44 protein-coding genes, 5 pseudogenes and 1 riboswitch are annotated in these 49749 nt (G+C 71.0%); of the genes and pseudogenes, 15 read left to right on the plus strand and 34 right to left on the minus strand.

Features of this window, described 5'->3' with window-relative positions; translation table 11 throughout:
* Positions 1-48: 48 nt before the first annotated feature.
* The 9 genes and pseudogenes from ACFVYN_RS19345 to ACFVYN_RS19385 all read right to left on the minus strand — a co-directional run bounded on the left by ACFVYN_RS19345 (position 49) and on the right by ACFVYN_RS19385 (position 8435).
* A complete protein-coding gene (locus ACFVYN_RS19345) occupies positions 49-813 on the minus strand; it encodes a DUF3159 domain-containing protein (protein ID WP_389999895.1) in 765 nt (254 codons plus the stop codon).
* Positions 814-816: 3 nt separating this feature from the next.
* Positions 817-1215 (minus strand): OB-fold nucleic acid binding domain-containing protein, encoded by a 399-nt coding sequence (locus ACFVYN_RS19350; protein WP_037710883.1) that lies wholly within the window; start codon positions 1213-1215, stop codon positions 817-819.
* Between the two features lie 46 nt (positions 1216-1261).
* Complete coding sequence (locus ACFVYN_RS19355) at positions 1262-1945, minus strand: response regulator (RefSeq protein WP_389999898.1); 684 nt, start codon at positions 1943-1945, stop codon at positions 1262-1264.
* Positions 1942-4554, minus strand: a complete 2613-nt coding sequence (locus ACFVYN_RS19360) for an ATP-binding protein (RefSeq protein WP_389999901.1) — start codon at positions 4552-4554, stop codon at positions 1942-1944. The genes ACFVYN_RS19355 and ACFVYN_RS19360 overlap by 4 nt, the downstream gene beginning before the upstream one ends.
* Positions 4555-4770: 216 nt before the next feature.
* Positions 4771-5067, minus strand: a pseudogene (locus ACFVYN_RS19365) (ATP-binding cassette domain-containing protein); the annotation flags it as partial.
* A gap of 141 nt (positions 5068-5208) precedes the next feature.
* The gene (locus ACFVYN_RS19370) at positions 5209-6375 is read right to left on the minus strand and encodes an alginate lyase family protein (protein ID WP_389999904.1); all 1167 of its coding nucleotides are present in this window, start codon (positions 6373-6375) and stop codon (positions 5209-5211) included.
* A gap of 167 nt (positions 6376-6542) precedes the next feature.
* A complete protein-coding gene (locus tag ACFVYN_RS19375) occupies positions 6543-7301 on the minus strand; it encodes a DUF3710 domain-containing protein (protein WP_389999906.1) in 759 nt (252 codons plus the stop codon).
* Between the two features lies 1 nt (position 7302).
* Complete coding sequence (gene dut / locus ACFVYN_RS19380; RefSeq protein WP_389999909.1) at positions 7303-7854, minus strand: dUTP diphosphatase; 552 nt, start codon at positions 7852-7854, stop codon at positions 7303-7305.
* Positions 7851-8435, minus strand: coding sequence for a PaaI family thioesterase (locus ACFVYN_RS19385; protein ID WP_389999912.1), 585 nt, complete (start codon positions 8433-8435; stop codon positions 7851-7853). The genes dut and ACFVYN_RS19385 overlap by 4 nt, the downstream gene beginning before the upstream one ends.
* A 113-nt stretch (positions 8436-8548) precedes the next feature.
* Here ACFVYN_RS19385 and ACFVYN_RS19390 point away from each other — a divergent pair, with 113 nt between their 5' ends.
* On the plus strand, positions 8549-9013 hold the full coding sequence (locus tag ACFVYN_RS19390; RefSeq protein ID WP_389999915.1) for a DUF3093 domain-containing protein: 465 nt from the start codon (positions 8549-8551) through the stop codon (positions 9011-9013).
* Positions 9014-9076: 63 nt separating this feature from the next.
* Here ACFVYN_RS19390 and ACFVYN_RS19395 read toward each other — a convergent pair whose 3' ends face one another.
* The 4 genes from ACFVYN_RS19395 to ACFVYN_RS19410 form a co-directional block, all read right to left on the minus strand.
* A complete protein-coding gene (locus ACFVYN_RS19395) occupies positions 9077-9970 on the minus strand; it encodes a hypothetical protein (RefSeq protein WP_389999918.1) in 894 nt (297 codons plus the stop codon).
* Positions 9971-9983: 13 nt separating this feature from the next.
* Positions 9984-10280, minus strand: coding sequence for a DUF4193 domain-containing protein (locus ACFVYN_RS19400; RefSeq protein WP_005481602.1), 297 nt, complete (start codon positions 10278-10280; stop codon positions 9984-9986).
* Between the two features lie 405 nt (positions 10281-10685).
* Positions 10686-11921, minus strand: coding sequence for a sensor histidine kinase (locus ACFVYN_RS19405; RefSeq protein WP_389999921.1), 1236 nt, complete (start codon positions 11919-11921; stop codon positions 10686-10688).
* 6 nt (positions 11922-11927) lie between these two features.
* Entirely contained in the window at positions 11928-12581 is a 654-nt protein-coding gene (locus ACFVYN_RS19410) for a response regulator transcription factor (RefSeq protein ID WP_030605557.1), read from the minus strand.
* Between the two features lie 412 nt (positions 12582-12993).
* On the opposite strand from ACFVYN_RS19410, the gene ACFVYN_RS19415 reads away from it, so the two are divergent.
* Positions 12994-13158 carry a hypothetical protein gene (locus ACFVYN_RS19415; RefSeq protein WP_352382260.1) on the plus strand — a complete coding sequence of 55 codons (165 nt, stop codon included), beginning with the start codon at positions 12994-12996 and terminating at the stop codon, positions 13156-13158.
* A gap of 110 nt (positions 13159-13268) precedes the next feature.
* Here ACFVYN_RS19415 and ACFVYN_RS19420 read toward each other — a convergent pair whose 3' ends face one another.
* Both ACFVYN_RS19420 and ACFVYN_RS19425 read right to left on the minus strand, forming a co-directional pair.
* Entirely contained in the window at positions 13269-14084 is an 816-nt protein-coding gene (locus ACFVYN_RS19420; protein WP_389999926.1) for an inositol monophosphatase family protein, read from the minus strand.
* A gap of 8 nt (positions 14085-14092) precedes the next feature.
* Positions 14093-15220 carry a ferrochelatase gene (locus tag ACFVYN_RS19425; protein ID WP_389999929.1) on the minus strand — a complete coding sequence of 376 codons (1128 nt, stop codon included), beginning with the start codon at positions 15218-15220 and terminating at the stop codon, positions 14093-14095.
* Between the two features lie 168 nt (positions 15221-15388).
* Between ACFVYN_RS19425 and ACFVYN_RS19430 the strand changes: the two genes are divergently transcribed.
* From ACFVYN_RS19430 to sepH, 3 genes are all read left to right on the plus strand, one after another.
* Positions 15389-16627, plus strand: coding sequence for an MFS transporter (locus tag ACFVYN_RS19430; protein ID WP_389999932.1), 1239 nt, complete (start codon positions 15389-15391; stop codon positions 16625-16627).
* A complete protein-coding gene (locus ACFVYN_RS19435) occupies positions 16587-17906 on the plus strand; it encodes a D-arabinono-1,4-lactone oxidase (RefSeq protein ID WP_389999935.1) in 1320 nt (439 codons plus the stop codon). Before ACFVYN_RS19430 ends, ACFVYN_RS19435 begins: the two co-directional genes overlap by 41 nt.
* A 431-nt stretch (positions 17907-18337) precedes the next feature.
* Positions 18338-19372 (plus strand): septation protein SepH, encoded by a 1035-nt coding sequence (sepH, locus tag ACFVYN_RS19440; protein ID WP_389999938.1) that lies wholly within the window; start codon positions 18338-18340, stop codon positions 19370-19372.
* Between the two features lie 96 nt (positions 19373-19468).
* Here the strand turns inward: sepH and ACFVYN_RS19445 are convergent, their stop codons facing one another.
* Positions 19469-20326, minus strand: coding sequence for a sulfurtransferase (locus ACFVYN_RS19445; RefSeq protein WP_389999940.1), 858 nt, complete (start codon positions 20324-20326; stop codon positions 19469-19471).
* A 234-nt stretch (positions 20327-20560) separates the two neighbouring features.
* Here ACFVYN_RS19445 and ACFVYN_RS19450 point away from each other — a divergent pair, with 234 nt between their 5' ends.
* Complete coding sequence (locus ACFVYN_RS19450) at positions 20561-21352, plus strand: VOC family protein (protein WP_389999943.1); 792 nt, start codon at positions 20561-20563, stop codon at positions 21350-21352.
* 18 nt (positions 21353-21370) lie between these two features.
* On the opposite strand, the gene ACFVYN_RS19455 is transcribed toward ACFVYN_RS19450, so the two are convergent.
* The 4 genes from ACFVYN_RS19455 to ACFVYN_RS19470 are packed head-to-tail and all read right to left on the minus strand — an operon-like array spanning position 21371 to position 26752.
* Entirely contained in the window at positions 21371-22030 is a 660-nt protein-coding gene (locus tag ACFVYN_RS19455; RefSeq protein WP_389999946.1) for a thymidine kinase, read from the minus strand.
* Between the two features lie 49 nt (positions 22031-22079).
* Positions 22080-23276 carry an alkaline phosphatase family protein gene (locus ACFVYN_RS19460; RefSeq protein ID WP_389999949.1) on the minus strand — a complete coding sequence of 399 codons (1197 nt, stop codon included), beginning with the start codon at positions 23274-23276 and terminating at the stop codon, positions 22080-22082.
* A complete protein-coding gene (locus ACFVYN_RS19465; protein ID WP_266558596.1) occupies positions 23276-23872 on the minus strand; it encodes a DUF5998 family protein in 597 nt (198 codons plus the stop codon). Before ACFVYN_RS19465 ends, ACFVYN_RS19460 begins: the two co-directional genes overlap by 1 nt.
* A gap of 42 nt (positions 23873-23914) precedes the next feature.
* The gene (locus ACFVYN_RS19470) at positions 23915-26752 is read right to left on the minus strand and encodes a GNAT family N-acetyltransferase (RefSeq protein WP_389999952.1); all 2838 of its coding nucleotides are present in this window, start codon (positions 26750-26752) and stop codon (positions 23915-23917) included.
* Between the two features lie 206 nt (positions 26753-26958).
* On the opposite strand from ACFVYN_RS19470, the gene ACFVYN_RS19475 reads away from it, so the two are divergent.
* A complete protein-coding gene (locus ACFVYN_RS19475; protein WP_007385204.1) occupies positions 26959-27240 on the plus strand; it encodes an HPr family phosphocarrier protein in 282 nt (93 codons plus the stop codon).
* Positions 27241-27367: 127 nt separating this feature from the next.
* On the opposite strand, the gene ACFVYN_RS19480 is transcribed toward ACFVYN_RS19475, so the two are convergent.
* The 4 genes from ACFVYN_RS19480 to ACFVYN_RS19495 form a co-directional block, all read right to left on the minus strand.
* Positions 27368-28063 (minus strand): GntR family transcriptional regulator, encoded by a 696-nt coding sequence (locus tag ACFVYN_RS19480; protein WP_389999955.1) that lies wholly within the window; start codon positions 28061-28063, stop codon positions 27368-27370.
* A 187-nt stretch (positions 28064-28250) separates the two neighbouring features.
* Positions 28251-29003, minus strand: coding sequence for a M23 family metallopeptidase (locus ACFVYN_RS19485; protein ID WP_389999958.1), 753 nt, complete (start codon positions 29001-29003; stop codon positions 28251-28253).
* A 12-nt stretch (positions 29004-29015) separates the two neighbouring features.
* A riboswitch (cyclic di-AMP (ydaO/yuaA leader) is annotated at positions 29016-29179 on the minus strand.
* A 191-nt stretch (positions 29180-29370) separates the two neighbouring features.
* Positions 29371-30759 (minus strand): M16 family metallopeptidase, encoded by a 1389-nt coding sequence (locus ACFVYN_RS19490; RefSeq protein ID WP_389999961.1) that lies wholly within the window; start codon positions 30757-30759, stop codon positions 29371-29373.
* Positions 30756-32147 carry a M16 family metallopeptidase gene (locus tag ACFVYN_RS19495; protein WP_390000113.1) on the minus strand — a complete coding sequence of 464 codons (1392 nt, stop codon included), beginning with the start codon at positions 32145-32147 and terminating at the stop codon, positions 30756-30758. The genes ACFVYN_RS19490 and ACFVYN_RS19495 overlap by 4 nt, the downstream gene beginning before the upstream one ends.
* Positions 32148-32472: 325 nt before the next feature.
* Here ACFVYN_RS19495 and ACFVYN_RS19500 point away from each other — a divergent pair, with 325 nt between their 5' ends.
* Complete coding sequence (locus ACFVYN_RS19500) at positions 32473-34926, plus strand: DNA topoisomerase (ATP-hydrolyzing) subunit A (protein WP_389999964.1); 2454 nt, start codon at positions 32473-32475, stop codon at positions 34924-34926.
* On the opposite strand, the gene ACFVYN_RS19505 is transcribed toward ACFVYN_RS19500, so the two are convergent.
* A complete protein-coding gene (locus tag ACFVYN_RS19505; RefSeq protein WP_389999968.1) occupies positions 34923-36020 on the minus strand; it encodes a CobW family GTP-binding protein in 1098 nt (365 codons plus the stop codon). The genes ACFVYN_RS19500 and ACFVYN_RS19505 overlap by 4 nt on opposite strands.
* Positions 36021-36342: 322 nt before the next feature.
* Between ACFVYN_RS19505 and ACFVYN_RS19510 the strand changes: the two genes are divergently transcribed.
* Complete coding sequence (locus ACFVYN_RS19510) at positions 36343-36909, plus strand: DUF6082 family protein (protein ID WP_389999970.1); 567 nt, start codon at positions 36343-36345, stop codon at positions 36907-36909.
* A gap of 238 nt (positions 36910-37147) precedes the next feature.
* Positions 37148-37387, plus strand: a complete 240-nt coding sequence (locus tag ACFVYN_RS19515; RefSeq protein ID WP_389999973.1) for a hypothetical protein — start codon at positions 37148-37150, stop codon at positions 37385-37387.
* A 293-nt stretch (positions 37388-37680) separates the two neighbouring features.
* Here ACFVYN_RS19515 and ACFVYN_RS19520 read toward each other — a convergent pair whose 3' ends face one another.
* Positions 37681-38847 carry a citrate synthase/methylcitrate synthase gene (locus ACFVYN_RS19520; protein WP_389999975.1) on the minus strand — a complete coding sequence of 389 codons (1167 nt, stop codon included), beginning with the start codon at positions 38845-38847 and terminating at the stop codon, positions 37681-37683.
* A 112-nt stretch (positions 38848-38959) separates the two neighbouring features.
* On the opposite strand from ACFVYN_RS19520, the gene ACFVYN_RS19525 reads away from it, so the two are divergent.
* The 4 genes from ACFVYN_RS19525 (at position 38960) to ACFVYN_RS19540 (ending at position 43657) form a co-directional block, all read left to right on the plus strand.
* Positions 38960-40222, plus strand: coding sequence for a citrate synthase (locus ACFVYN_RS19525; protein ID WP_389999978.1), 1263 nt, complete (start codon positions 38960-38962; stop codon positions 40220-40222).
* Between the two features lie 52 nt (positions 40223-40274).
* Positions 40275-41219 carry a sucrase ferredoxin gene (locus tag ACFVYN_RS19530; protein WP_389999981.1) on the plus strand — a complete coding sequence of 315 codons (945 nt, stop codon included), beginning with the start codon at positions 40275-40277 and terminating at the stop codon, positions 41217-41219.
* A 90-nt stretch (positions 41220-41309) separates the two neighbouring features.
* Complete coding sequence (locus tag ACFVYN_RS19535) at positions 41310-42980, plus strand: ATP-binding protein (protein WP_389999984.1); 1671 nt, start codon at positions 41310-41312, stop codon at positions 42978-42980.
* Positions 42977-43657 carry a response regulator gene (locus ACFVYN_RS19540; protein WP_389999987.1) on the plus strand — a complete coding sequence of 227 codons (681 nt, stop codon included), beginning with the start codon at positions 42977-42979 and terminating at the stop codon, positions 43655-43657. The genes ACFVYN_RS19535 and ACFVYN_RS19540 overlap by 4 nt, the downstream gene beginning before the upstream one ends.
* Before the next feature lie 6 nt (positions 43658-43663).
* Here ACFVYN_RS19540 and ACFVYN_RS19545 read toward each other — a convergent pair.
* The 3 pseudogenes from ACFVYN_RS19545 to ACFVYN_RS19555 all read right to left on the minus strand — a co-directional run.
* Positions 43664-43837, minus strand: a pseudogene (locus ACFVYN_RS19545) (ABC transporter substrate-binding protein); the annotation flags it as partial.
* Positions 43838-43839: 2 nt separating this feature from the next.
* Positions 43840-44055: pseudogene (locus ACFVYN_RS19550) on the minus strand (ABC transporter permease); the annotation flags it as partial.
* A pseudogene (locus tag ACFVYN_RS19555) lies at positions 44056-44322 on the minus strand (ATP-binding cassette domain-containing protein); the annotation flags it as partial.
* Here ACFVYN_RS19555 and ACFVYN_RS19560 point away from each other — a divergent pair.
* Positions 44312-44647: pseudogene (locus ACFVYN_RS19560) on the plus strand (helix-turn-helix domain-containing protein); the annotation flags it as partial. The pseudogenes ACFVYN_RS19555 and ACFVYN_RS19560 overlap by 11 nt on opposite strands.
* A 93-nt stretch (positions 44648-44740) precedes the next feature.
* On the opposite strand, the gene ACFVYN_RS19565 reads toward ACFVYN_RS19560, so the two are convergent.
* The 5 genes from ACFVYN_RS19565 to ACFVYN_RS19585 are packed head-to-tail and all read right to left on the minus strand — an operon-like array spanning position 44741 to position 49311.
* Positions 44741-46333 carry a cation acetate symporter gene (locus ACFVYN_RS19565; RefSeq protein WP_389999990.1) on the minus strand — a complete coding sequence of 531 codons (1593 nt, stop codon included), beginning with the start codon at positions 46331-46333 and terminating at the stop codon, positions 44741-44743.
* Positions 46330-46890, minus strand: a complete 561-nt coding sequence (locus tag ACFVYN_RS19570) for a DUF485 domain-containing protein (RefSeq protein WP_389999992.1) — start codon at positions 46888-46890, stop codon at positions 46330-46332. The genes ACFVYN_RS19565 and ACFVYN_RS19570 overlap by 4 nt, the downstream gene beginning before the upstream one ends.
* Positions 46891-46949: 59 nt before the next feature.
* Complete coding sequence (locus ACFVYN_RS19575) at positions 46950-47642, minus strand: response regulator (RefSeq protein ID WP_389999995.1); 693 nt, start codon at positions 47640-47642, stop codon at positions 46950-46952.
* Positions 47639-48790, minus strand: coding sequence for a sensor histidine kinase (locus ACFVYN_RS19580; protein ID WP_389999998.1), 1152 nt, complete (start codon positions 48788-48790; stop codon positions 47639-47641). Before ACFVYN_RS19580 ends, ACFVYN_RS19575 begins: the two co-directional genes overlap by 4 nt.
* Complete coding sequence (locus ACFVYN_RS19585) at positions 48787-49311, minus strand: DUF1453 domain-containing protein (RefSeq protein WP_390000001.1); 525 nt, start codon at positions 49309-49311, stop codon at positions 48787-48789. Before ACFVYN_RS19585 ends, ACFVYN_RS19580 begins: the two co-directional genes overlap by 4 nt.
* Positions 49312-49749 lie beyond the last annotated feature (438 nt).

A 49749-nucleotide genomic window follows, 5' to 3' on the forward strand; every position in this document is an offset into this window, starting at 1 on the left:
CGCAGGGCGCCCACCGCCGTCGTAGAAGAAGTGCGGGCAGACCGGGTTCTACGCCTCGCGCCGGTGCCGTCCGCCCGCGGCCTCCGTGTCCCCACGCTCCGCGGCCTGTGCCGCCTTGCGCTCCTCCTCGGCCTTCTCCTCGGCCTCCATCTCCGCGAACACGTCGATCGGAGCCGGCGCCTTGGCGAGGAAGACCCAGGTGAGCCATACGGCGAGCAGGAAGGGCGGGATCTTCAGGGCGACCAGGACCCAGCCGAGCTGCGCGGTGTCGGCCCACCAGTACAGCGGGAAGAGGATCGCGCACTTGGCGAGCAGGATGCCGCCCCAGGCATAACTGGCCTTGGCGTACGCCTTCTTGCGGCCGGGGTTGCGGGTCCGCCAGGAGAGGTTCTCCTTGAAGACCGGGCCGAGGATGAGACCCATCAGCGGCACACCCGCGAGCGTGGTGATGATGTACGCCAGGGCCAGGCCCAGCGTGTACAGCATGCCCGGCAGATAGAAGTTCTTGGCGTTGCCCGTCATCATCGCGAAGACGACACCGAAGGCGACGCCGAAGACACCGCTGAAGGCGTGCTTGACGGTGTCCCGCATGACCAGACGGACCACGACCAGCAGCAGCGACACCGCGAGCGCGGCGATCGCCGACAGGTGCAGGTCCTTGTTGATGGTGAAGATCGTGACGAAGAGAAGGCCCGGCAGGACCGTCTCGACCATGCCCCGGACGCCGCCGAACGCCTCGAACAGGGCGGCCTCGGTCACCGCCCGCGCGTCGTCGGCCTGAGTGTCTTCGGTCGGCTTGTCGAGAGACGTCACCGGCTACTCCCGTCCCACGGGTCGGAGTTCGTATTTCGGATTGAACAGCACCCGGCGGCCCCGGCTCATCGAGATCCGCCCGGAGGCGATCAGCTTGCGCCCCGGTTCTATCCCGACGATGGACCGCCGTCCGAGCCACACCACGTCCAGGGCGGCGGAGCCGTCGAACAGCTCGGCCTCCAGGGCCGGAACGCCCGCGCGCGGACGCAGGGTGACCGTGCGCAAGGTACCAGTAACGGTCACGATCTGGCGGTCGTGGCAGTCGCCTATCCGAGTGCAGCCTGCGGTCTCGGTGTCCTCCCGCAGCTCCTCGGACTCCAGGTCCTCCTGCGACGAGGAGAGCCGGTCGAGCATGCGCCGGAACCGGCCCACCGGCTTCTCGGAACGCGGAACAGCACTCATATCCGAAAGCGTACCGGGGTGTGCCGACAGCGTTGCACCCGCAGCACTAGGGTTCGAACCGGTATCCCATGCCCGGTTCCGTGACGAAGTGCTTGGGATGCGAGGGGTCCGCCTCCAACTTCCGCCGCAGCTGGGCCATGTAGACCCGCAGGTAGTTCGTCTCCGTCCCGTACGACGGCCCCCAGACCTCCTGGAGGAGCTGCTTCTGGCTGACGAGCCGGCCGGTGTTGCGGACCAGTACCTCCAGCAGATGCCACTCGGTGGGGGTGAGACGTACGTCTCTGCCGTGCTTCTGGACCTTCTTGGCGGCCAGGTCGACGGTGAACTCGTCGGTCTCCACCAGGACGTCGTCCTCGCCGCCCCCGGTGGGCTCGGCGCGGCGCACCGCGGCCCTGAGGCGGGCCAGCAGCTCGTCCATGCCGAAGGGCTTGGTGACGTAGTCGTCGGCGCCCGCGTCCAGCGCCTCGACCTTCTCGTCGGAGGAGTGCCGGGCGGACAGCACGAGGATCGGCACCCGGGTCCAGCCGCGCAGCCCCCTGATCACCTCGACGCCGTCCATGTCGGGCAGGCCCAGGTCGAGGACGACCACGTCGGGGTGGCGGGCGGCGGCGAGCCGGAGCGCGGTTGCGCCGTCGTGCGCCGCGTCGACCTCGTACTTGCGCGCCCTGAGGTTGATCACGAGGGCGCGCACGATCTGCGGCTCGTCGTCGATGACCAGCACTCTGGTCATGTGGCCTGCCTTTCGGTTTCTGCCGCTGTTCCCGCCGCTGCTGCTGCCGCTGTTTCCGCCGCTGCCTCTGTGAAGGGGGCCTCTGCGAAGGGGGCCACGAGGAGTTCCGGGTGCGCGTCCGCCGCGCGGAGCGTCAGCACCATGGTGAGGCCGCCCCCGGGGGTGTCCTCGGCGTTGAGGGTGCCGTTCATGGCCTCCGCGAAACCCCGGGCCACCGCGAGCCCGAGCCCCACCCCGGCACCGCGCGGGGCGTCGCCGTAGCGCTGGAAGGGCGCGAAGATGCGCTCCTTGGCCTCGTCGGGGACGCCGGGGCCGCGATCCACGACCCGTACCTCGACCCGGTCGGCCATGGCGCTGGCGGAGACCCGGACGGGGTGGCCGGGCGGGCTGTACTTGACTGCGTTCTCGACGAGGTTGGCCACCGACCGCTCCAGCAGCCCCGGGTCGACGGCGACCATCGGCAGGGTCTCCGGCACGTCCAGCTCCACGCTTCCGTCGGGCACCCCGCCGAGCGCCATCGGCACCACCTCGTCGAGGTCGATCTCCCGGATGATCGCGGTGACCGTGCCGGTCTGCAGACGGGACATGTCGAGCAGGTTGCCCACGAGGTGGTCCAGCCGGTCGGCGCCCTCCTCGATGCCCTCCAGGAGCTCCGCCTGGTCCTCCTCGGACCACGCCACGTCGTCGGACCTGAGCGATGAGACGGCCGCCTTGATGCCGGCGAGCGGGGTTCGCAGATCGTGCGACACGGCCGCCAGCAGCGCCGTACGGATGCGGTTGCCCTCGGCCAGGGTGCGGGCCTGGTCGGCCTCCTCCTGGAGCCTGCGGCGGTCCAGGGCGACGGCGGCCTGGGCGGCGAAGGCGGCGAGCACCCGGCGGTCCTCGGCGGGCAGCACCCGGCCGGTGAGCGCGAGCGCCATGTGGTCCCCCACCGGCATGTCGACGTCGGCGTCCTCCGGCCGCTCCACGGGGGGCCCCAGTCCCGCCCGGCCCGCGCAGGTCCACGGCTCGACGTCACTCGCCCGTTCCAGCAGGGCCGCCGACTCCATGCCGAAGGTCTCCCGGACGCGCTCCAGGAGCTCCTCCAGGCGGGTCTCGCCACGCAGCACGTTGCCGGCGAGGAAGGACAGGATCTCCGACTCGGCGCGCAGCCGGGCGGCCTGGTGGGTCCTCCTGGCCGCGAGGTCGACGACGGAGGCCACCGAGATGCCGACGCCCACGAAGATCACGATGGCGACGATGTTCTTCGGGTCGGCGATGGTCCAGCGGTGCAGGGGCGGTGTGTAGAAGTAGTTGAGCAGCAGCGAGCCGACCGCGGCCGACGCGAGCGCGGGGAAGAGTCCGCCGAGCAGGGCCGCCGCGACCACGACCGCCAGGAAGAGCAGCATGTCGTTGGCGAGGCCGAGGTCCACGGTGGTGAGGAGGATCGTCAGGACCGCCGGGCCGGTCAGACCGACCAGCCAGCCCCACAGGATCCGGGCCCGCCCCAGCCGGGCGCTGCGGGCGACGGGCAGTCCGCGCCCCTTGGCGACCTCGTCGTGGGTGACGATGTGCACGTCCAGGTCGGGCCCGGACTCGCGGGCCACGGTCGCGCCGACGCCGGGTCCGAAGACGTACTGCCAGGCTTTGCGGCGGGAGGAACCGAGGACGATCTGGGTGGCGTTGACCCCGCGCGCGAAGTCGAGCAGTGCGGCCGGTATGTCGTCGCCGACGACATGGTGAAAGGTTCCTCCAAGATCCTCGACGAGGGTCCTCTGGACGGCGAGTTCCTTGGGCGAGGCGGAGGTCAGACCGTCGCTGCGGGCTATGTAGACGGCGAGCACCTCACCGCCGGCCCCCTTCTCGGCCAGCCGCGCGGCCCGCCTGATCAGCGTCCGCCCCTCCGGCCCGCCGGTCAGCCCGACGACGATCCGCTCCCTGGATCCCCAGATCTTCGAGACCCGGTGATCGTTGCGGTACTGCTTGAGGTACTCGTCGACCCGGTCGGCCACCCACAGCAGCGCGAGCTCCCGCAGGGCGGTCAGATTGCCCGGCCGGAAGTAGTTGGAGAGCGCCGCGTCGACCTTGTCCGGCTGATAGATGTTGCCGTGCGCCATGCGACGCCTGAGCGCCTGGGGCGACATGTCGACAAGCTCGATCTGGTCGGCCCGGCGTACGAACTCGTCGGGCACGGTCTCCTGCTGCCGCACTCCGGTGATCGACTCGACGACGTCACCGAGCGACTCCAGATGCTGGATGTTCACGGTCGAGACCACGTCGATCCCGGCCGCGAGCAGCTCCTCCACGTCCTGCCACCGCTTGGCGTTGCGCGAGCCCGGGATGTTGGTGTGGGCGAGTTCGTCCACCAGGGCGACGGCGGGGGCCCTGCGCAGGACGGCGTCGACATCCATCTCGGTGAAGACGGAGTCCCGGTACCCGATCTCCCTGCGCGGAGTCGCTTCCAGCCCGTGCAGCATCACCTCGGTGCGCGGCCGCCCGTGATGCTCCACGAAGCCCACGACACAGTCGGTACCCCGCTCGATCCTGCGGTGCGCCTCGGACAGCATCGCGTACGTCTTGCCGACGCCCGGTGCCGCACCGAGATAGATCCGAAGCCTGCCGCGTCCCATGGGTCCATTGTCTTCCCGCCGACACTGCCTACGCAGCGTCGACCTTACGGCCAACATTCCCGGCAACCGGGGCCGGGGCCGACCTGCGCGCCGTCCTTGACGCAACCCTGACGCGGCCCTCAGGAGGCCGGAGGGCGCCGAACCGACGGAGCGCGCTCAGCGCCCCAAGATCTCCCCCGTCCCCCAGTTGCGGCACCTGGTCCGCCAGGTCCAGCAGGTTTCCGCGTCCAGTCGGCCGGTCGGCTCGTCGGCGCCGAGGAGGGCGGGGTTGCCGGCGAGGGCGCGCGGGCGATGGCGACACGTTGCTGCCGGCCCCCGGAGAGCCCACCGGGCCGCCGCTTCGCGTGGTCCGCGAGGCGGACCAGGGCCGGCAGCAACCCGGGGTGAGGATCGGGTTGAGCCCGGCGCAGCGCCGGCAGTCCGTCCTCGTCCGGCCCGGCGACGTCCACCCGTCGAGTACGACCCGCCCCCGGTCGGGCGGTCGAGCCCGCAGACGATGTTGAGGAGCGTGGTGACCGCCCGAGTCGTACATCCTCCCCCGTGAACCCGTGAACCCGTGAACCCGTGAACCCGTGAACCCGTGAACCCGTGAAACCCCGTGAACCGTGAAGCCGGGCGCCACTACCACCGTCCGGCGCCCGGCCTTCAACGGTCTCAGTTCGGGTTGTCCCCGTGGGTGAGAGTCTCCCAGGCCACGAAGAGGTTGTTGCTGCCCGCCGGACGGTTCCGCTCGGTCAGCGTCTGCGTGTTAGTCATGCCCATGCCAAGCCTGTTGTGCAGCGCGTTGTACCCGACCTCGGTCACCGGCCCGAGCCCGAGCTTCAGCGACCCGCCGCACAGCCAGCTCGGCACGGCCGCCCCCAGCTCGTACTTGGCCTGGAACCCCAGCGCCTGCCGCAACCGCTCGCCCACGTCCGTGCCATACAGGTCCTGCCCCTGGATCCGGCTCGTCTCGGCGACGTGCGAGATCGCGGAGATGCCGTACCCGGTGTGTGTGAGGTCCCGGCAGGTCTCCTGGGTGAGCCCGGTGACGAAGGTGGACTGCCCCTGCCAGTAACCGACGACCTTGTCCCGGGTGTCGAGGTTCTGGCTCGGCACGGTCTTCGGCAGCTCACCGTCGGAGGCGAGGTAGACATAGGCCGCGGTACGGGTGCGGAACTTCGCCATGGCCTTGTCGTACGACGTCTTGTCCTCGAGGAAGACCGAGATGCCGACGGCCGCCTCCGTCATCGACAGCTCCCAGTTGCCGTTGGAGTTCGAGCCGTTGATGACCTCGGGCAGATAGACGGTGCGCAGCATGGTCGCGAAGCGCCCGGAGTTCGCCCAACTCCCGTTGTACGTGTACTTGATGATCTCGGCGGCCCGGGGCCACGAGGAGCCGGCCCAGCCGGTCTGCAGGGGCGCGTTGCTGTTGGTGTGGTCGGTGATCACCGCCGACCAGGCGTCCATGAGCTGGATGGCCTTCCTGGCGTACCGCTCGTCCCGGGTGATGTACCAGGCGAGGGCGTCGGTGTAGGCGGCGATCGCGTCCTCGCGCTCGTCGGTGCAGCCGTAGTTGGGGTTCGAGTACGACCCGCACTCGACGACCGCGCGCGGCTTGGGTGTGCGGTTCAGGTCGGCGTACCTGCTCGCCAGCATCGCGTCGAAGGCGCCCTTCCAGGGCTGGGCGCCAGCGTTCACCTTGCTGCGGGTGAAGTCCAACTGCCCCTGGGAGACGGTGACTCCGGGATGGACGAAGGTGGCGGGCGCGGCGTCGGCGGGCACGGCGAGAGCGCCGGCGGCGAGGGCCGCGACAGCGGCCAGGAGGGCGGTTCTGCGCATACGTGGAGGGCCTTCCGTTCTCGTATGTGAACGTGAAGCGCCTTTATGAACAGACGCGTTGAGCCGAGAAGGTAGGTACAGACCAATCCGCCGTCAAGGTCCCGCGCACGAGAACGCACGAAAAAGGGCCGCACCCCTCACGGGATACGGCCCTCGACGTCGTACGGCTACCGGACCTCGGTGATCTCCGGTCCGCGCTGGAGCTGGCCCATGCCGCCGGAGAAGCGGGACCCCTCGTCCTGCTGCTGGACACCCTCGGGGACCATCTGGGCGTCGTTCGGCAGCTTGAGGACGATCGGGTCGCGCGGCGCCATCGGGCCCTCGCCGCGGACCACGACCGTGTCCCGGAAGATCTGCTCCAGAAGCCCGGCCGCCTGCGGCTGCACCGCGCCCTGTCCCGAGATCACCCCGCGCAGGAACCAGCGCGGTCCGTCCACACCCACGAACCGCACGACCTGGAAGCCGCTCGTGCCGTCCGGCAGCTGCACCGGCACCTGGGCCCGCAGCTCCCAGCCCAGCGGACCCTCGACCTCGTCGACGATGCCGCCCTGCTGGGTGATGCCGGAGCCGATCTCCTCGCGCACCTCGCCCCAGATGCCCTCGCGCTTGGGAGCGGCGAAGGCCTGGAGCTGGATGGCGCTGTCGCGCAGCACGACGGTGGCCGCGACGATCGCGTCGCCCGCGACCTCGACCCGCAGCTCCATGCCGTCGACACCCGGTACGAACAGACCGCCCAGGTCCACACGGCCCTCGGCGGGGTCGCGGACCTCGGTGTCGTCCCAGGGTCCGTCGGGGCGTGGCTCCGGCTCCAGCCGTACGCGCTCGCGCTCTACGTCGTCCGCCTCAGTGTCGACACTGTCGACGACCTGCTCGGCCTCGCCGGCCGCGTCCTCGGCGGCACCCTTCTTCTTGCGACGTCCGAACACGTCACTGTCCTTCCCGGTCGGATACGACCGAAGCGTATCGATTCCCACCCGTTGTGCCGCCCACGGCGGCCGCATCGCTTGTATCGCCCCCGTCGCCCACGGCGGCGTGACCGCCGGTGGACCCGAAGCCCCCCTCGGCCCGCGCCGAGCCGGGAAGCTCCGCGACCTCCTGGAAGCGGACCCTCTCGACCTGCTGGACGACGAGTTGAGCAATCCGGTCGAAACGCTCGAACCGCACCGACTCGTGCGGGTCGAGGTTCACCACGATCACCTTGATCTCCCCACGGTACCCGGCATCAACCGTCCCCGGGGCATTCACGAGAGCGACACCGCAGCGGGCGGCGAGACCGGATCGTGGGTGCACGAAGGCCGCGTACCCCTCCGGCAGCGCCACAGACACCCCCGTGGGCAGTACGGCCCGCTCCCCCGGCTTCAGTTCACGGCTCTCGGTGGTCCGCAGATCGGCCCCCGCGTCATCGGGGTGCGCGTACGACGGAAGCGGTACGTCGGGGTCGACGCGCCGGATCAGCACGTTCAGGGGCTCACGGCTCACGGGTTCACCTCGAAGGCACGGGCACGCCGGACCTGGTCCGGGTCGGCCATGGCGGCCCGGATCTCCTCCGGGCGGCCGTTGTCGATGAAGTGGTCGACCTCGACCTCGACGAACAGGGCGTCGGCGCGGACCGCGACGGGCCCCTCGGGGCCGCCGATCCGGCCGGTGGCCGTCGAGTAGATCTTCCGCCGGGCCACCGCGGTCACCTCGGCCTCCAGGTACAGCACCGTGCCGACCGGCACCGGCCGTACGAAGTCGGTCTCCAGGCGTCCGGTCACGGCGATCGTGCGCAGCAGCCAGTTGAGCGAGCCCAGGGTCTCGTCGAGGGCGGTCGCGAGCACACCGCCGTGCGCGAGTCCCGGGGCGCCCTGATGGGCGGGGCGCACGGTGAACTCGGCGGTGACCGAGACGCCCTCGCCGGCCCGCGCCTCCAGGTGCAGCCCGTGCGGCTGCTCGCCACCACAGCCGAAACACTGGCCGTAGTGCGCACCGAGCAGCTCACCGGGCGCGGGAGCGTCCGGGTGGCGCACCGGTCGCGCCGCGTCGGCGGGAGGCTCGAGAGCCGGGGAAGTACCACTCACAGGCGCAGACCTTACCCGCCCGCCCGTCTCCCACCGCCACGCTGCCTGACGGCGCTTCGCGCCGACTCCCCCTGCCATCGGCCGTACCCGGACACCGTGCCAAGCTTGGTTCCATGCAGCCCTCCGCCGTCCCGTACGACGAACGCCTCACCGCCCCCCGCTCCTGGTGGCTGATCTCCTTGCTGGTCGGGGTCGCCTTCGCGCTGATCCTGCTTCCCTTCGGGACGCTTCCGCTGCTCGGCGGCCTGGTCGGCGGCACCGCCGCGGCGGCGGTCTGCGCCAGCTCCTACGGCTCGCTGCGCATCCGTGTCGTGGGGGGCTCCCTGATCGCGGGCGAGGCGAAGATCCCAGTGTCGGCGCTGGGCGAGGCGGAGGTCCTGGACCCGGAGGAGGCCCGGGCCTGGCGGACCTACAAGGCCGACACCCGGGCCTTTCTGCTGCTGCGCTCCTACATTCCCGGGGCGCTGAAGGTGGAGGTCACCGATCCGGACGACCCGACGCCGTATCTGTACCTGTCGACGCGCGAGCCGGAACGGCTGGCCGAGGCGCTGAAGGCGGCCCGCAAGGCCGCCGCCTAGCACGTTCGTGCAGGGCCTCACCCGTCCGTACGGACGGTGAGGCCCTGGCTTCTCACGGAAGTCTTACTTCTCCAGCTCCAGCGGGTCGGCCGGGATCTCCAGGGCCGGCAGTGCGGGGAGTTCGTCCCAGGGCACCCGGACCTTGCGCAGGTCCTTGCGGATCCGCTCGGCGAGCTTTCTGGTGTCCCTGCGGTTCATGACCGCCCCGACGGCCGCGCCGACCAGGAACGGCATGAGGTTCGGCAGGTCGCGGATCATCCGCTTCATGATCTGCTGCCGCAGCTGCTGCTTCATCGGGCCGTTGAGCGCGTCGCTCACCGTCGACGGCTTCTTCACGTCGATCCCGCGCTCTCCCGACCAGGAGTTCAGATACGCGGTGCTGCGCTCCTTGAGGTTCCCGGGCGGCCGTGCGCCGTAGACCTCGTGGAGTTCGGCGATCAGCTTCAACTCGATGACGGCGACGCCGGTGATCTCGGCGGCCAGTTCGGTCGGCATCGCGGGCGGGACGGGGAGCATCGCCGCCGCGCCGATCCCCGCTCCGACGGTGGCCGTGGCGCTCGCGGCGCCCGCGACAAGCTTGTCCGCGATCTCCTCGGGTCCAAGGCCGGGGAACTGACGGCGGAGGGTCGCGAGGTCCCGTACGGGGATACGCGGGGCGTTCTCGATGATGCGGTCCGTGAGGTACGCCAGGCCCGCCCTGGCCCGGCTGCCGCCCTTGCGGGCCCCTTCCCGGGCCCTGTCCCGGATCGCCGACACCCGTCGTCGCGCGACGGGCGCGGGCGTCCTGGTCGAATCGGTGGGCGCCGGGAGGTCGGCCCGGTCGGCCACCGGTTCGAGCGAGGCTCCCGGACCGGAAGAGCCCCGCTCGTCGTCACGCGCGTGGTGGGGGCCGTCGGACGGCCCCTGCCCCGCTCCCCGGGGAGAGCGGCGCTTCCAAGGAGGGGTCGAGCCAGTCATGCCCGACCCGCCCTCAGTCGCAGTCGCGGCAGATCGGCTGGCCGTTCTTCTCCCGGGCCAGCTGGCTGCGGTGGTGCACCAGGAAGCAGCTCATGCAAGTGAACTCGTCCTGCTGCTTGGGCAGTACCCGGACGGCCAGCTCTTCGTTCGAGAGGTCCGCTCCGGGCAGTTCCAGGCCTTCGGCGGCCTCGAACTCGTCGACGTCCACTGCGGAAGTCGACTTGTCGTTCCTGCGCGCCTTGAGCTCTTCAAGGCTGTCCGAGTCGACGTCGTCGTCGGTCTTGCGCGGGGTGTCGTAATCCGTTGCCATGTCGCTCTCCCCCTCTGGGTGTCTGCGGTGTCTCCAGCGCACGTAACGCGTGAGAGGCCGGACTTGTGCCCGACCCGAGGCGGAGATTTTGCCTCACATCAAGGTCTGTTACTCAATCGACACCCAACCGGACCCCTCTTGAGTGATCGGGTTGGATGGCGATCGGGACCGTACACGGTCCGAATCCCGCACTTCAAAGGCGTCTCACCGTGTACTTCCCGTGATCAGGACCCCTGAAAACCCGGATTATCCCGGCTTTCCGACAGGGTGCATGATCACGGAGAGTGGATGACCGGAAATTCTCCCTTGTGATCGATCACACAGGGGGCAGTCCTCCAGGTGCCCAGAAAATTCCGCGCAAAGCGAACATCCCTGTGTCTCGATCTCGGTGCGGGGGCCATGGTCTCAGACAGGCAGGGTGACTCGCATCACCAGCCCACCTCCTTCGCGCGGCTGAGCCGTGATGTGCCCGCCGTGCGCCCGCGCCACGGACCGCACGATGGACAGGCCCAGACCGACGCCCTTGTCGCTGCCGGTGCGGTCGGCGCCGCGCAGCCGCTTGAAGGGCTCGAAGAGATTGTCGACCTCGTACGCCGGCACGACGGGGCCCGTGTTGGACACCGTGAGCACCGCGTGCCCGTGCTGGACCTCCGTGGTCACCTCGACCCAGCCGCCCTCGGGCACGTTGTAGCGCACCGCGTTCTGCACCAGGTTCAGGGCGATGCGCTCCAGCAGGACGCCGTTGCCCTGGACGACCGCCGACTTCTGCTCACCGCGGATCGCCACACCCTTGGCCTCCGCCTCGCCGTACACCTGGTCGACCGCCTGCTCGGCGACCTCGGCGAGGTCCACGGGCTTGCGTTCGACGATCTGGTTGTCGCTGCGGGCGAGCAGCAGCAGACCCTCCACGAGCTGTTCACTGCGCTCGTTGGTGGCCAGCAGCGTCTTGCCCAGCTGTTGCAGCTCCACCGGTGCCCCGGGATCCGACAGGTGCACCTCCAGGAGCGTGCGGTTGATCGCCAGCGGGGTCCGCAGTTCGTGCGAGGCGTTGCCGACGAAGCGCTGCTGGGCCGTGAAGGCCCGTTCCAGCCGCTCCAGCATGTCGTCGAAGGTGTCGGCCAGTTCCTTGATCTCGTCGTCCGGGCCGTCCAGCTCGATCCGGCGGGACAGGTCGGAGCCGGCCACCGCGCGTGCGGTGCGCAGGATCCGGCCGAGGGGCGACAGGACGCGTCCCGCCATGGCATAGCCGAAGGCGAAGGCGATGATCGCCAGACCGAGCAGGGCCAGCAGCGAGCGGCTGAGGAGGTCGTCCAGGGCGTGCTGGCGCTGGGCGTTGACGCAGCTTTCCAGGGCCTTGTTCATGACGTCGGCCGGGACGTCCGTGGGCAGGTTGCAGGTGTCGCTGGCGACCTTGCCCACAGTGATCGTGAAGGGCAGCCGGCTACCCACGTTCAGTGCCTGGGCGGCGACCAGGTAGATGATCGACAGCAGCAGAATGCCGGCGATCAGGAACATGCCGCCGTACAGCAGGGTGAGCCTTATGCGGATGGTCGGACGCAGCCATGGCAACGGCGGCGCCGGTCGCCTGGGGTCCCATGTGGGCTTCGGAGGGGCCTGGGGAGGAGCGGGAGTCGAGGCCACGGGCTATCAGATCCGGTAGCCGGAGCCGGGGACGGTGACGATCACTGCGGGTTCACCCAGCTTGCGGCGCAGGGTCATGACGGTCACCCGCACGACGTTGGTGAACGGGTCGGTGTTCTCGTCCCAGGCCTTCTCCAGGAGCTGCTCCGCGGAGACGACGGCGCCCTCGGAGCGCATCAGCACCTCCAGCACGGCGAACTCCTTGGGGGCCAGCTGGACCTCCTTGCCGTCGCGGAAGACCTCGCGGCGGTTGGGGTCGAGCTTGATCCCGGCGCGCTCCAGGACCGGCGGCAGCGGCACGCTCGTGCGCCGGCCGAGGGCACGCACGCGTGCCGTCAGCTCGCTGAACGCGAAGGGCTTGGGGAGGTAGTCGTCGGCACCGATCTCCAGACCCTCGACGCGGTCGCTGACGTCACCGGAGGCCGTGAGCATCAGCACGCGCGTCGGCATGCCGAGTTCGACGATCTTGCGGCACACGTCGTCGCCGTGGACCAGGGGGAGGTCCCGGTCCAGGACGACCACGTCGTAGTCGTTGACGCCGATGCGCTCCAGGGCGGCCGCACCGTCGTACACGACGTCGACGGCCATGGCCTCCCGGCGCAGTCCGGTGGCCACCGCATCGGCGAGCAGCTGCTCGTCCTCGACGACGAGTACGCGCACGTCGCTTGTCCTTCCTGTGTCCACCCGCGTAGCGCGCTTCGGGCACGCGCGGGCAGGAGTTCGCTGAGTGTCGGCCTCCATCCTGCCCTTTTCGGCCATAAGTCGGCTGTAAGGCGGGTGAGGGGCATCTGAAAGACGGGTGTGAGAGCGGGAATGCGGGATTTTCTCGCGGGGTTGAGGTTTCCGTCGAAGGGAGCGGGGGGAGGACGGCTTTACACCCCGCGATCACGCTCTGCATGTGCCGTACCACCATGCGGCACGGCGCTGTCCGCTTCCGCAGAGCGGGCGTGGGTGTCCGGCACCGTCGCCGCCCGGCTGGGCAGCGCTGGGCACCCGCGAGAGACGTGATCGCCCCTTCCGAACGGCACACCCCCGTGCCACCGACCCACGACCCAGGACGAGGGGGCGCAGCATGGACGCATTCACCGCAGGACTTCTGCAGCGCATAAGGGCGACCGAGACCGATCTGACGCGGGCTCTCGACGAGGGCGACGACTTCCTCGTCGAGGTGGAGCAGGGCGAGCTCGACGACCTGCGCCGCCTCGCCGCCGAACACGGTGTGGAGGTCAGCGTCTAGCGTCTGATCGGCTTCGCGGCACGACAGGGGCCCCCGGCGAATCCAGCGCCGGGGGCCCGCTGCGTCGGTACCCGGGCCCGTTCACCTTGTGTTCGCCCGGAATCCGCCTGTCAGTCGTGCCAGGCGCCGAAGTCCTCCAGGAGCTGCTGGAGGGGCTCGAAGACTCCCGGGGTGCCGGCGACGGTGAGGCCGGGGTTCGGGCGCTCTCCGGGGCGGCCGCCGGTCAGGACGCCCGCTTCTCGGGCGATGAGGTCGCCCGCCCCGTAGTCCCAGGCGTTCAGGCCTCGCTCGTAGTAGCCGTCCAGGCGGCCTGCGGCCAGGTCGCACAGGTCGACCGCCGCCGAGCCGCCACGGCGGATGTCGCGCAGCAGGGGGATCAGCTTCTGGGCCACCGCGGCCTGGTGGGTGCGGACCGCAGTGACGTAGTTGAAGCCGGTCGACACCAGAGCCTGCTCCAGGGGCGGCGCCGGGCGGCATGCCAGCCTGCGCTCGCCCTCCCACGCACCCGTGGCCCAGGCGCCCTCGCCGCGGACCGCGTGGTACGTCTCTGCGCGCATCGGGACCGCGACGACTCCGACGACGGTCTCGCCGTCCTGCTCGGCCGCGATGGAGACGGACCAAGTCGGCAGGCCGTAGAGGTAGTTGACCGTGCCGTCGAGCGGGTCGATGACCCAGCGGACGCCGCTGGTGCCCTCGGTGGCGGCGCCCTCCTCGCCGAGGAAGCCGTCGTCCGGGCGGTGCTCGGAGACCAGGTCGGTGATCAGCTTCTCCGCCGCGATGTCCATCTCGGTCACCACGTCGATGGGACTGGACTTGGTCCTGGCGACCGCGAGGTCGGCCGGGCGGCCGTCCCGCAGCAGGGTGCCGGCACGGCGGGCGGCCTCCTGTGCCAGCCGCAGCAGTTCCGCGTGCAGGGGGTCGGTCACGGGGCTCCTCACGCGTACGGGCTGTCGACGCCCGCGGCGGCCGGCTTGGGGGCGCGGGCCGGGCAGCAGCCGACCGGGCAGACGTTGTGGCCGGCCCCGAGCGCGCCGAGGGCGCAGGGTGTGACCTCCGCTCCGCGCTCGACGGCGGCCCGCTCCAGGACCAGCTCGCGGACGGCGGCGGCGAAGCGGGGGTCGTCGCCGACGGTCGCCGAGCGGCGCATCGGCAGACCGAGCTCCTCCGCCTTGGCCTTCGCCTCCGTGTCGAGGTCGTAGAGGACCTCCATGTGGTCGGAGACGAAGCCGATGGGCGCGATCACCACGGCCGGGACGCCGGACCCGTGGCGCTCCTCCAGGTGGTCGCAGATGTCGGGCTCCAGCCACGGGATGTGCGGGGCGCCGGAGCGCGACTGGTAGACGAGCTGCCAGGGGTGGTCGACGCCGGTGCGCTCACGGACCGCGTCCGCGACCAGCCGGGCGACCTCCAGGTGCTGCGCGACGTACGCGCCTCCCTCGCCGTGGCCCTCGACCGGACCGGAGGTGTCCGCGGACGCGGTCGGGATGGAGTGGGTCGAGAAGGCGATGTGAGCGCCGTCGCGGACGTCCTCGGGGAGCTCGGCGAGGGACTGGATCACCCCGTCGACCATGGGCTCCAGGAAGCCGGGGTGGTTGAAGTAGTGCCGCAGCTTGTCGATCTTCGGCAGCTCCAGGCCCTCGGCCTCGAGGGCCGCCAGCGACTCGGCGAGGTTCTCGCGGTACTGGCGGCAGCCCGAGTAGGAGGCATAGGCACTGGTGGCGAGGACCAGGATGCGGCGGTGGCCGTCGGCGACCATCTCGCGCAGGGTGTCCGTGAGATAGGGCGCCCAGTTGCGGTTGCCCCAGTAGATCGGCAGGCCCAGGCCGTGGTCCGCGAAGTCCTTGCGCAGGGCGTCCAACAGGGCGCGGTTCTGGTCGTTGATGGGGCTGACCCCGCCGAACAGGAAGTAGTGCTGCCCGACTTCCTTCAGGCGTTCCTTGGGGATGCCGCGCCCGCGCGTCACGTTCTCCAGGAACGGGACCACGTCGTCCGGGCCCTCGGGGCCTCCGAACGAGAGCAGGAGCAGGGCGTCGTAGGGGGTGGCGTCGAGCGCGTCTCGCATGGGTCGATCCTGTCATCCGGTACTGACAGCCGGGAAACGGCGGGGTGGCCACCCGGGTTCCCGGCCGCCCGGCCGGGTGCGCCGGGGCCCCTCACCCGTAACCTGTATGAGGCGTATTCGCGCCTTACCGCCATACGAGCCGCCGCTCGCCGGCCGACCGGAGACACTGTGCCCAGCCCTTACCGCGCCCTGTTCGCCGCCCCCGGCTCCAAGGGTTTCTCCGCCGCGGGCTTCGTCGGCCGGATGCCGCTGTCGATGATGGGCATCGGCGTGGTCACGATGATCTCCCAGCTCACCGGCAGGTACGGGCTCGCGGGCTCGCTGTCGGCCACCCTCGCGCTGGCCGCCGCCGCGATCGGCCCACAGGTCTCCCGGCTGGTGGACCTGCACGGCCAGCGGCGGGTGCTGCGCCCGGCGACACTCGTCGCGCTGGCGGCGTCCGCCGGGATGCTGCTCGCGGCGCACTTCGAGTGGCCGGACTGGGTGCTGTTCGTGTGTGCCGTCGGCATCGGCTCGGTGCCGAGCCTCGGCGCGATGATCCGCGCGCGGTGGGCGGCCGTGTACCGCGGCACTCCGCAGCTGCACACCGCGTACTCCTTCGAGTCCGTCGTCGACGAGGTCTGCTTCATCTTCGGGCCGATCATCTCCATCGGGCTGTCCACGGCCTGGTTCCCGGAGGCGGGTCCGCTGCTCGCCGCCTGCTTCCTGGCGGTCGGCGTGTTCTGGCTGACCATGCAGCGGGCCACCGAGCCGGCTCCGCACCCGCGCGAGCAGGACGGCGGCCGTACGGCCCTGCGCGCACCGGGCCTGCAGGTCCTGGTGGCCACCTTCGTGGCGACCGGGGCGATCTTCGGGGCGGTGGACGTGGTCACCGTGGCCTTCGCCGAGGAGCAGGGCCACAAGGCCGCCGCGAGCGTGGTGCTCGCCCTCTACGCGGCGGGGTCCTGTGTCGCGGGCCTCGTCTTCGGGCTGTTGCACTTCGCGGGACGTCCCGAACCTCGCTGGCTGCTGGGCATATGCGCCATGGCCGTGAGTATGATCCCCCTCCTACTGGTCGGGAACTTGCCGTTTCTGGCCGTGGCGCTGTTCGTTGCGGGCCTGTCCATCGCTCCCACGATGATCACGACGATGTCCCTGATCGAGCAGCACGTACCACGCGCGCAACTGACCGAGGGAATGACCTGGATCAGTACCGGGCTCGCGGTCGGCGTCGCGCTCGGCTCCTCCGTGGCCGGCTGGGTGATCGACGCGGCCGGTGCGCGCGCCGGGTACGGGGTTCCGGCGGTGTCCGGGGCCGTCGCGGTCGCGGTCGGTTTCCTCGGGTACCGCCGGCTCAAGAGGCCGGCTCCACGTCGGGGAGGCAGCGTTGAGCACGGCAGCGAGCGCGAAGAACGGCACGTGGCGTAACTGGGGCGGCAATGTCGCCGCGCGTCCCGCGCGGGAGGTCACGCCCGCCTCGGTCGAGGAGCTGGCCGCTGCCGTGCGGAAGGCCGCCGAGGACGGTCTCACGGTGAAGGCCGTGGGCACCGGGCACTCCTTCACCTCCATCGCCGCGACCGACGGTGTGTTGATCCGCCCTCAACTGTTGACCGGTATCCGCAACATTGACCGGGACGCCATGACCGTCACGGTGGAGGCCGGTACGCCGCTCAAGAGGCTCAACGTGGCTCTCGCGCGTGAGGGCCTGTCGCTCACCAACATGGGCGACATCATGGAGCAGACGGTCTCCGGGGCCACCAGCACCGGCACCCACGGCACGGGCCGCGAGTCGGGCTCGATCGCCGCCCAGATCAGGGGACTCGAACTGGTCACGGCCGACGGCTCGGTGCTCACCTGCTCCGAGAAGGAGAACCCCGAGGTCTTCGCGGCCGCCCGGATCGGTCTGGGCGCGCTCGGCATCGTCACGGCGATCACGTTCGCCGTCGAGCCGGTCTTCCTGCTCACGGCCCGCGAGGAGCCCATGAGCTTCGACAAGGTCACCAGCGCCTTCGACGAACTCTGGGCCGAGAACGAGCACTTCGAGTTCTACTGGTTCCCGCACACCGGCTCCACCACCACCAAGCGCAACAACCGCAGCGCGGGTCCGGAGAAGCCGGTGCCGCAGCTCCAGGGCTGGTTCGAGGACGAGTTCCTCTCCAACGGTGTCTTCCAGGTGGCCCAGTGGGTCGGCCGCGCGGCGCCGGGCACGATCCCCTCGATCGCGCGGATCTCCAGCAAGGCGCTGTCCGCGCGGACGTACACCGACATCCCGTACAAGGTCTTCACATCGCCCCGCCGGGTGCGGTTCGTGGAGATGGAGTACGCCGTCCCGCGCGAGGCCGTCGTCGAGACGCTGCGCGAACTCAAGACGATGGTCGAGCGTTCCGGCCTCAGGGTCAGCTTCCCTGTGGAGGTGCGCACCGCGCCGGCCGACGACATCACGCTGTCCACCGCCTCGGGCCGCGACAGCGCGTACATCGCGGTCCACATGGTCAAGGGGACGCCGTACCAGGCGTACTTCACGGCCGCGGAGCGGATCTTCACGGCGCACGAGGGGCGCCCGCACTGGGGCAAGGTGCACACGCGCGACGCCGAGTACTTCGAGCGCGTCTACCCGCGCTTCGGCGAGTTCACCGCGCTCCGGGACCGCCTCGATCCCGACCGGCGGTTCCAGAACGACTATCTGCGCAGGGTGTTGGGGGCATAGCCGGGCGATCGCCGGACATATGCACGAAGGCAATAGTTCCGTTTCTGGTGATTCCGTGAACTACGCCACGTCCAAGATCACTGGAACCACTCAACGAAGGGCCGGGCAGGGTTTCTTGAACGAAGTTGAGTGGCGCGCCAATCCACGCACGTGGCCCAAATGGAGTACTGTTGCGAGCCCTGGGTCAGGTCTCCCGCCAGGGCGTCCGTGGCCTTCAAGGGCGGTCGGGAGGGGGCCAGTTGCACAGGGTGACGGAGTTGGTCACTTAGCGTTGCGAATAGGTAACCGTGCCATAACGGCGATCCAGGGCCTGTGCCCGACACGCCGGGCAACTCGGCAAGGTTGTGGCAGGCTGCACCCGGGCAGGCCACACTCGACTAGCGGAAGCAGCGACGCACGTGACGTCGGCAGGCACCACCCGGGAGGTCCCCATGCCCGAACTGCGTGTCGTGGCCGTCTCCAATGACGGCACACGGCTGGTGCTGAAGGCTGCCGACGCAACGGAGTACACGCTTCCGATCGACGAGCGGCTGCGCGCTGCGGTGCGCGGCGACCGTCCCCGCCTCGGCCAGATCGAGATCGAGGTCGAAAGCCATCTCCGTCCCCGTGACATCCAGGCGCGTATACGCGCGGGTGCCACCGCGGAAGAGGTAGCCCAGCTCGCAGGCATCCCCGTTGACCGTGTACGGCGCTTCGAGGGCCCCGTGCTCGCCGAGCGCGCCTTCATGGCCGAACGGGCCCGCAAGACCCCGGTCCGCCGGCCCGGCGAGAACGCCGGACCGCAGCTCGGCGAGGCCGTGCAGGAGCGGCTGGTGCTGCGCGGTGCCGAGAAGGACACCGTCCAGTGGGACTCGTGGCGCCGTGACGACGGCACCTGGGAGGTTCTGCTGGTCTACTGCGTCGCGGGCGAACCCCACTCGGCGAGCTGGACCTACGACCCGCCCCGGCGGCTCGTCCAGGCCGTCGACGAGGAGGCCCGCTCGCTCATCGGCGAGTCCGAGGACCTCGGCGCGCCGGAGCCCAGCTTTCCCTTCGTGCCGCGTATCGCTCGGCTGCCGCGCGATCGTCCGCTGGACCGCGCCCTGGACCGGCCGAGCCTGCCCCCGGCCGAGCCCGTCGAGGAGACCGTCGCCGAACGGGACTCGCTGACGAGCCTGTTGGAGGCCGTACCGAGTTTCCGTGGCGACATGGTCGTACCGGAGCGGCCGTCCGAGACGGCGAGCATCGAGGAACCGCCCGCGCTCGAGGAGGAGCCGGAGGTGGAGGAGCCGCCGGCCCCCGCGGCCTCGGCCGGTTCCGCCTACGCGGACGTCCTCATGCCGCGTTCGGTGGCCAGCCACCGCGACCGCCTCATCGGCGCGACCGACCGCCAGGCCGAGGCCGACGGTGTCCGCCCGGGCCGCAGAGCGGCGGTCCCGAGCTGGGACGAGATCGTGTTCGGCACGCGCAGGAAGAAGCAGGAGTAGTCAGCCGAGCAGTCAGTCGTACGAGGAGAAGGGGCCGCGCTCGTCGAGTGCGGCCCCTTTCCGTCGTACCGGACAGTCGTACCGGACAGGGGCGGGCTACTGGGGATCCGGGCCCACGGCGACCGGTCGCTCCGGGTCCGAGGACCACTGCGACCAGGAACCGACGTACAGCGCCGCCGGGATGCCCGCGACCGCCAGCGCCAGGACCTCGTGGGCGCCGGAGACGCCAGAACCGCAGTAGACGCCGACCTCGGTGCCGTCGGTGGCGCCGAGGGCCTTGAAGCGGGCGTTCAGCTCCTCCGCGGGCAGGAAGCGGCCGTCCGGGCCGACGTTGTCCGTGGTGGGCGCGGACCGGGCGCCCGGGATGTGGCCGCCGACGCGGTCGATCGGCTCCACCTCGCCGCGGTACCGCTCCCCCGCGCGCGCGTCCAGCAGCACACCCGCGCGGGCCAGCGCCGCGGCCGCATCGGCGTCGAGCAGCCCGGCCGCCGCGGGCACCGGCTCGAAGTCGCCCTCGGCGAGCGCGGGACCCGGCACGGAGGACTGCAACGGTCCCTGCCAGGACGTCAACCCGCCGTCGAGGACTCGCACATCCGGGTGACCTGTCCAGGACAGCAGCCACCACGCGCGGGCGGCCGCCCAGCCCTGCCCGCCGTCGTACACGACGACCGGCGTACCGGAGGAGACACCCGCCCGGCGCATCGCCGCGCCGAACACCGCGAGGTCGGGCAGCGGATGCCGCCCGCCGGCGCCGGCCGGGCCGGCCAACTCCCGGTCCAGGTCGACGTAGACCGCGCCCGGGAGGTGCCCGGCCGCGTACTCGGCCCGGCCGTCGAAGGGCGGCTCACCGGCCGCCTTGGCCACGCTCAGCTGCCAGCGGACGTCGAGCAGGACGGGCGGGTTCGGGCCCGCCAGGGCGCTCGCGAGTTCGGATGCGGAGATGATGGCGTTCATGGCCACCATCCTCGCGCACCGGGTGGCCGCCTCGTCCAGGTCCGGCTACTCTGCTCCGCCGGACAGGCCCGGTCACCAGCCGTACGGGAACGGGCACATGCTGTACAGCCGATCGACATCCGTCGGCCATCGCGTGGCAGCGGTCAGGCGGCCGCGGGTGGTGCGAGCATCGGCACGGAGGTCCCGACAGCGGACACGACACGGCCACCGCGAGGGGCCGGGGAGAGAGTGACGATGACCGAGGCAAGGGGGGCGGCCGCCCCGTCCGCTCGGCACACGCCCGGTACGCCCTGCTGGGTGAGTCTGATGGTGCACGGCATGGCCGCGACCCAGGAGTTCTACGGATCGCTGTTCGGCTGGGAGTTCGTGCCGGGCCCGCAGCAGCTCGGGCCCTACGTCCGCGCGCTGCTCGACGGCCAGGACGTCGCCGGGATCGGGCAGTTGCCGCCCGACCGCAGTCTTCCGGTCGCCTGGACGCCCTACCTCGCCTCGGACGACATCGACCTGACGGCCGAGTCGGTACGGCTGTGCGGTGGCACGGTGGGGGTGGGCCCGCTGGACGCCGGGGATGCGGGGCGGCTGGTGATCGGCTCGGACCCGTCCGGTGCCGTCTTCGGCGTGTGGCAGGCGGCGGCCCACCTCGGCACCTCCGTCGCGGGCGTACCGGGCACGCCCGCCTGGCACGAGCTGGTCACCTCGGAGACGGTGAGCGTCATCAAGTTCTACGAGGCGGTGTTCGGCTACGAGGGCGAGCCGGTGGTCTCCGCCGACTTCGACTACGTCACCCTCCACGCCGGCGGCCGTCCTGTGGCCGGTCTCCACGGCGTCGGCCATGCCCTCCCCCGCGACCGGGGGCCGCACTGGATGACGTACTTCGAGGTGGCCGACGCGAGGTCCTCCACCCGTCTCCTCACCGAGCTGGGCGGCCATGTGCTGCGCTCGCCGCACGACAGCCCGCACGGTCGCGTGGCCACGGTGGCGGATCCGGAGGGGGCGCGTTTCTCGTTGATCGAGAACCCGCGCTGAGGCCCTGACCGAGTCAGGTCAGAAGCGCGCCCCGGCCGACGGGACGGGCAGGACGTCCGGGGACAGCGCGGCCGCGTGTGCGGTGCCCGAGGTCATCCGGCGGCGGTGGTGCCGGCGGCACAAAACCTCGTAGCCGATGTCGTCGGCCTGGTTGACGTCGCCGACGACCACCTGGGCGCCCTCGACGACCATCTCGCCGTTGACCGTACGGGCGTTGTGCGTGGCCCGGGCGCCGCACCAGCACAGGGCCTCGACCTGGAGGACCTCGACCCGGTCGGCCAGTTCCACCAGGCGCTGGGAGCCGGGGAACAGCTTGGAGCGGAAGTCGGTGGTGATGCCGAAGGCGTAGACGTCGAGGTCCAGGTCGTCGACGACACGGGCGAGTTGGTCGATCTGCTCCGGCGTGAGGAACTGCGCCTCGTCCGCGATCACGTAGTCCGCGCGGCCGCCGCGGGAGAGGTGGTCGACGAGGTAGGCGTACAGGTCCTGGCCGTCCTCGACCTCGACCGCGTCCGTGACCAGTCCGAGCCGCGAGGACAGCTTGCCCTCGCCGGCCCGGTCGTCGCGGGTGAAGATGATGCCGGTCAGGCCACGCGCCGAACGGTTGTGCTCGATCTGGAGAGCCAGTGTGGACTTCCCGCAGTCCATGGTTCCGGAGAAGAACACCAGCTCGGGCATGGGAGGTCGAGCACCTTTCGGTTCTGTGGGCGACAGGGGCGGGTCGGCTTCAGGAGCGTACTTCGAGCAGCGGGACCAGCTGCTCGGCGGGGGTCATGGAACCGTGGTTGCCGACCATCGCCGACTCCTTCGGCTCCCGTTCGGAGGCGACGAGGAGTACGTCGTCGCGGGCGGCGGCGACCACGTCGCCGATCCGGTCGTACACCCGCTCGTCGAAGTGGTCCGGCGGCCCGAACCAGCCCGCCGCGATGGCCTCGTCCCGCGAGGCGACCCAGAACTGCTCGCCGAGGACCTCGCGCCAGCAGGTCAGCACGTCGGCTGCGGCGCCCGGCACCGCGTAGACATGGCGGGCCCGGCCCTCGCCGCCCAACAGGGCGACACCGGCGCGCAGTTCCCAGTCCTCGTCGAAGTCGATGCGGTGCTGCTCGTCGAAGGGGATGTCGATCATGCCGTGGTCGGCGGTGACGTACAGCGTGCTGTTCGGCGGGAGTTGCTCGGCGAGGCGCTGGACCAGGCGGTCCACGTACATCAGCTGTCCGCGCCAGGTGTCGGAGTCGACGCCGAAGCGGTGTCCCGCGCCGTCGACCTCCGCGTAGTACGTGTAGACCAGCGAGCGGTCACCGGCGGCGAGTTGCTCGGCCGCGAGGTCCACGCGCTCCTCCCCGGACAGCCGCCCGTGGAAGGTGCCGCCGCTGAGCGCGACCTTGGTCAGCGGGGTGTTCTGGAAGGTGGGCGAGGAGACCTGGGCCGCGTGCACCCCGGCCCGCTCGGCGAGTTGGAAGACGGTGGGGTACGGCTGCCAGACGTGCGGCTTGGTCCACGGCTGCCAGCGCAGCTGGTTCATCAGCTCGCCGGTGGCCGGGTTGCGCACGGTGTAGCCCGGCAGGCCGTGGGCGCCGGGCGGCTTGCCGGTGCCGACGGAGGCGAGGGAGGTCGCGGTGGTCGCCGGGTAGCCGGTGGTCAGGGGGCGGCCGGTGCCGCCGCGCGAGGTGGCCAGCAGGGAGGCCATGAAGGGCGCCTCGTCCGGGTGCGCCTTCAGCTGCTCCCAGCCCAGGCCGTCGATCAGGAACACGCAGTTCCGGTCGGAGGGCGTGAGCTCCTGGATCGTGGCGGTCATGTCCGGTACGGCCATGCCGGCGGCGAGGGTGGGCAGCAGGTCGGCGAGGGAACCGGTGCCGTACTCGGGGACGGGGGCGGTGTCGAGGGCGAGGGGCTCCGGGTGGTCCCACGTGGCGGGCTGCGCCATTAGCGAGCTACGTCCGCGGTCGCCTCGGAGATGGCCTGGGCGAAGGCGAGCGCCTGGCGCACGGTGTCCGGGCCGTCCCCCGCCTCGCTGACACGCAGGCTGAGGTCGTCCGCCGTGGAGCTGCCGGTGTAGCCGTGGTCCGCCTCGCAGTTGGGGTCGCCGCAGGCGGCGGGCTCCAGGTCGATGCGGGAGACGGCGCCCCAGCCGATGGTCAGCACGACCTCGCGGGGCAGGGTGCCCGGCTGGTACTGCTCCGGGTTGGCGACGACCCTGCTGACCACGACCGACGAGATCCGGCCGAGCTTCACGGACTCCGTGGAGGTGGTGGCGTACGGCGTCGGGGACGTGCTGTCCGCGGCCTGCTCGTCGGTGTGGCTCACGATGAAGCGGTTGCCGGTGAGGACGAGCACGGTCACGTGCCGCCGCACCTCGTTCTGGTCGAACGTCGTCTCCTGGTGGACCAGGTACGACCGGATGGGCTCGCCGCCCAGCGCGGACTCCACCGCCTCGGCCACGAGGGCCGGGTAGTAGCCGCTGCGCTCGATCGCCGCACGCAGCCCCTGGGTCGTCGTACTGGTCTTGGCCATGACGTCCATCCTACGGTGGACCACTGACTGCGAGGCACCGCTCGCGGCCGCTCAGTACGCGGGAAGGGTCCGCGGGCCGAGGTCGTCGCGGGCGGGCGGTGGCGCGAGCCGTACGGAGGCGCCGAGGACGCTCAGGCCGCGCGGGGCGACGACGACCGGCTCCAGGGTGACCGCGACGACCTCGGGATGGTCGTCGACCAGCCGGGACACCCGCAGCAGGAGTTCCTCCAGTGCGGGGGTGTCGACCGGGGTGGAACCGCGCCAGCCGAAAAGGAGGGGCGCGGTCCGGATCGAGCGCACGAGGCTGGTCGCCTCCCGGTCGGTGACCGGAATCAGCCGGTGCGCGGTGTCGTCGAGCAGCTGGGAGGCGGCCCCGGCCAGCCCGAAGGACAGCACGGCGCCGGCGGCGGGGTCGATGACGGCCCGGATCACGGTGTCCACCCCGCGCGGGGCCATCCCCTGCACCACGGGCCGCAGTTCGTCGGGCGCGCCGAACAGCTCGGTCAGCTCGGCGTACGCCCGCCGCAACTGCTCCTCGTCCGCGAGATCCAGGCGTACGCCGCCGAGGTCGGCGCGGTGGCGCAGGTGCGGGGCGGTGGCCTTGAGCGCGACCGGGTAGCCGAGGGTGGCGGCGGCCTGGACGGCGGCGTCGGAGGTGGCGGCGGGCAGGGCCCGGTGGACCTGAATGCCGTACGTGGTGAGGAGCTCGCAGGTGTCCTCGGTGCCGAGGGTGAGGCCCTGTCCGCGCGTGAGCAGGCCGTCGATCAGGGCGGCGGCGGCCTTTTCGTCGATGTTCTCGTACGCGGGCACCTTGCCGGGTTCGGCGGACTCCCGGCGCCACTGGCCGTACTGCACGACATCGGCCAGGGCCCGCACCGCGCGCTCGGCGGCGGGGTAGGCGGGGATGAGGCGGTCGCCGTTCCCGGGGGCGGACGGTTCCGCGGGGACCGGTGTGGCGCGCAGCCGGTCCAGGGCGCGGAAAGGATGGTCGGCACGGATCTTCGGCGGACCCGCGGCGGCCTGGGGAGCGGTGCTGGTCGCCGCCGACAGGGCCTCCGCGAGGCCGCCGAGTTCGACGTGGACCACGAGGACCGGCTTGCCGGGGACCTGCTCCGCCGCGGACCTGAGCGCCTCGGCGAGGGCGGCGTCGCCTGCGGACCCCTCGCCGACCCCCGGGATGGCCGTCACGATCACCGCGTCGCAGTGGTCGTCGTCCAACGCGCGCGCGAGGGCCGCGTGGAAGTCCTCCGGCGCGGCCGCGGTGGTCAGGTCCAGCGGGGGTGAGGGCGTCAGCCCTTCGGCCACGCACGCGTCGTACGTGAGCAGGCCGAGCGACTCGGAGTTGCCGAGGATCGCCACCTTGGGTCCGGTGGGCAGCGGCTGGCGGGCGAGCAGCAGGCCGGTGTCCACGAGTTCGGTGATGGTGTCCACGCGGATCACTCCGGCCTGCCTCAGCAGCGCCGACACCGTCGCGTGCGGCAGGCGGGTGGCGCGGACGGCGTGGCCCTGCGGGGCGGTGCCCGAGCCCTGCACGACGACCAGGGGCTTGGCCGCCGCCGTACGTCTGGCGAGGCGGGTGAACTTGCGGGGGTTACCGATGGACTCCAGGTACATGAGGACGACGTCGGTGTCCGGGTCGTCGTACCAGTACTGCAGGACGTCGTTGCCGGACACGTCCGCGCGGTTGCCGGAGGCGACGAAGGTGGAGACGCCGGTCACGCCGGTGACGCCGCCACCGCGCCGGTGCAGCCGGGAGACCAGGGCGATGCCGATGGCGCCGGACTGGGCGAACAGGCCGATCCGGCCGGGGCGGGGGGTCTCGGGGGCCAGTGAGGCGTTGAGGCGGACGTCCGGGGAGGTGTTGATGATGCCGAAGGCGTTCGGGCCGATGATCCGCATGCCGTACGCGCGTGCGTGCCGCACGAGTTCACGCTGACGCTCGCGCCCCTCGGGGCCGCTCTCGGCGTACCCGGCGGAGAGCACGACGAGTCCCTGCACGCCGTGTGCCCCGCACTCGGCGACGACCTCGGGCACGTGCTCGGCCGGTACGGCGACGACCGCGAGGTCGACGGGGCCGTCGATGTCCCGCACCGAGCGGTGGGCGGGGATGCCGTCGAGTTCCTTCTGCTCCTCGGGGAACGCCTTGTTCACGGCGTACAGGCGGCCGGTGAAGCCGTAGTCCCTGATGTTGCCGAGCACGCTGCGGCCCACACCGCCCGGGGCGCGTCCGACGCCCACCACGGCGACGGAGCCGGGGGTGAGCAGCCGCTGCACGGACCGCGACTCGGCACGCTGTTCGCGCGCGTACTGCACGGCGAGCGAGCGGTCGGTGGGCTCCAGGTCGAACTCCAGGCGTACGACGCCGTCCTCGAAGCTGCGCTTCTGCGTGTAGCCGGCGTCGGTGAACACCTTGATCATCTTGACGTTGGCGGGCAGCACCTCGGCGGCGAAGCGCCGGATGCCGCGCTCGCGGGCGACGGCCCCGATGTGTTCGAGGAGGGCGGAGGCCACGCCGCGCCCCTGGTGGGCGTCCTGGACCAGGAAGGCGACCTCGGCCTCGTCGGCGGGGGCGGTGGCGGGCATACCGTCGGCGCCGATGCGGTCGTAGCGTACGGTGGCGATGAACTCGCCGCCGACCGTGGCGGCGAGTCCCACCCGGTCCACAAAGTCGTGGTGCGTGAAGCGGTGGACGTCCTTGGCGGACAGGCGAGGGTAGGGCGCGAAGAAGCGGTAGTACTTCGACTCGTCCGAGACCTGCTCGTAGAAGCTGACCAGGCGATCGGCGTCGTCGACGGTGATGGGCCGGATACGCGCGGTGCCGCCGTCGCGCAGCACCACGTCGGCCTCCCAGTGGGCGGGATACTCGTGCCGGTCCGACGCGCTCTGCATGGGCCCCAGAGTACGGCTCGCGTACGACAACGGCGCGAGGCAGTCTGTGGAGAACGCGCGAGGACACACGAGGACACACAGGGACGGAAGTCGGGCCGAGGCCGCGGTCCGACCACTCCCCCCGGCAGGACTTCAGGCCTGTCCGGGAGCGCTTCACGTGTGGGAAACTGGTCTAGACAACCCTGAGAACCGAAGGGCAGCATCACATGGCTGAGCGCCGCGTCAACGTCGGCTGGGCCGAGGGCCTTCACGCCCGCCCCGCTTCCATCTTCGTCCGGGCCGCCACGGCCGCAGGCATCCCGGTGACGATCGCCAAGGCCGACGGCAACCCCGTCAACGCGGCCTCCATGCTGGCCGTTCTCGGCCTGGGCGCCCAGGGCGGCGAGGAGATCGTCCTCGCCTCCGACGCCGAGGGTGCGGACGCGGCCCTCGACCGGCTCGCCAAGCTGGTCGCCGAGGGGCTCGAGGAGCTTCCCGAGACCGTCTGAGGGAAGGTGCCCTGAAAAGCACCGAGGGGCTCGTCCGAATTACCGGGCGGGCCCTTCGCATTTCCCTTTTGCGGGCAGCGGAAATAGCGCCCCGCGAATTACTCCCTCTTTGTATACGGCGCCCGTGTTAATGCCGCAGACCTGTCACGTTTACAGGATGTTGCGAGGTCCTCACACGGTCCGTGCGGTCCGGCCCGGAGGTGAACCGCAGCCGGTGCGCCGCGCCCGAGCGCTCGGTGTGCAGCGTCGTGATCGCCCGCGCGCGCTCGCTGTCCCCGCGCGCCACCGCGTCCACGATCGCGCCGTGCTCCGCCCACGACTCCACGGGGTTGGCGGGCGCGTCCACGACGTACATCCAGGCGATCTTGTGGCGCAGCTGGGTCAGCATCGAGGTCAGCGCGGGGCTGCCGGAGGCCTGCGCGAGCGTCTCGTGGAACCAGCCCCCCAGGGAGCGCAGATCGTCGCTGTTGCCGCGCCTGGCCCGCTCCTGCCCCAGCCTGACCAGGCCGCGCAGCACCTTCAGATGGGCCTCGGTGCGCCGCTGGGCGGCCCGGGAGGCACCGAGCGGTTCGAGGAGCATGCGCATCTCCAGGAGGTCGGCGCCCTCCTGCTCGGTCGGTTCTGCCACACACGCGCCCGCGTGGCGCCGCGTCACCACGAAGCCCTCGGCCTCCAGTGTGCGCAGGGCTTCGCGGACCGGGACCCGGGAGACGCCGTAGCGGCGGGCGAGCAGTTCCTCGGTGAGCCGGCTCCCGCGCTCGTGGACTCCGGCGACGATGTCGTCGCGGATCGCCGTGCATACCGAGTGCGCCGGAATACGCATGTCCGACCTCCGTCTTAATCCCCGTGAAACGTCGCCGATTGACGTGTGTTCAGTGACTCTATTGCAATGAGCGGGAATTTCCGACGGCGGACGGGAATCCGGGGATATTTTTTGGACAACGGGGCCCCGGAAACGACGAAAACCCCGGCTCGGGAGCCGGGGCCTCGTGGCGGTCGCGCGGTGGGCGTCAGACGTTGACCCCGTGGGAGCGCAGGTAGGCGACGGGGTCGATGTCCGAGCCGTACTCGGGAGTGGTGCGCGCCTCGAAGTGCAGGTGCGGGCCGGTGACGTTGCCGGTCGCGCCGGAGAGGCCGATCTGCTGGCCGGGAGTGACCGACTGGCCGACCGAGACGCCGATGGACGACAGGTGGCCGTACTGGGTGTACGTGCCGTCGGCCATCCTGATCACGATCTGGTTGCCGTACGACCCGCCCCAGCCGGTCTCCACGACGGTGCCGCGGCCGACCGCGTGGACCGAGGTGCCGCTGGCGGCGTGGAAGTCGATGCCGGTGTGGCTGCCGGAGGACCACAGGGAGCCGCCGGTCTTGTAGCCGGTGGACACGTAGGAGCCGGAGATCGGGGCGACGAAGCGGTTGAGGCGCTTGCGCTCGGCCTCGCGGGCGGCGCGCTCCTTGGCCTCGCGTATCTCCTTGGCGCGCGCCTCGGCCTTGCGCTTGGCCTCCGCCGCCGCCTTCTTCTGCGCGGCGGCCTGCGCCTGCGCCTCGGCCTGGGCGTCGAGCTGGTCGGCGAGGGACTCCCCGACGCTGACGACGGGCATGAGGCCGGTCTGCTCCACGGAGTTGTCGGCGGCGAACGCCGGGGCTGCGATGGTGCCGATGACGCCGGTGGTGGCGAGGGCCGCGACACCCGCCGCGCGGGCGGTGGTGCGCTTCATACGGCCGGGACGACGGTGCTTCCCGGTGGCGCAGGTGAACGCCATGTGGTGGCTGGTCCTTTCCTTCCTTCTCGCCTACCGGGTTAGCTGACGGGTTCGGAGCAGGAAGGTCTCCTACGGACCCCCTCGCGGTGCGCGGGCGTCCGATTCACCCCAGGGACTTGTGATGGGTCCCCGGCTCCCCTGACTTACGCCATGCGGGGACTCGGCGATGACTGTCCGGTGCCGCGGGCGCGGCGCAGTGCCTGACGGACAGCCCAGAGGACGCTAAGCGGGGCCACTTTCAATCCCCAAACCGATCACGGGGTTTGTAGCGCATCCCACAGGGCAGACAGGCAACCTCCTGCCCAATTCGGACATCCAGGAGCCCTGGTGGCTGTTGCGTCACCAGGGCTCCTGACGTCCAGCTCCTCTACTCGGCCGTCACGACCTTGACTTCGCCGATGCCGAGCGCCTCGACGGGCTCCTTGATGGCGGCCGCGTCGCCGACCAGGATCGTCACCAGCCGGTCCACCGGGAAGGCGTTCACGACGGCCGCGGTGGCCTCGACGGTGCCGGTCGCGGCGAGCTGCTGGTACAGGGTCGCCTGGTAGTCGTCGGGCAGGTGCTGCTCGACCTGGTCGGCCAGCGTGCTCGCGACGGCCGCGGCCGTCTCGTACTTGAGCGGTGCCACTCCGACGAGGTTCTGTACGGCGACATCGCGCTCGGCGTCGGTGAGACCGCCCTCGGCCAGCGTGCGCAGCACCTTCCACAGGTCGTCCAGGGCGGGACCGGTGTTCGGGGTGTCGACCGAGCCGCTGATGGCGAGCATCGCGGCGCCCGAGCCGTCCGGGGCGGACCTGAGGACCTGCCCGAACGACCGTACGCCGTAGGTGTAGCCCTTCTCCTCGCGCAGGACGCGGTCCAGGCGGGAGGTGAGGGTGCCGCCGAGGCAGTAGGTGCCGAGCACCTGCGCGGGCCACACGCGTGCGTGCCGGTCGGCGCCGATACGGCCGATCAGCAGTTGCGTCTGGACGGCGCCGGGGCGGTCCACGATGACGACGCGGCCGGTGTCGTCGGCGGTCACCGGCGGCACGGGGCGCGGCCGGCCCGTGGACCCCGTCCAGGAGCCGAGGGTGTCGGCGAGCAGCGCGTCCAGGTCGATGCCGGTGAGGTCGCCGACGACCACGGCGGTCGCGGTGGCGGGCCGCACGTGCTTCTCGTAGAAGCCGCGTACGGCCGCGGAGTCGATGTTCTCGACGGTCTCCTCGGTGCCCTGGCGCGGGCGCGACATGCGCGAGTCCGCCGGGAACAGCTCCCTGGAGAGTTCCTTGGCGGCGCGCCGGGACGGGTTGGCCAGCTCGTGCGGGATCTCGTCCAGGCGGTTGCGGACGAGCCGCTCGACCTCGCTGTCCGCGAACGCGGGCGCCCTGAGCGCGTCGGCCAGCAGACCGAGCGCCTTCGCGAGGCGGGAGGCCGGCACTTCGAGGCTGAGGCGGACGCCCGGGTGGTCGGCGTGCGCGTCGAGGGTGGCGCCGCAGCGCTCCAGCTCGGCGGCGAACTCCTCGGCGGAGTGCTTGTCGGTGCCTTCGGAGAACGCGCGCGCCATGATCGTGGCGACACCGTCCAGGCCGGCCGGCTCGGCGTCCAGGGGCGCGTCCAGGAGCACCTCGACGGCGACGACCTGCTGGCCGGGGCGGTGGCAGCGCAGGAGGGTGAGGCCGTTGTCGAGCTTCCCGCGCTCGGGGGCGGGGAAGGCCCAGACCTTGGGCTCGCCCGCCTGCGGCTGCGGGTGGAATTCCATCGCGGCGAGCTCGGTCACTTGGCCGCCTCCTCGTTCTCGTCGGTCGCTTCCACGGTGGCCGCGGAGTCCGGGGCGTCGGCGTCCTCGGCGCTCTGGGCGATCTCGGCCGGGGCGGTGGGCTCGTAGACGAGCACCGCGCGGTTGTCGGGGCGCAGCTTGGCCTTGGCGACCTCCTGCACCTCCTCGGCGCTCACCTCCAGGACCCGCTGTACGGCGGTCAGGGCGAGCTGGGGGTCGCCGAACAGGACGGCGAAACGGCACAGTTCGTCGGCACGGCCCGCGACGGTGCCGAGCCGGTCCAGCCACTCGCGCTCCAACTGGGCCTGGGCGCGCTCCATTTCCTCGGCCGTGGGGCCCTCGGCGGCGAACCGGGCGAGCTCCTCGTCGATGGCGGCCTCGATGACCGGCACCTCGACATCACCAGAGGTCTTCACGTCGAGCCAGCCCAGGGAGGGCGCACCGGCCAGGCGCAGCAGGCCGAAGCCGGCCGCGACGGCCGTACGGTCGCGCCGTACCAGCCGGTTGTAGAGGCGGGAGGACTCTCCGCCGCCGAGGACGGTGAGGGCCAGGTCGGCCGCGTCCGCCTCACGGGTGCCGTCGTGCGGGAGCCGGTAGGCGGCCATCAACGCGCGCGCGGGGACCTCCTCCTCGACGACCTCGCGCAGCTGCTCGCCGATGACCTCGGGCAGGGAGCCGTCGCGGGGCGCGGGCTTGCCGTCGTGCGAGGGGATCGAGCCGAAGTACTTCTCGACCCAGGCGAGCGTCTGCTCCGGGTCGATGTCGCCGACGACCGACAGGACGGCGTTGTTGGGCGCGTAGTACGTGCGGAAGAACGCGCGCGCGTCCTCAAGCGTGGCCGCGTCCAGGTCTGCCATCGACCCGATCGGGGTGTGGTGGTAGGGGTGGCCCTCCGGGTACGCGAGCGCGGTCAGCTTCTCGAACGCGGTGCCATAGGGGACGTTGTCGTAGCGCTGCCTGCGCTCGTTCTTGACGACGTCGCGCTGGTTCTCCATCGACTCGTCGTCGAGGGCGGCCAGCAGCGAGCCCATGCGGTCGGCCTCCAGCCAGAGGGCGAGCTCCAGCTGGTGCGTCGGCATGGTCTCGAAGTAGTTGGTGCGCTCGAAGCTGGTGGTGCCGTTGAGCGAGCCGCCCGCGCCCTGGACAAGCTCGAAGTGCCCGTTGCCCTTGACCTGTCCGGAACCCTGGAACATCAAGTGCTCGAAAAGGTGAGCCAGGCCGGTACGTCCCTTGACCTCGTGGCGCGAACCGACGTCGTACCAGAGGCACACCGCCGCGACCGGGGTCAAGTGGTCCTCGGAGAGCACCACGCGCAGGCCGTTGGCCAGGCGGTGCTCGGTCGCTGTCAGGCCCCCGGTGCCTGCCTGGTCTGTGGCCGTGTGACCCATGGGCATGTACGTCCCTTCGATCGCGTTCGCGGTCGTGGAAACCGCGGTTTTCCTGCCGGTCCTGCCACTGTATGCAAGCGTGCGGACCCCCGGCGAAGTTCCCGGAGCGCGTACGCCCACAGCGGATCGCGTAGCCTGCGGGCAACCGTGACGGAGGCGCTGTGCCGTTGCCGGGCCGGGCGGCCCTGCCGGGCCCCGGCCCGGACTGTCAGTGCCGCGGTCCACAATGGTCCGCGCAGACCCGTTCACGCTTCAGCAAGAGTGAGCCAAAGGGCCGACGTGAGCGACCCGTAGGCGAGCGACCAGAAAAGAGGAGCCGGCAGCGATGGCCCGCCGCAGCACGAAGACCCCGCCGCCCGACGACTCGTACGAGGAGCGGATCCTCGACATCGACGTCGTGGACGAGATGAAGGGCTCGTACCTCGAGTACGCGTACTCGGTCATCTACTCCCGCGCGCTCCCCGACGCCCGCGACGGCCTCAAGCCGGTGCACCGGCGCATCGTCTACCAGATGAACGAGATGGGCCTGCGCCCCGACCGCGGTTATGTGAAGTGCGCCCGCGTGGTCGGCGAGGTCATGGGCAAGTTGCACCCGCACGGCGACGCGTCGATCTACGACGCCCTCGTGCGCATGGCACAGCCCTTCTCGATGAGCGTGCCGCTGATCGACGGCCACGGAAACTTCGGCTCGCTGGGCAACGACGACCCGCCGGCCGCCATGCGGTACACCGAGTGCCGCGCGGCCGAGGCCGCGAGCCTGATGACGGAGTCCATCGACGAGGACACCGTCGACTTCTCGCCCAACTACGACGGCCAGGAGCAGGAGCCGGGCGCGCTGCCCGCCGCCTTCCCCAACCTCCTGGTGAACGGCGCCTCGGGCATCGCGGTCGGCATGGCCACCAACATGGCGCCGCACAACCTTTCCGAGGTCATCGCGGCCGCCCGCCACCTGATCCGCTACCCGAACGCGGATCTGGACGCCCTGATGAAGCACGTCCCGGGCCCCGACCTGCCCACCGGCGGCCGGATCGTCGGTCTCTCCGGCATCCGGGACGCCTACGAGACGGGCCGCGGCACCTTCAAGATCCGCGCGACGGTGTCGGTGGAGACGGTGACGGCCCGCCGCAAGGGCCTGGTCGTCACCGAGCTGCCCTTCACGGTCGGCCCGGAGAAGGTGATCGCCAAGATCAAGGACCTGGTCGGCTCGAAGAAGCTGCAGGGCATCGCCGACGTCAAGGACCTCACCGACCGCGCGCACGGCCTGCGTCTGGTCATCGAGATCAAGAACGGCTTCGTGCCGGAGGCGGTCCTTGAGCAGCTCTACAAGCTGACGCCGATGGAGGAGTCCTTCGGCGTCAATAACGTCGCGCTGGTGGACGGTCAGCCCCTCACCCTGGGCCTCAAGGAGCTCCTCGAGGTCTATCTCGACCACCGCTTCGAAGTGGTGCGCCGCCGCAGCGAGTTCCGGCGCACCAAGCGGCGCGACCGACTGCACCTGGTCGAGGGGCTGCTCACCGCCCTGATCGACATCGACGAGGTCATCCGCATCATCCGCTCCAGCGACAACTCCGCGCAGGCGAAGGAAAGCCTGATCGAGCGCTTCTCGCTGAGCGAGATCCAGACGCAGTACATCCTGGACACGCCCCTGCGGCGTCTGACCCGGTTCGACCGCATCGAGCTGGAGTCGGAGAAGGACCGGCTCAACACCGAGATCGCGGAGCTGACCCGGATCCTGGAGTCGGACGCCGAGCTGCGCAAGCTGGTCTCCGCCGAGCTGGCCGCGGTCGCCAAGAAGTACGGCACCGAGCGGCGCACAGTGCTGCTGGAGGCCGGAGCCACGGCCCCCGTGGCCGCCGTACCGCTGCAGGTGGCGGACGACCCGTGCCGGGTGCTGCTGTCCTCGACGGGTCTGCTGGCCCGTACGGCGAACGGCGAGCCGCTCGCGGAGGAGGCCGGCGGCAAGCGCGCCAAGCACGACGTGATCGTCTCGGCGGTGCCGGCCACCGCGCGGGGCGAGATCGGCGCGGTGACCTCGTCCGGCCGTCTTCTCCGCCTGAACGTCATCGACCTGCCGCAGCTCCCGGAGTCGGCCGCGAACCTCGCGGGCGGCGCCCCGCTGTCGGAGTTCCTCTCCCTGGAGGACGGCGAGACGCTGATCTGCCTCACCACACTGGACGAGTCCTCGCCCGGTCTGGCGCTCGGCACCGAACAGGGCGTCGTCAAGCGCGTGGTCCCCGACTACCCGTCCAACAAGGACGAGTTGGAGGTCATCACGCTCAAGGAGGGCGACCGGATCGTCGGCGCGGTGGAACTGCGCACCGGCGAGGAGGACCTGGTCTTCATCACCGACGACGCCCAGCTCCTGCGCTACCAGGCCTCACAGGTCCGTCCGCAGGGGCGTCCCGCGGGCGGTATGACGGGCATCAAGCTCACCGAGGGCGCCAAGGTCATCTCCTTCACCGCGGTGGACCCGGCGGTGGACGCGGTCGTCTTCACGGTCGCGGGCTCACGCGGCACGCTCGACGACTCCGTCCAGACGACGGCCAAGCTGACGCCGTTCGACCAGTACCCGCGCAAGGGCCGCGCCACGGGCGGCGTCCGCTGCCAGCGGTTCCTGAAGGGCGAGGACTGCCTGTCCCTGGCCTGGGCTGGCGCCGTCCCCGCCCGCGCCGCGCAGAAGAACGGCACGCCGGCCGACCTCCCGGAGATCGACCCGCGCCGTGACGGCTCGGGCGTGTCGCTGGCGAAGACGGTGTCGGTGGTGGCGGGGCCGCTCTAGGCCGGTTCTTCGGGGTCCTCCTCGGTGCCCTGTACGTAACGCAGGACGCCCCACATGCCGGCCTCGTCGGCGTGCGGGGCGTCTGTCGTGTGTGCCCTGCACGCCTCCAGTTCCTTGCCGAGGGCGGGTACGTCGATGCCGGAGCCGATGAGGACGAGCTGGGTGCGGCGCGGGTCGCCGGGTGGCCAGGGTTCCGGGTAGAACCGCAGGAACCGCCCGACGGCATGGACGGCGTAACGGTTGCGGACGTCGTAGGGCCCGAAGTCGACGTATCCCTTGATCCGGTAGAGGCCTTCGGGACGGCTGTCGAGGAAGCCCATGAGCCGGCGTGGGGCGAGGGGCGTGTCCGAGGTGAAGGACAGGCTGTCGTAGGCGGAGTGCAGATGTCCGGTGTGGCCGTGGCTGTCGCTTTCGTGGTCGTGGTCGTGGTCGTGGTCGTGCAGGTCGTCGAAGGAGAGCTGTCCGATGCGCTCCTCGCCGGGCCGGCAGTCGAAGAGGAACTCGGGGTCGATGCGGCCGTAGGTGGCCGGGACGACGGCGGCACGGTCGACGAGGGACCGGACGACCGCCAGGACCCGCTCGGCGTCCTGAGGGGCCGCCCGGTCGAGCTTGTTGACCACGACGAGGTCGGCGAGTGCGAGATGCCGGTCGAGCTCGGGGTGCCGGGCGCGGGTGTCGTCGAACTCGGCGGCGTCGACGACCTCGACGAGACCGCCGTAGACGATCTCCGTCTGCTCGCTGGCGAGCACCATGCGGACGAGTTCATGCGGCTCGGCGAGACCGCTGGCCTCGATGACGATGACGTCGATTCCGGTGTCGGGGTGGGCGAGCCGGGAGAGGTACTGGTCGAGTTCACCGACGTCGACGGCGCAGCACAGGCAGCCGTTCCCGAGGGAGACGGTGGAGTCGCCGAGCGCGCCGGCGACGGCCATGGCGTCGATCTCGATGGCCCCGAAGTCGTTGACGATGGCTCCGATACGGCTGCCACCGCTGCGGTGCAGGAGATGATTGAGGAGCGTGGTCTTGCCGGAACCCAGGAATCCGGCGAGCACGACGACCGGGATCTGCCGGGGGCTCACGCTCGGCTGACTCAACGTACGACCTCTTTCGCGCTGCCGCGTGCACCGGATCGCGGCCCCGGCGCACGTAGGAGATTTGAATGCCGGACCAGGATACGAGCCGGAATAATCACCGCGAAGTGAACGATTGTTAGCAGCACTTGCGGGGCAGACGTTGGGGAAGGCGCCGGTTCGTGCGACCCTCACTTCCCTCCGTGCGCCTCCTCTCCGCCTCCCCCGCCGATCAGAGCCGCTCGGCACCCTGGGAGACGGCAAGCGCCGCCCACCGCTCGCCGGTCCCCATCAGTCGACCCGCACCCCGACGACCGGCGGACGGCCGTTTGAACCGGGGGTTGACATGGCCACACAGAGCTTTTGGACGCGAGGGCTGCGCAGGGCCGCCGCGGTCGGCGTCGGCGCGCTGGCGGGTGCCGTCGCCTCCCTCGCCGCACAGCAACACGCGATGCGGTCGCTCCATGCGCGGCTGGACCAGCTGGAAGGGGCTGCCCGTTCCCATCAGCACGCCGACCTGGCAAGTCAACAGCACCAGCACTGGGAACTGCTCAGCAAGGCCATTGACGATCCCGAGTTGGCCGAGGTCCTCGATCTCTACGAGGCGCCGGTGTCCGCCAAGCAGCGCCGCCAGTATCTGTTCGCCAACGCCTTGTACACGAACCTGCTCTTCTACTACCGCATCGGCAACCTGTCCAAGGAGGAGTTCTTCAAGCACGTCCGCGGCATCTTCCAGAACCCGATCGTCAGGGAGTACTGGTACGCCACCCAGCAGCAGCGGGCGAGCCTTGCGGACACCGACGAGGCGGAACTGGGCAAGCTGGTGGACGATCTGCTCCAGCAGCTGGAGGATTCGGACACAGAGGAGTGGTGGGTGGTCGGCGAGCCGCCCAGCGCACAGCAGAACTCCTGAGCCGCCCGTCTGCGGAAATCACACCAGCGGCCCATAACGAACAGGTCAAGTATCCCGTTGTCCCAGGCGCCGCTGAGGTTGACTCAGCCGCCGGGGTTGACTCACACGTGATCGCGTACGGCAGCCCCACCCCACCGTCGCCCACATCGCCAGATGACGCGTGGACCCCACAGGGCCGCCTCGCCTCGTAGCGCCGTGTGCGTTGCTCGTCATTCGTGAGACCAGAGGGAAACCAACAGTGAGTCAGATCATTCGCCGCCTCGGCGCATCGCCGCGCGAACGAGGCAGCACCTCCGGCGCGACGTGTCCGGACATCTTCGAGTTGGCCGACGGGAACTTCGCTGTCATCGGCACGGACGCGACCGGCTCTCTGGACTCGCAGCTTCCCTCGGACGCGGCACGGGCCGACTACGAACGCATCGTGGTCATCACGCGCGAGACGCTCGTGCGGGCCAAGGCCGACATTCCAGACGCCTAGGCGATGCCATGGCTCAAATCGAGCAGATAACCGCACTTGTCGGTTCGGTTACCGCCCTTGTCGCCGCTGCCACAGGTCTGGTGACCGTGATCAGGTCCCACTCCCGTCGGGGAAACTCCGGCACCAACGCGGTGCCGCCACCGCAGAGGCCGACTCCGGAAGGGCGACCTGCGCCTCACCGTCATGGGCCGCTGTCCCGGATCCTGCGACGGCATCGGTAGAACCGGGCAGCCTACGCTGACCGGTGGCCCGCCAGGTCCGGCACCACTCCCGGTGCCGGACCTGCGCGTTCCTCAGGCCGCTTGCGGCACCCCCACCGGCGCCACCGGCCCCACATACCGCGCCACCGGCCGGATGATCTTCGGGTCCGCCGCCTGCTCCAGGATGTTGGCGCTCCACCCCACCGCCCGCGCCGCCGCGAACGTGGGCGTGAACATCTCGCGGGGCAGCCCGCACAGCTCCATCACCACGCCCGCGTAGAACTCGACGTTGGTGTGCAGTTCCCGCCCCGGCTTCAGCTCGGCCAGGATGGCCTCGACATGACGTTCCACCTCGACGGCGAAGTCCACTCGGGGCCCGCCGAACCGTTGGGCGACCTCCCGGAGCATCCGGGAACGCGGGTCCTCCGTGCGGTAGATCGCATGGCCGAAGCCCATGATCCGTTCGCCCGCGAGCACCCGCTCACGGATCCATGGGTCGATACGGTCGGGCGTGCCGATCGCGTCCAGGGTGTCCAGGGCACGGCTCGGCGCTCCTCCGTGCAGCGGCCCGGACAGGGCTCCGACGGCCCCCACGAGACACGCCACCACGTCCGCCCCCGTCGACGCGATGACCCGTGCCGTAAAGGTTGATGCATTGAATCCGTGATCAATGGTCGAGATCAAGTACTGCTCGACCGCCCGTGCGCGCTGCGGCTCCGGCTCCGAGCCCGTCAACATGTACAGGTAGTTCGCCGCGTACGAGAGATCCTCGCGCGGTTCCACCGGCTCGAGTCCCTTGCCCAGCCGATGCAACGCGGTCAGCAGTGTCGGGACCGCCGCGGCCGCCGTGAGCGTGTCCCGTCGCCGCTCGTCCGGGTCGATGTCGTACACCGGCCGGAACCCCTTCGCCGCACCAAGCAGCGACAAGGCGCTGCGCATACCGGCGAGCGGCCCGGACCGTCCGCTCGCCGCCGCGATCGCGGGCAGCGCGGCCCGCACCTCGTCCGGCAGTCGCCGCAGCGCGGCGGTCTCGGCGCGGAACGCCACGGCCTGTCCGTAATCCGGCAGATCGCCGTGGACCAGGAGGTGCCAGACGTCCTCGAAGCAGCGGGTCCGCGCGAGCTCGACGGCAGAGTACTGGCGGTAGTGATAGAACCCCTCGCGCCCCCGTACGTCCCCGACCTCGGTGTCGGTGACGACGACTCCGGCGAGTCCTCGCGGTACGTCGACGAATGCGGTTGCGGACCTGTTGACCGACATGATTCCTCCCTGGACTTGATTTGACTGTCCATGGTTGACTCAGTCTCTGTCAATATTGATTAGATCAATGCAGGCTAATCAACCCACTTGGCTGCGGATACGGTGACCTCTTATGCGCGATCAAGCCCCCCTCCCCGGCCCCGCCGACCACCGGCTCAGCACCAAGGAGGCCGCCGAACTGCTCGGCGTGAAGCCCGAGACCGTCTACGCCTACGTGAGCCGCGGACAGCTCAGCAGCCGACGCGTTCCCGGCGGCCGGGGCAGCACCTTCGACGCCAAGGAGGTGGAGGCCCTCGCCCGGCGCAACCGCCGGGAGAGCGGCGGGAGTCCGGGCTCCGGCGGCGAACTGTCCGTGCGGACCCGCATCACGTTCATCGACCGGGACCGCTACTACTACCGGGGCGTCGACGCGACCGAACTCGCCGCGCGCCACTCCTACGAAGAGATTGCGGAGTGGCTCTGGACCGGACGCATGCAGCCCGGCATCACCTTCACCGCACCCGACGCCACGGTCGACACGGCCCGCCGCGCGGTGGAGGCGCTGCCCGAACACACCGGCCCCACCGACCGGTTGCGCGTCGCCGCGATCGCCGCCGCGGCGGCCGACCCACTGCGTTTCGACCTGTCCGAGGAGTCCGTGCTCGGCAGCGCCCGCACCCTCATCCCCACCCTCGTCGCCGCGCTGCCGCCCGTGCTCCACGACCGCCGCCGCGACGACGCGCGGCTGGCCCCCCGGCTGTGGACGCGGCTCAGCGGACGCAAGCCCGACGAGGCGTCCCTGCGCGCCCTGGACACCGCACTGGGCCTTCTCGTCGACCACGACCTCGCCGCCTCGACCCTCGCGGTACGCGTCGCCGCATCAGCTCGCGCGCACGCGTACGCGGCCGTGTCCGCCGGACTCGGTGTCCTGGAGGGCCCCTTGCACGGCGCGGCCAGCGGGCTCGCCCACAAGTTGCTGCTCGACGTGCTCGACCGCGGCGACGCGGCCCCCGTGATCTCGGAGGAGCTGCGGGCCGGCCGTCGCATCCCGGGCCTCGGTCACCGTCTCTACCCGGGCGAGGACCCGCGCGCGCGTGCTCTGTTCGCCCTCCTGGAGGAGATTCCGCGCGCCGAGCCCGCCCTCCTCGCGGCCCGCGACATCGTGGCCACCACCGCCCGCCACGCTCCCCTGCATGCCAACGTGGACCTGGCCCTCGCCGTGCTCACCGCCTCCTCGGGGATGCCGGCCACGGCCGGCGAGACGGTCTTCGCCGTCGCCCGTACGGCGGGCTGGATCGCGCACGCGCTGGAGGAGTACGGGGAACGTCCGCTGCGCATGCGCCCGAGCGGCACCTACATGGGCCCGAAGCCACCACAGCCGCTGCCGGAGCCCTGACACGGACCCGGCCGGACGTCGCCGCGCGCCTAGTCAGGTTAGGCTCACCTGTGTGAGTACCTGCTCAACGGTCTCGCACGACCTCGACGAGCCCGTTTCCGGAACCGCGGCCACCGCGCGGACCTGGCTGCTGCTGGAGCAGTCCGGTCCCTGGGGCGCCAAGGCGCTCACTTCGAGCCACCTGGACCCCGCGCTGGGCCGCGCCCTGGAGGCCGCGGCAAAGGACACGGGCGTGCGCATCGCGCTCATCCGCCGCCCCGGACGGCACGCCGACAGCGGAGCACTCACCACCCGGCAGGTGTACGCCGCCCACACCGTGCCCGGCAAGGTGTGGCTGCACAGTGCGACGACCCGCGATCCATGGGATCTGCTCGGCGTGGACCTCGCCGCGCTCGGCAGGGGTGACCACCGCACCTTCGACACGGCGCTCGGTGGACGCCCACACACCGGCGATCCGCTCGCACTCGTCTGCACCAACGGCAAACGGGACCGCTGCTGCGCGCTCCTGGGCCGTCCACTCGCCGCCGCACTGGCCGCCTCTGGCGTCGACGGCGCCTGGGAGGTCACCCATCTGGGTGGTCACCGCTTCTCCCCGACGCTGCTCGTCCTGCCGTACGGCTACGCCTACGGCCGCGCCGAGGCCCATGCCGTCAAGGAAGTCCTCCAGCGCGTGCAGGAGGGCCGGATCGTGGTCGAGGGGTGTCGCGGCAACTCCGCCTGGGAGCGTCCCGGCCAGGCGGCCGAGCTGGCCGTCCGCGCGGCGGTGCGTGAATACGCGGCCGAGGCCCTGACAGTCGTACGCACGGACGGCGCCGCCCCGCGCTGGGAGGTGACCCTCGCGCACGCCGACGGCCGCCATTGGCGCGTCCTCGTGGCCCAGAGCGCCTCCCTGCCGCCCCGACCTGAGAGCTGCGGGGCGTCGGTGCTCGGCTCACCCGCGCGGATGGACGTGGTGGCGGTGCGCGAGTTGAGCACATCGGCAGCGCTGGCGAGCTGACCGGACCGGCGAGTCCGTCAACGTATTGATCAAGAGATCCATGCCACACCCCCTGCGGCGGATCCGGCGCCTCCCCGTACCGTCATGGGTATGAGCCGCACTCCCCCTGCTCGCCGCCGGCGCCTCGGCCTGCCCCGCCGGGTGTTCTCGCAGGTTCTTCTCATGCAGTTGGCGATCGCCGCGGGGGTAGCGGTGCTCGCGACCGGTCTGTTCCTCGCGCCTTTGAGCAACCAGCTGGACGACCAGGCGATGCGCCGGGCGCTGGCCATCGCCCAGACCATCGCCGCGGAGTCGCAGATCCCGGAGCAGGTCAAGGACACGCCCCCGCTGCCCGACGGCCCCGTCGAGCGGGAGGCCGAGCGGATCCGCAGGGCGACCGGGGCGGAGTACGTCGTGGTGATGGACCGGCGAGGTGTCCGCTGGTCGCACCCCACCCGCGGCGAGGTGGGCAGGGTCGTCTCGACCGACCCGGGCCAGGCCCTGGCCGGCAAGGAGGTCATGCAGATCGACAGCGGCACCCTGGGCCGTACCGCCCGCGGCAAGGTGCCGCTGTACGACAGCGGGCACAACATCGTCGGGGCCGTCTCCGTCGGCATCGCCTACGACAGCGTGCGCGCCCGGCTGATCCACGCGATTCCGGGGCTGTTCGCATACGCCGGCGGGGCCCTCGCCGTGGGGGCGCTGGCAGCCTGGCTCATCTCCCGGAGAGTCCAGCGACAGACCCGCGACCTGGCCTTCTCCGACATCGCCGCTCTGCTCTCCGAGCGCGAGGCCATGCTGCACGGCATCCGGGAAGGCGTCGTCGCCCTGGACCGCGCCGGGCGCATCCGCCTGCTCAACGACGAGGCCAGGCGTCTTCTGGGCATCGGCGACGAGGCCGTCGGGCGCTCCCCGGACGAGGCGCTCGGGGACGGCCGTACGGCCGACGTCCTGGCCGGACGCGTGACGGGCACCGATCTGGTCACCGTGCACGGCCAGCGGGTGCTGGTCGCCAACCGTATGCCCACCGACGACGGCGGCGCCGTCGCCACCCTTCGCGACCGCACCGAGCTGGAGCAGCTCGGCCGGGAACTCGACTCGACACATGGCCTCATCGACGCCCTGCGCGCCCAGGACCACGAGCACGCCAACCGTATGCACACGCTCCTGGGGCTGCTGGAGCTGGAGATGTACGACGACGCCGTGGAGTTCGTCGGAGAGGTCGTCGGCGACCACCGGGCCACCGCGGAGCAGGTCACCGAGAAGATCGAGGACCCGCTGCTCGCAGCGCTACTGGTGGGCAAGGCGACCGTCGCCGCCGAACGCGGGGTCGCCCTGTGGGTCTCCGACGGGACCCGGCTGCCGGACCGGCTGGTCGATCCGAGCGGGCTGGTCACGATCGTCGGCAACCTGGTGGACAACGCCCTGGACGCCGCCGCCGGCGCACCGCACGCGCGCGTGGAGGTCGAGCTGCGCACCGAGGGCCGTACCGCCGTCCTCAGGGTGCGGGACACCGGGCCCGGCATCCCGGTGGAACAGCGGGAACTGGTCTTCACAGAGGGCTGGTCGACCAAGGAGCCGCCCGCGCATCGAGGGCGCGGCCTCGGGCTCTCCCTCGTGCGCAAGCTCGCCGAACGGCAGGGGGGCAGCGCGACCGTGGGCGAGGCCGGCGGCGGAGGCGCGGAGTTCACCGTCGTGCTGCCGGACGCACTGGCCGAGCCGCAACCGGCGCTCACCGCGCCGCCCGCCCGGCCCACCGCCGTCGAGGAGGAGTCGCGATGATCGAGGTCCTGGTCGTGGACGACGACACCCGCGTGGCGCGGGTCAACGCCGCCTACGTCGAGAAGGTCCCCGGCTTCCACGTGGCCGGCGAGGCGCACAGCGCCGCGGAGGCGCTGCGTCAGCTGGATAGCCTCCCCCACGTCGACCTGGTTCTCATGGACCACTACCTGCCCGACGAGACGGGCCTGGCGGTCGTCCAGGAGATGCGCCGGCGCGGCCACCAGACCGACGTGATCATGGTGACGGCGGCGCGGGACGTGACGACCGTCCAGGCGGCGATGCGTCATGGCGCGCTGCAGTACCTGGTCAAGCCGTTCGCCTTCGCGGGCCTCAGGGTCAGGCTGGAGGCGTACGCCGAACTGCGGCGCACCCTGGACGGCGGCGGCGAGGCGGAGCAGGCGGAGGTCGACCGCATCTTCGGCGCGCTCTCCTCGCCGACGGAACCCGATCTGCCCAAGGGGCACTCCCCGACCACGGTGGAGCTCGTCCGCAGGTCTCTGATGAACGCCGAAGGGCCGTTGTCGGCGCAGGAGATCGCCGACCGGACAGGGGTGAGCCGGCAGACCGCCCAGCGCTACCTGAAGCTCCTGGAGCGCACCGGGCGGGCCAGACTCACCCTCAAGTACGGCGAGGCGGGCCGTCCGGAACACCGTTATGTGTGGGCGACCCGCCCGTGAGGAGGATCAGCCGGCGTTCTGCGCTGCCTTGTCGACGAACTCCTTGAGGACCTTCTCGACGGTCTCGGGACCGTCCTTGGGCATCACGCCGTCGTCGGTGAACATGGGCAGCGTGTTCTTGATGGCCACCGCGTACAGCAGCTTGTTGCCCTGCGAGTAGTCGGCGGGCATCTTGTCGGCGCCAAGGTGATCCGCCCCAACGCAATACCGAGGACCACACCGGCCACCACACCGACGACCCAGCCCAGCAGCGCCTCGTACAGCGTGTACCAGACCTGCTCGCCCAGCGAACCGAGTGCGGTCCCGTGCGTCACCCAGGTCCAGATCTGGTCCCAGATCTTCGAGGGCATGGAGATGTTGAAGGGATCGATGACCTCGGTCCGCGAGAGCGCTTCCCAGGCCCGGGTCTGCACGTCGAGCGCGGAGAACGGCTCGTCCATGAGCAGGATCACGGGGTCGTTGACGAAGGTCGCGGCGAGCGCGACCCGCTTGCGCGGGCCTCCGGAGAGCTGATGGGGGTAGCGGTCCTCGAAGGTCGTGAGCCCGACCCGGGCCAGCCATTCCCGCGCCTTCTGCCTGGCCTCCGCCTTGGGCACGCCCCGGAAGCGAGGGCCGACCATGACATTGGACAGGACCGTGCGCCACGGGAAGGTGGCGTCCTGCCGCACCGTCGACCGGGTCGGTGGCCACGGCATCGCCGGTCAGGAGCAGGTCGACCGCATCTTCAGCGCCCTGCGCACCACCTCGACTCCGGCCTCCCCCGGCCTGCCCAGCGGCCACTCGGAGCCGACCACGGACCTCATCTGCCGCGTCCTGCACCACGTCGGCCACCCGCTGTCGGCCCACGAGGTCGCCGCCGAGACGGACCTGAGCCGCTCCACCGCCCAGCGCTACCTCCGCCACCTCGAACAGGCCGGCCGCCTCCGCCTGTCCCTCAGATACGGCGACACCGGACGCCCGGAGCACCGGTACGCGCGGGTGACGCCGTAGCAGTACACCCCGAGATGCCCCAACAGCGAGGTCGTACGGCGAAGACGGGCGCCGTACGACGACGAGGGCGCCGTCCGGTCACAGACGCCGTGCCTACACGGCCCCCGCCCCCGTGAGCGACCGCACCTCGGTCTCCGCGTGCTTGGCCTCGTCGGCGACCTCCGCCGAGGTGACCGTGCCGAGCCAGCCCGCGACGAAGCCCAGCGGGATGGAGACCAGACCGGGGTTCTGCAGCGGGAAGTACTGGAAGTCGACGCCTGGGAAGAGGGACTCCGGGCTGCCGGACACCACGGGAGACAGCAGCACCAGGGCCATGGCGGGGATCAGGCCACCGTAGACGGACCAGACGGCACCCCGGGTGGTGAACCCCCGCCAGAACAGCGAGTAGAGCAGCACCGGAAGGTTCGCGGACGCGGCGACGGCGAAGGCGAGGCCCACCAGGAAGGCGACGTTGAGATCGCGGGCCAGCAGGCCGAGGGCGATCGCGATCACGCCGATCCCGACGGCGGCGGTCCTGGCCACGGCCACCTCGCTGCGCGGCCTGGCCCGTCGGCGCCGCAGTGAGGCGTACAGGTCATGGGCGACGGAGGCCGAGGAGGCGAGGGTGATGCCGGCGACCACGGCGAGGATCGTGGCGAAGGCCACGGCGGCGACGATCGCGAACAGAACCGTTCCTCCCGTGGAGTCGGCGCCGCCGCCCAGGTCGAGGGCCAGGAGGGGGACGGCGGTGTTCCCCGCGGCGTTCGATCCCCGGACCGTCTCGGGACCCACGATCGCCGCGGCACCGAACCCGAGGACGATCGTCATCAGATAGAAGCCGCCGATGAGCCCGATCGACCAGACCACCGAACGCCGTGCGGCGCGTGCCGTGGGCACGGTGTAGAAGCGGGACAGGATGTGCGGAAGCCCCGCCGTGCCGAGCACGAGAGCGAGCCCCAGACTGATGAAGTCGAGGCGGGCGGTCCAGTCCCCGCCGTACTTCAGACCAGGTGCCAGAAACGACTGGCCGTGGCCGCTGCGCTCCGCCGCCGTGAGCAGCAACTGGTCGACGTCGCCGTGGAACCGCACCAGCACGAGCACGGTCAATGCGACGGTCCCACCGAGCAGCAGGACCGCCTTGACGATCTGGATCCAGGTCGTCGCCCGCATCCCGCCCAGGGACACATAGATCACCATGAGCGCCCCGACGCCGATGACGGTCCAGGACTGAGCCGCCTGGCTGGTGCCTCCGAGCAGCAACGCGACCAGGCTGCCCGCGCCCACCATCTGGGCCACCAGATACAGAACGGACACGGTGACCGAGGACGTTCCCGCCGCGATCCGCACCGGCCGCTCGCTCATCCGCGCGGCGACCACGTCGGCCAGCGTGAACCGCCCGCAGTTGCGCACCAGTTCGGCGACGAGGAACAGCACCACCAGCCAGGCCACGAGGAAGCCCACCGAGTAGAGCATGCCGTCGTACCCGAAGAGCGCGATGAGCCCGGAGATACCGAGGAAGGACGCGGCCGACATGTAGTCACCCGCGATGGCAAAACCATTCTCCATCGGCGAGAACAGCCGACCGCCCGCATAGAACTCCTCCGCCGAACCGTGCCGGTGGCGGCTCACCCACGTCGTGATCCCCAGCGTGACCGCGACGAACGCGCTGAACAGCAGCAGCGCCAGAGTCTGGTGGTTCCCCGTCACGACGCACCGCCCCGGGCCGTGCGCGTCAGTTCCTGGGTGTCCCATCGCAGTTCGAGGGCGGCCCGGTCCCGGCGCAGACGCGCGTGCCGGGCATAGGCCCAAGTGAGCACGAAGGTGGTGAGGAACTGCCCGAGCCCCGCGAGCATCGCCACGTTCACCGCGCCTGCCACCGGCCGCGCCATCAGTCCCGGCGCGCTCGTCGCTGTCACGACGTAGGCCACGTACCAGGCGAAGAACCCGATGCCCGCGGGCACCACGAACCTGCGATACCTGCTGCGCACCTCCTGGAAGGCCGCGCTGCGCTGCACCTCGAGGTAGACGTCGGCCGCCGCGGCGGCCCGGTCCTCACGCTCCGCGCGTGCCGTCGCGACCGGTGCCACGGATGTGCCGTCACCGCCCGTCTCGCCCCAGCCGGAGGCGAGCTCGTCGTACCAGGGATCGTCGTACCGCACCCCGGCGCACGCTTCGGCGCGGGCCACATCGTGGCCGTCGTGGTTCTCGGCCGAACTCTCGGCATCGCCCTCGCTTCCGCGGGGACGAGCGTTGCTTGACTGCATGCCCAAGGATGGACAGAACGGGAACATCCCCGACTCTTTTCCCGGTGCTCTTCACCCCATCAGGTGACTCCTCCCATCGGTGGCCGTACAAGCCCCTTCGCATAGGCGTAACGCACCGCTTGCGCACGGTCCTTGATGCCCGTCTTGGCGAAGAGGTTGTTGATGTGGGTCTTCACCGTGGCTGTGGAGACATGCAGTTCGCGGGCGATCTCCTGATTGGTCAGTCCTTCGGCGATCAGCTCCAGCACTTCGACCTCCCGGGCGGTGAGCCCGTCGGGCGCCTCCGCGGGCACCGGCTGCGGAGGCTCGGGGTCCGACAGCCGCTCCAGCAGTCGCCGCTGGATGCTCGGCGACAGTCCGGCATCCCCGGAGAGCACGCTGTGCACGGCCCGCACGATCTCGTCACCTCCCGCGTCCTTGGTGAGATAGCCGCGTGCCCCAGCCTTGAGCGCGGGAAACAGCGACTCGTCGTCCGCGAACGTCGTCAGCACCACGACCTGCGTCCCCGGGTACTGGGCCCGGATCCTGCGGGTCGCCTCCACCCCGTCGCAGCGGGGCATGCGCAGGTCCATGAGCACCACGTCCGGGGCGAGTTCGGCGACGAGCGCCACCGCCTCCTCCCCGTCCCCGGCCGCGCCCACGACCTCGACCCCGGGCAGCAGACCGAGCAGCATGACGATGCCTTCGCGCACCACGGTCTGGTCGTCCGCGACCACCACCCGCGCGGGCTTCGTCTCCGCCCCCACCGTCATACGGGCACCTTCAACGTCACCACGAACCCTCCGTCGTCCGGCCCGGCGTCCAGCGAACCGCCCAGCAGTTCGGCGCGCTCCCGCATCCCCAGCAGACCGTACCCGCCTCCGATGGTGGTGAGTTCGCCCGCCGAACCACCCGAGTCCCGTACGACCAGCGTCACCTGCTCCTCGCCGTACTCCAGCCAGATCCGGACCATGGCTCCCGGCGCATGCTTGCGGACGTTGGTCAGGGCCTCCTGCGCGACCCTGCGCACGGCCTGGGACGCCTCGGCCGGCAGCGGTCTGCGCTCACCCGAAATGGTGGTCTCGGCGCCGTCGGCCGTCCCCACGAGCCGGCTCAGGAACTCCTCCAGCGAAGTCATGTCCCCACGCAGAGCCGACAGCGCCTGCCGGGTCTCCGTGAGACCGTCGCGGGCCATGCCCCGGGCCGCCACCACCCGTTCTAGGATCTGGTCCCGGTCCGCACCCTTCTCGATCAGCAACCGGGCCGCCTCCAGGTGCACGAGCTGGGCCGAGAGACTGTGGGCCAGCACGTCGTGAATCTCCCGAGCGATCCGGGCCCGCTCCGCGAGTGCCGCCGACTCCGCCTCGGCCGCCCGCGCGGCCCGCTCCTGGTTGAGCAGCCGCTGGGCGTTCCCGCGAGCCTCGGCGTCCAGTCGCAGGACATAGCCGGCCAGGGCGAGCCCCGCGGTCGTGGCCAGGGTGGTCAGCCACACGTCGTCGTTGAAGGCGGCGTACAGGGCGAGGGCGACCACGGTCACGGGCAGGGCGGCGGCGATGGGCAGCCGCTCCAGGGCGGTGATGGCGCAGCCGCACCAGAGCACGAGGGCGACGACCCCGAAGTCGGCGGCCTGGGCGGCGACCGCGATCGTCAGGAGGACGCCGTAGAGCGCCAGGGAGAGCCAGAGCCGGTGCTCCAGGGTGGTGCGGAAGAGTGCCCAGGCGACGACGGCGGACAGGAGGATTCCCGTCACTGCTCCGAGCACGCCCCAGCCCTGCACATGGCTGCTGTGGAAAGCGCCCCACAGGAGCATGGCGAGCACCAGCGACCGCGTGACCCAGCCGAGCAGACGCCGAGGACGCGTGGTCGCCTCACGCCCGAGCGCCTCCCGGGAGGGCCAGTGGGTCCAGGCGTTGTCCGTCACACGCGTTCCTTCCCCGTGGACCGGACCATGGGCTCACCGTACGCCGGGCCGGGTGCGGCGAGAGGGCTCAGGAAGTGCGCTCGCCGGACCAGGATCCCGGAGCGCACGAGCAGGGTGGTCGCCAGGGCGAGCAGCAGCGCGGAGGAGTCCTGGTGGACACCGATCGCCGCACCGAGTGCGAAGAGGCCGACGCGCAGGGCGATGCCTACGGCCCAAACAGCTCCGCTCGCCTTGGTGCTTCTGCTCCACACCTCGCCGTCCGACTCCGTCCATATACGGCTCGTCCAGGCCCAGCCGGCCCCGATAGCGAGGCCGGTGAGCAGTTCGGCGATGAGCAGGGTGACGGATGCCGTGCGGTGATGGGCGTCCACCAGACCCGGCTCGCGCAGTGCCACGGCTGCCAGGACGGCGGGCAGCAGCCACCAGCGCCGGGCGGTGTCGATCCGGCTCGCCCGGAACTGCCGGGCGATCACCGCGACCACCGCGACCACGATCAGCAACGCGTCGACGAGCCCGGACATCACAGCCTCCGTGAGCGAGGAAGGGTCTGCCGGCAGCGGACGCCGCCGACACCTTCGAAGCTACGGAAATCCGCAGGTCGGGAGATCGGAGCTGGGGTGGATCACGGGTGGATTCCCAGGCAGCCGGGCCCTCCACCCACGGGTGGACAACCGCCGTCCGCAAGCCCCTCGGACACGCCACCGTCAGCCGCCGACGCGACGGACGCCATGGTCAGCCACCGCCGGCGACATCACGAGCGCCGGAGGCCCGTGGCGACCGTGCTCGCCCACCTCGGCCGACCGCGAAGACCACAGGGCTGTGCCGCGGGTGCGGACCAAACCCGTCCGAACACGAGTCGGGGGGGGGGGGGTAACCGCCCCCCCGCCGGGGGAAGCGGGGGTAAGCGGCCCCTCCAGGCGCGGCGCCCCCCCCCCATTGGAAACCGTACGCCGGGGCAC

The organism is Streptomyces sp. NPDC058307 (assembly GCF_042880295.1).
In the GTDB taxonomy this organism is placed as follows: domain Bacteria; phylum Actinomycetota; class Actinomycetes; order Streptomycetales; family Streptomycetaceae; genus Streptomyces.

Excerpts from the sequence above, each read along its gene's own strand:
- ACFVYN_RS19395 (WP_389999918.1), bottom strand. The coding sequence starts at position 9,970 with ATGACTGGCTCGACCCCTCCTTGGAAGCGCCGCTCTCCCCGGGGAGCG.
- ACFVYN_RS19360 (WP_389999901.1), bottom strand. The coding sequence starts at position 4,554 with ATGGGACGCGGCAGGCTTCGGATCTATCTCGGTGCGGCACCGGGCGTC.
- ACFVYN_RS19370 (WP_389999904.1), bottom strand. The coding sequence starts at position 6,375 with ATGCGCAGAACCGCCCTCCTGGCCGCTGTCGCGGCCCTCGCCGCCGGC.
- ACFVYN_RS19470 (WP_389999952.1), bottom strand. The coding sequence starts at position 26,752 with ATGCAGAGCGCGTCGGACCGGCACGAGTATCCCGCCCACTGGGAGGCC.
- ACFVYN_RS19450 (WP_389999943.1), top strand. The coding sequence starts at position 20,561 with ATGACCGAGGCAAGGGGGGCGGCCGCCCCGTCCGCTCGGCACACGCCC.
- ACFVYN_RS19570 (WP_389999992.1), bottom strand. The coding sequence starts at position 46,890 with ATGCAGTCAAGCAACGCTCGTCCCCGCGGAAGCGAGGGCGATGCCGAG.
- sepH (WP_389999938.1), top strand. The coding sequence starts at position 18,338 with ATGCCCGAACTGCGTGTCGTGGCCGTCTCCAATGACGGCACACGGCTG.
- ACFVYN_RS19415 (WP_352382260.1), top strand. The coding sequence starts at position 12,994 with ATGGACGCATTCACCGCAGGACTTCTGCAGCGCATAAGGGCGACCGAG.
- ACFVYN_RS19510 (WP_389999970.1), top strand. The coding sequence starts at position 36,343 with ATGGCCACACAGAGCTTTTGGACGCGAGGGCTGCGCAGGGCCGCCGCG.
- ACFVYN_RS19540 (WP_389999987.1), top strand. The coding sequence starts at position 42,977 with ATGATCGAGGTCCTGGTCGTGGACGACGACACCCGCGTGGCGCGGGTC.
- ACFVYN_RS19495 (WP_390000113.1), bottom strand. The coding sequence starts at position 32,147 with ATGGGTCACACGGCCACAGACCAGGCAGGCACCGGGGGCCTGACAGCG.
- ACFVYN_RS19455 (WP_389999946.1), bottom strand. The coding sequence starts at position 22,030 with ATGCCCGAGCTGGTGTTCTTCTCCGGAACCATGGACTGCGGGAAGTCC.
- ACFVYN_RS19400 (WP_005481602.1), bottom strand. The coding sequence starts at position 10,280 with ATGGCAACGGATTACGACACCCCGCGCAAGACCGACGACGACGTCGAC.
- ACFVYN_RS19525 (WP_389999978.1), top strand. The coding sequence starts at position 38,960 with ATGCGCGATCAAGCCCCCCTCCCCGGCCCCGCCGACCACCGGCTCAGC.
- ACFVYN_RS19355 (WP_389999898.1), bottom strand. The coding sequence starts at position 1,945 with ATGACCAGAGTGCTGGTCATCGACGACGAGCCGCAGATCGTGCGCGCC.
- ACFVYN_RS19500 (WP_389999964.1), top strand. The coding sequence starts at position 32,473 with ATGGCCCGCCGCAGCACGAAGACCCCGCCGCCCGACGACTCGTACGAG.
- ACFVYN_RS19350 (WP_037710883.1), bottom strand. The coding sequence starts at position 1,215 with ATGAGTGCTGTTCCGCGTTCCGAGAAGCCGGTGGGCCGGTTCCGGCGC.
- ACFVYN_RS19585 (WP_390000001.1), bottom strand. The coding sequence starts at position 49,311 with ATGTCCGGGCTCGTCGACGCGTTGCTGATCGTGGTCGCGGTGGTCGCG.
- ACFVYN_RS19520 (WP_389999975.1), bottom strand. The coding sequence starts at position 38,847 with ATGTCGGTCAACAGGTCCGCAACCGCATTCGTCGACGTACCGCGAGGA.
- ACFVYN_RS19575 (WP_389999995.1), bottom strand. The coding sequence starts at position 47,642 with ATGACGGTGGGGGCGGAGACGAAGCCCGCGCGGGTGGTGGTCGCGGAC.
- ACFVYN_RS19480 (WP_389999955.1), bottom strand. The coding sequence starts at position 28,063 with ATGCGTATTCCGGCGCACTCGGTATGCACGGCGATCCGCGACGACATC.
- ACFVYN_RS19485 (WP_389999958.1), bottom strand. The coding sequence starts at position 29,003 with ATGGCGTTCACCTGCGCCACCGGGAAGCACCGTCGTCCCGGCCGTATG.
- ACFVYN_RS19445 (WP_389999940.1), bottom strand. The coding sequence starts at position 20,326 with ATGAACGCCATCATCTCCGCATCCGAACTCGCGAGCGCCCTGGCGGGC.
- ACFVYN_RS19460 (WP_389999949.1), bottom strand. The coding sequence starts at position 23,276 with ATGGCGCAGCCCGCCACGTGGGACCACCCGGAGCCCCTCGCCCTCGAC.
- ACFVYN_RS19475 (WP_007385204.1), top strand. The coding sequence starts at position 26,959 with ATGGCTGAGCGCCGCGTCAACGTCGGCTGGGCCGAGGGCCTTCACGCC.
- ACFVYN_RS19535 (WP_389999984.1), top strand. The coding sequence starts at position 41,310 with ATGAGCCGCACTCCCCCTGCTCGCCGCCGGCGCCTCGGCCTGCCCCGC.
- ACFVYN_RS19465 (WP_266558596.1), bottom strand. The coding sequence starts at position 23,872 with ATGGACGTCATGGCCAAGACCAGTACGACGACCCAGGGGCTGCGTGCG.
- ACFVYN_RS19425 (WP_389999929.1), bottom strand. The coding sequence starts at position 15,220 with ATGCGAGACGCGCTCGACGCCACCCCCTACGACGCCCTGCTCCTGCTC.
- ACFVYN_RS19390 (WP_389999915.1), top strand. The coding sequence starts at position 8,549 with ATGCAGCCCTCCGCCGTCCCGTACGACGAACGCCTCACCGCCCCCCGC.